This window comes from Shewanella sp. WXL01, from assembly GCF_012263345.1.
Taxonomy (GTDB): domain Bacteria; phylum Pseudomonadota; class Gammaproteobacteria; order Enterobacterales; family Shewanellaceae; genus Shewanella; species Shewanella maritima.
Map to the genome: position 1 here is coordinate 173,014 of NZ_JAAIKQ010000006.1, position 45,490 is coordinate 218,503.

The 45,490-nt window shown below is 43.7% G+C and carries 34 protein-coding genes and 1 other RNA gene (1 of these 35 cut by a window edge); 17 read left to right on the forward strand and 18 right to left on the reverse strand.

The annotated features are described in order from the left end of the window. On the forward strand, window positions 1-197 hold the end of the coding sequence (locus G3R49_RS14625; protein WP_167870182.1) for a TonB-dependent copper receptor. Its footprint begins 1,810 nt before the window's first position; the window shows 197 of its 2,007 coding nt (coding positions 1,811-2,007); its start codon lies beyond the left edge, outside the window; the stop codon is at window positions 195-197. A gap of 107 nt (window positions 198-304) precedes the next feature. Here G3R49_RS14625 and glnS read toward each other — a convergent pair whose 3' ends face one another. The 6 genes from glnS to G3R49_RS14655 all read right to left on the reverse strand — a co-directional run bounded on the left by glnS (window position 305) and on the right by G3R49_RS14655 (window position 7,806). Further along, window positions 305-1,972 (reverse strand): glutamine--tRNA ligase, encoded by a 1,668-nt coding sequence (glnS, locus tag G3R49_RS14630; RefSeq protein WP_167870183.1) that lies wholly within the window; start codon window positions 1,970-1,972, stop codon window positions 305-307. 174 nt (window positions 1,973-2,146) lie between these two features. Further along, complete coding sequence (gene feoB, locus G3R49_RS14635) at window positions 2,147-4,456, reverse strand: Fe(2+) transporter permease subunit FeoB (RefSeq protein ID WP_167870184.1); 2,310 nt, start codon at window positions 4,454-4,456, stop codon at window positions 2,147-2,149. Continuing rightward, complete coding sequence (locus tag G3R49_RS14640; RefSeq protein WP_130601971.1) at window positions 4,449-4,688, reverse strand: FeoA family protein; 240 nt, start codon at window positions 4,686-4,688, stop codon at window positions 4,449-4,451. Before G3R49_RS14640 ends, feoB begins: the two co-directional genes overlap by 8 nt. A gap of 239 nt (window positions 4,689-4,927) precedes the next feature. Continuing rightward, window positions 4,928-5,464 (reverse strand): GNAT family N-acetyltransferase, encoded by a 537-nt coding sequence (locus tag G3R49_RS14645; RefSeq protein ID WP_167870185.1) that lies wholly within the window; start codon window positions 5,462-5,464, stop codon window positions 4,928-4,930. An 88-nt stretch (window positions 5,465-5,552) separates the two neighbouring features. Further along, a complete protein-coding gene (locus tag G3R49_RS14650; protein WP_130601967.1) occupies window positions 5,553-5,831 on the reverse strand; it encodes a peptidylprolyl isomerase in 279 nt (92 codons plus the stop codon). A gap of 139 nt (window positions 5,832-5,970) precedes the next feature. Continuing rightward, window positions 5,971-7,806, reverse strand: coding sequence for a DUF885 family protein (locus G3R49_RS14655; protein WP_167870186.1), 1,836 nt, complete (start codon window positions 7,804-7,806; stop codon window positions 5,971-5,973). Window positions 7,807-7,879: 73 nt separating this feature from the next. On the opposite strand from G3R49_RS14655, the gene G3R49_RS14660 reads away from it, so the two are divergent. Then, window positions 7,880-8,392: a diguanylate cyclase gene (locus G3R49_RS14660; protein ID WP_130601963.1), complete on the forward strand. Its 513-nt coding sequence runs from the start codon at window positions 7,880-7,882 to the stop codon at window positions 8,390-8,392. 269 nt (window positions 8,393-8,661) lie between these two features. Here the strand turns inward: G3R49_RS14660 and G3R49_RS14665 are convergent, their stop codons facing one another. The 10 genes from G3R49_RS14665 to G3R49_RS14710 all read right to left on the reverse strand — a co-directional run bounded on the left by G3R49_RS14665 (window position 8,662) and on the right by G3R49_RS14710 (window position 22,068). Then, entirely contained in the window at window positions 8,662-9,906 is a 1,245-nt protein-coding gene (locus tag G3R49_RS14665) for a tetratricopeptide repeat protein (protein WP_167870187.1), read from the reverse strand. Between the two features lie 10 nt (window positions 9,907-9,916). After that, the gene (locus tag G3R49_RS14670; protein ID WP_130601959.1) at window positions 9,917-10,531 is read right to left on the reverse strand and encodes an energy transducer TonB; all 615 of its coding nucleotides are present in this window, start codon (window positions 10,529-10,531) and stop codon (window positions 9,917-9,919) included. Between the two features lies 1 nt (window position 10,532). Next, complete coding sequence (locus tag G3R49_RS14675) at window positions 10,533-10,937, reverse strand: biopolymer transporter ExbD (protein ID WP_130601957.1); 405 nt, start codon at window positions 10,935-10,937, stop codon at window positions 10,533-10,535. 14 nt (window positions 10,938-10,951) lie between these two features. Beyond that, a complete protein-coding gene (locus G3R49_RS14680; RefSeq protein WP_130601955.1) occupies window positions 10,952-11,479 on the reverse strand; it encodes a MotA/TolQ/ExbB proton channel family protein in 528 nt (175 codons plus the stop codon). After that, window positions 11,479-12,834, reverse strand: coding sequence for a MotA/TolQ/ExbB proton channel family protein (locus G3R49_RS14685; protein ID WP_130601953.1), 1,356 nt, complete (start codon window positions 12,832-12,834; stop codon window positions 11,479-11,481). The genes G3R49_RS14680 and G3R49_RS14685 overlap by 1 nt, the downstream gene beginning before the upstream one ends. Next, entirely contained in the window at window positions 12,834-13,616 is a 783-nt protein-coding gene (locus G3R49_RS14690) for a DUF3450 domain-containing protein (protein WP_130601951.1), read from the reverse strand. Before G3R49_RS14690 ends, G3R49_RS14685 begins: the two co-directional genes overlap by 1 nt. 287 nt (window positions 13,617-13,903) lie before the next feature. Continuing rightward, on the reverse strand, window positions 13,904-14,545 hold the full coding sequence (locus G3R49_RS14695; protein WP_130601949.1) for a TIGR02466 family protein: 642 nt from the start codon (window positions 14,543-14,545) through the stop codon (window positions 13,904-13,906). Window positions 14,546-14,758: 213 nt separating this feature from the next. Beyond that, window positions 14,759-17,629, reverse strand: coding sequence for a TonB-dependent receptor (locus tag G3R49_RS14700; RefSeq protein ID WP_130601947.1), 2,871 nt, complete (start codon window positions 17,627-17,629; stop codon window positions 14,759-14,761). A 631-nt stretch (window positions 17,630-18,260) separates the two neighbouring features. Further along, window positions 18,261-19,433 carry a porin gene (locus G3R49_RS14705; protein WP_167870188.1) on the reverse strand — a complete coding sequence of 391 codons (1,173 nt, stop codon included), beginning with the start codon at window positions 19,431-19,433 and terminating at the stop codon, window positions 18,261-18,263. Between the two features lie 220 nt (window positions 19,434-19,653). Next, a complete protein-coding gene (locus tag G3R49_RS14710; protein WP_348633933.1) occupies window positions 19,654-22,068 on the reverse strand; it encodes a DNA polymerase II in 2,415 nt (804 codons plus the stop codon). A gap of 90 nt (window positions 22,069-22,158) precedes the next feature. Between G3R49_RS14710 and dinG the strand changes: the two genes are divergently transcribed. The 6 genes from dinG (at window position 22,159) to G3R49_RS14740 (ending at window position 27,755) form a co-directional block, all read left to right on the forward strand. After that, on the forward strand, window positions 22,159-24,231 hold the full coding sequence (gene dinG / locus G3R49_RS14715) for an ATP-dependent DNA helicase DinG (protein WP_167870190.1): 2,073 nt from the start codon (window positions 22,159-22,161) through the stop codon (window positions 24,229-24,231). Between the two features lie 8 nt (window positions 24,232-24,239). Further along, complete coding sequence (locus G3R49_RS14720; RefSeq protein WP_167870191.1) at window positions 24,240-25,013, forward strand: TSUP family transporter; 774 nt, start codon at window positions 24,240-24,242, stop codon at window positions 25,011-25,013. Window positions 25,014-25,029: 16 nt separating this feature from the next. Beyond that, window positions 25,030-25,707, forward strand: coding sequence for a primosomal replication protein (locus G3R49_RS14725; protein ID WP_130601937.1), 678 nt, complete (start codon window positions 25,030-25,032; stop codon window positions 25,705-25,707). Window positions 25,708-25,716: 9 nt separating this feature from the next. Next, window positions 25,717-26,433 carry a DUF2057 domain-containing protein gene (locus G3R49_RS14730; protein ID WP_167870192.1) on the forward strand — a complete coding sequence of 239 codons (717 nt, stop codon included), beginning with the start codon at window positions 25,717-25,719 and terminating at the stop codon, window positions 26,431-26,433. Next, window positions 26,433-27,344, forward strand: a complete 912-nt coding sequence (locus tag G3R49_RS14735) for a histone deacetylase (protein ID WP_167870193.1) — start codon at window positions 26,433-26,435, stop codon at window positions 27,342-27,344. The genes G3R49_RS14730 and G3R49_RS14735 overlap by 1 nt, the downstream gene beginning before the upstream one ends. A 114-nt stretch (window positions 27,345-27,458) precedes the next feature. Then, window positions 27,459-27,755 carry a late competence development ComFB family protein gene (locus G3R49_RS14740; protein WP_130601931.1) on the forward strand — a complete coding sequence of 99 codons (297 nt, stop codon included), beginning with the start codon at window positions 27,459-27,461 and terminating at the stop codon, window positions 27,753-27,755. A gap of 67 nt (window positions 27,756-27,822) precedes the next feature. On the opposite strand, the gene ffs is transcribed toward G3R49_RS14740, so the two are convergent. Continuing rightward, window positions 27,823-27,919: signal recognition particle sRNA small type (ffs, locus tag G3R49_RS14745), an RNA gene on the reverse strand. Between the two features lie 669 nt (window positions 27,920-28,588). Here ffs and G3R49_RS14750 point away from each other — a divergent pair. From G3R49_RS14750 to panP, 8 genes are all read left to right on the forward strand, one after another. Beyond that, on the forward strand, window positions 28,589-30,760 hold the full coding sequence (locus G3R49_RS14750; RefSeq protein ID WP_167870194.1) for an OmcA/MtrC family decaheme c-type cytochrome: 2,172 nt from the start codon (window positions 28,589-28,591) through the stop codon (window positions 30,758-30,760). 287 nt (window positions 30,761-31,047) lie between these two features. Further along, window positions 31,048-33,012, forward strand: coding sequence for an OmcA/MtrC family decaheme c-type cytochrome (locus G3R49_RS14755; protein WP_167870195.1), 1,965 nt, complete (start codon window positions 31,048-31,050; stop codon window positions 33,010-33,012). Window positions 33,013-33,101: 89 nt separating this feature from the next. Continuing rightward, window positions 33,102-34,088: a DmsE family decaheme c-type cytochrome gene (locus G3R49_RS14760; protein ID WP_167870196.1), complete on the forward strand. Its 987-nt coding sequence runs from the start codon at window positions 33,102-33,104 to the stop codon at window positions 34,086-34,088. A gap of 11 nt (window positions 34,089-34,099) precedes the next feature. Beyond that, window positions 34,100-36,187 (forward strand): MtrB/PioB family decaheme-associated outer membrane protein, encoded by a 2,088-nt coding sequence (locus G3R49_RS14765; RefSeq protein WP_167870197.1) that lies wholly within the window; start codon window positions 34,100-34,102, stop codon window positions 36,185-36,187. Window positions 36,188-36,500: 313 nt separating this feature from the next. Then, window positions 36,501-37,649, forward strand: a complete 1,149-nt coding sequence (locus G3R49_RS14770; RefSeq protein WP_167870198.1) for a sugar diacid recognition domain-containing protein — start codon at window positions 36,501-36,503, stop codon at window positions 37,647-37,649. A 274-nt stretch (window positions 37,650-37,923) separates the two neighbouring features. Beyond that, complete coding sequence (locus G3R49_RS14775; RefSeq protein WP_130601919.1) at window positions 37,924-39,279, forward strand: GntP family permease; 1,356 nt, start codon at window positions 37,924-37,926, stop codon at window positions 39,277-39,279. An 18-nt stretch (window positions 39,280-39,297) separates the two neighbouring features. Continuing rightward, complete coding sequence (locus G3R49_RS14780; RefSeq protein WP_167870199.1) at window positions 39,298-40,455, forward strand: glycerate kinase; 1,158 nt, start codon at window positions 39,298-39,300, stop codon at window positions 40,453-40,455. A gap of 335 nt (window positions 40,456-40,790) precedes the next feature. Beyond that, window positions 40,791-42,446, forward strand: a complete 1,656-nt coding sequence (gene panP, locus G3R49_RS14785) for a pyridoxal-dependent aspartate 1-decarboxylase PanP (RefSeq protein WP_167870200.1) — start codon at window positions 40,791-40,793, stop codon at window positions 42,444-42,446. Between the two features lie 103 nt (window positions 42,447-42,549). Here panP and G3R49_RS14790 read toward each other — a convergent pair whose 3' ends face one another. Further along, on the reverse strand, window positions 42,550-43,068 hold the full coding sequence (locus G3R49_RS14790) for a GNAT family N-acetyltransferase (protein ID WP_130601913.1): 519 nt from the start codon (window positions 43,066-43,068) through the stop codon (window positions 42,550-42,552). A 590-nt stretch (window positions 43,069-43,658) separates the two neighbouring features. Here G3R49_RS14790 and G3R49_RS14795 point away from each other — a divergent pair. Beyond that, a complete protein-coding gene (locus tag G3R49_RS14795) occupies window positions 43,659-45,149 on the forward strand; it encodes a PLP-dependent aminotransferase family protein (RefSeq protein ID WP_167870201.1) in 1,491 nt (496 codons plus the stop codon). The last annotated feature ends 341 nt before the right edge of the window (window positions 45,150-45,490 follow it).

Consider the following 45,490-nt stretch of genomic DNA (forward strand, 5'->3'; position numbering starts at 1 on the left):
CGCTCGCGCTCAATGGCTCGTGGAAACATGGCGATGCTGTGTTAATTAGCTTTGGTATTGAAAATATCTTTGACATCACCTATTCAGAGCATATTAGCCGCTCAGGTGCCGGTAACGACATTCCGGGCAGTGAACCTTTATTTAAAGTCAACGAACCTGGGCGCACAGCTTGGGTAAAATTAGACTACACCTTCTAACTTATTGTTTTATGTTTGGTGCATAAAAGAAATAGCCAAACCTAAGACACAAAAAAGCCTGCTAGCAATAGCAGGCTTTTGGGCATCAAAGAACAGTTAAGGCTAGATTAAAATGACTCGCGCAGCGCAACCGTCATGTTAAATACTAGGCTATCAGCGCTAGAGTCTTTGTTATCAGCGCAGAAGTATCCTTCACGCTCAAACTGGTAGGCTTTTTCAGCGGGTGCATTAACAAGGCTTGCTTCAACAACACCTTGTTTAACCACTAATGACTCAGGGTTTAGCGCCTCATCTACTGTATCAAACTCAGCTGGATTAGCCTGGCTAAATAGACGATTGTAGATGCGGAACTCAGCAGGTTTAGCAGTGCTTGCATCAACCCAGTGGATCACACCTTTAACCTTGCGACCATCAGCAGGGTTCTTACCTAAGGTTTCATTGTCATAGCTACAATAAACCGTAGTAACGTTACCTTCACCGTCGGTTTCAAAGCGCTCAGCCTTAATCACATAAGCATTACGTAGGCGAACCTCTTTGCCTAATACTAGGCGCTTATATTTCTTGTTAGCTTCTTCTCTGAAATCATCCGCATCGATGTATATTTCCTTACCAAATGCTAACTCACGCTTGCCCATCTCTTCCTTATTTGGGTGTGCAGGCGCGTTGATAATTTCAGGTTGCTCACTTGGATAGTTCTCAATCACAAGTTTAATTGGATTAAGCACGGCCATAGCGCGCGGTGCATTTTCATTTAAGTCTTCACGAATACAAGCTTCAAGCATGGCCACTTCAACCATGTTCTCTTGTTTTGTGATACCAATGCGCTGGCAGAACTCACGAATCGAAGCTGGTGTGTAACCACGGCGACGCAAACCGGCAATCGTCGGCATACGCGGGTCATCCCAACCGCTAACGATGTCGCGCTCAACGAGGTCGTTTAGCTTGCGCTTTGACATTAGTGTGTATTCGAGATTCAAGCGCGAGAATTCGTACTGACGGGTACGGTTAGGCGCTTGGAAATCATCAAGGTGATCTAACACCCAGTCGTATAAGCGGCGGTTATCCTGAAACTCAAGCGTACATAGCGAGTGAGTGATGTTTTCAATCGCATCCGAAATACAGTGAGTAAAGTCGTACATTGGATAAATGCACCACTTGTCGCCAGTTTGATGGTGATGTGCAAAGCGAATACGATAAATCACCGGATCGCGCATGCACATAAATGGCGATGCCATATCAATCTTAGCTCTAAGGGCGCACTCACCTTCTTTGAATTCACCTAAGCGCATTTTTTCAAACAGGCTTAGGTTTTCTTCAACACTAGTGTCACGGTATGGGCTTGGCTTGCCAGGCTCGGTTAGTGTGCCACGGTATTCACGGGTTTGCTCTGCATTTAGGAAGCAAACATACGCCAAGCCTTTGTTAATCAGCTCAACCGCATATTGGTGCAGTTGATCAAAATAGTTTGATGAATAGCAAATATCACCCGTCCAGTTAAAACCAAGCCACTTCACGTCTTCTTGAATTGAGTTAACGTAATCAATGTCTTCTTTCTCTGGGTTGGTATCATCAAAACGTAAGTTACACTGGCCCTGATAATCCTTTGCGATGCCAAAGTTTAGACAAATCGACTTAGCATGACCTATGTGCAAGTAACCGTTTGGCTCTGGCGGAAAACGAGTGTGCACGCTAGTGTGCTTACCACTGTTTAGGTCTTCGTCGATGATATTTCGAATGAAGTTGCTTGGGCGTACTTCAGTGTCCATATGGCTCATGGATTTCCTCTTTGGCACTCAATAGTAATATTTACGAAAGACAGATGATCCTATAGATCATACTCACTTACAACTACCCTATACATTATTTTGCGCAAGGACGCAGCTTTTTTGAGCAAATAAAAATAAACCCGGCATTTGCCGGGCTCATTCACTCACTAAAATCGCTGAAGATTACTCGGTAACCACTCTAACACCCGGAATAATCTGCTGTGCCTTGCGACCTTGCTTTTTCAACCACTGGTAAAATACCACTAGTGCAATTACAAACCCGCCAACCCATAAACTTGATTGCATTGGATGCGCTGCAAAGGTACCGACTTGATAAACCACGGTAGCACTGCCATAAGCTAAACCGAATGTCCATAGCGCGGCAAAACGTGCCCATTTCATACCAAACTCACCAACTAATGCGCCCATAGCGGCTACGCAAGGAGTGTATAGCAGTACAAATAACAAGTACGCGAATGCGGCAATAGTAGTGGTAAAACCGGCTTTTAGAGCACTGAAAGTAGACGCATCAACCTCAAGCTCATCGGCAGCTGAGTCAATGGTTTCTATATCGCCAACATCTAATGACAATGGATCTTCTGGTGCAATACCGAATAGGTTCTCAGGGATAGTAGCTAGCGCTTCACTGAATGATTCACCTAGCGGTGCAAGCTCTTCTTCGGCGTCAGCTGGGTCACTGTATAAGCTATTTAGGGTGCCTACCACAGCCTCTTTGGCGAATATGCCAGTAATAATACCGACTGTCGCTGGCCAGTTGTCTTGCTCAACCCCCATAGGAGCGAATAATGGCGTCACTTGTTGACTCGCTACGCTCAGCACCGACTCTTTACTGTCTTCATGGCCAAAACTGCCATCTGTGCCGATTGAATTGATAAAGTTAAGTAGGGTCACAACAATAACAATGGTTTTACCTGCGCCAAAAATAAAGCTCTTGGTTTTCTTACCCGTGTTGCCCATTACCGTTTTAAATTTAGGCTTTTCGTAGCTTGGCAACTCCATCACTACCGCACTGCTTGAGCCTGGTAGCAAGGTGTTGCGCAGCATCAACCCTGTGCCAATTGCCGCTAAAATACCTATGATGTATAGCAAGAACACCAGATTTTGACCTGATTCAGGGAAAAACGCGGCAGCAAATAATGCATATACAGGTAAGCGTGCACCACATGACATAAATGGTGCCATCATGCCGGTTACAATGCGCTCGCGCTCACTTCCTAAAGTACGCGTCGCCATAATCGCAGGCACTGAGCAACCAAAGCCGACAATCATAGGTACAAATGCTTTACCCGGTAGGCCAATGCGGCGCATTAGGCCGTCAACCACGAAAGCTGCGCGCGACATATAGCCTGAGGCTTCAAGTACTGACAATGCCAAGAACAAAGCGGCAATAACTGGAATAAAGGTTGCCACGGTTTGGATACCTTGACCGACACCGCCTGCAACAATAGTAACCAGCCAATCAGGGCTACCAAGGGATGTCATCGCAGCGCCAAGATGATCAACAAATAATGCGCCCGCCGTAATATCAAAGAAATCAATAAACGAGCTACCCACATTGATGCTGAACATAAACATGAGGTACATAACGAATAAGAAGATTGGCACTCCGAGAACCGGGTGAAGCACTATGCTATCCAGTCTGTCACTGGCAGAAACATGCTCTTTCGCATCTACCGCACCTTGATACACCTGCTGCACAAAATCAAAACGGGTTGTGGCAACCATGACTTCGATATTGTCACCTTCTTGCTCACAATCTGTGGTGCAGCGACTTACCACTTCTTTCATCGCAGTATTTGAGCAACTACCACAACCGTGGCCATTACCCAGCATTGCCAGTGCGCGGCCACGGCTGAGTTCACCTAACTGATTTGCTAACGAATATTCTTTTAACGCAGTAACACTGCGCTCAATTGACGGTAAATAGTCCAGCAATAAAGGCTCTTCGCTAACTTCACCGTTAAACAATTGGGCGACCTGAACTTGAACGCGCTTAATGTCGCTCTCATCGCGGGCGCAAACAGCAATAACTGGGCAACCCAATTTGCTTGCCATCGCTTCAACATCAACCGTAATACCTAGCTTTTTAGCAGCGTCGATTTTGTTCAGTACCACAACCAGCGGAATACCCAGCTCACGCAGCTGCACGGTTAAATACAAGTGACGCTCAATATTGGTTGCGTCAACTAAATTGATAATGCCATCGATACGTTGCTCAGCAATATACTGCTGCGCAATTTGCTCATCTAGCGAGCAATCACAAGTGCTACCCGCTGGCAGCAAATCATAAATACCAGGAAGATCAGTTAGATGTACTTCGGTGTCATTAAGCGTAAACTGACCGGTTTTCTTTTCTACCGTTACACCTGACCAGTTACCGACTTTTTGATTAGAGCCTGTTAGCGCATTAAATAGCGTAGATTTACCCGCATTTGGGTTACCGATTGTGACGCAGTGGAATTGTTTAGTCATTGATAACTTCAACCTCGATGATATCAGCAAGATCACGGCGCATACATAATTTGCTTCCACGCAAGTCTAGCTCTAGCCCTGAGCCCATAGGTGCACGACGAATTAAAGAAAACTGGGTATTTGGTGTAATGCCCATAGATAAAAGTTTACGTTTCACCGTTTGCGGAAGTGACAATTGCCCTATTTCAGCAATTGTGGCGCGATCTCCAGGATTGAGTTCACTGAGTTTCATCAAGCTTTCACCTTAACTTCTTTTTTGACTGACATATTCTATATGTGGGTACATTGAAAAAACTAAACTTGGATCAAACTTTGGCATCGAAACGAGAATAGTTTTCACTTATGTTTTGCATTATGTGATAAATATCGCCAACATCCTAGCGCTGCTGCCAAGATTTACATTGTGTTAGCATTTGTTAGGCACGGGGTTAACTCGCTTGATACTTCGTCTACCGAGTTGTTTGAAGCTTCTTAAACACGTTGCTTTGAAAGTAAACCAAAACACACATCATCATGTGCTTTACCATTGATCACAGTATGTTGCTTGAGTAATCCTTCTTGCATAAAACCTGACTTTTGTAGTACCCGTTGTGATTCAAGGTTAGCTGCTGCACAATGAGCGACAAACTTACGAATGCTAAATTGGTGTGCCCCCCAATCAATCACAGCTTCGAGACTTTCGCTAGCGAAACCAAGACCTTGAAACTCAGGTGCAATAACATAACCGACTTCAGCACGCTGACTTTGCGGGCAATCACAGCAAAAGCCTGTAATGCCGACAAGCTCGCGGGTGTCGATACGCTCAATTGCCAAGGAGAACCATTCACCACTGTCAAACTCTGGTAGCTCTAGGCGCTGCTCAAACTTACGCCTAATCGTTTGTTCATCTTCAACATCCCTTATGTATTGGTTAACACTAGGGTTAGTTTGAATTGCGAGTACAAAGAGCCAATCACTTGCTTGCAAATTGCGTATTTTTAACCTGTCGGTATATAGGGCTATTTCCATTTAGCCTCCTCCTGGAATGGTGTAAAACTCATGAAATTAGGCAATAAAAAAGGCGACCTAAAGTCGCCTTCTCAATAGAAGGTAACAGCTAACCGCGGCTAGTCACTTCTAGTAAGTGATAGCCAAACTGAGTTTTAACTGGCCCTTGAACCACATTCAGCGGCGCACTAAACACAACCTCGTCAAACTCTTTAACCATCATACCGGGGCCAAACGAGCCTAGGTCACCACCTTGCGCACCAGATGGGCAAGATGAGTGGGCTTTAGCTACATCCGCAAAATCCGCGCCGTTGGCGATTTCAGTTTTCAGTGCCTCACATTGTGCTTCTGAATCTACCAGTAAATGTCTAGCAGTGGCTTGTACCATGTCGAGCTCCTGTTATTTATCACTCAGTCGTTTATCGGCCAACCTTTTTGACCAGTTTGTTTTTGCTATTTTCTACTAATCAACAATAAACACTGACATCATGACAACTTAATGACAAGTGCCAGTGCTTAAATTTACTTTATTTAGCTTGCTCAGCCTTGATCCAATCAGCAACCTTTTGCTCCATGACCGCCATTGGCAAAGAACCTGTGGTCAGGATTTGGTCATGGAAGCCCTTCAGGTCGAACTTATCTCCTAACTGTTGCTCTGCTTGCTCACGAAGCTTCAAGATGGTTAATTGCCCAACCTTGTATGATAGTGCTTGCCCAGGGATAGCCATATAGCGCTCGACCTCGGCCTTGATATCAGACTCAGCCATCGGTGAGTTATCCTTCATATATTGAATCGCCTGCTCACGGCTCCAGCCCTTTGCGTGTAAGCCTGTATCAACAACCAGGCGCATTGCACGTAGCATTTCATCAGAAAGCTTGCCGAAGTACTGATATGGGTCAGTGAATAAACCCATTTCAATACCAAGGTATTCAGCATACAGCGCCCAACCTTCTTCAAAGGCGGTGTACCCCTTGAAACGTTGGAACTCAGGTACGCCCTCTAACTCTTGCTTAATGGCAATTTGGAAGTGGTGACCAGGAGCCGCTTCATGCAGTGACAAAGTCATCATTCCCCATTTAGGCTGCGCTTTTAGGTTGTAGGTATTGATGTAGAATACACCTGGACGTGAGCCATCGACTGCGGGAGATTGGTAAGACGCACCAGCTGCCGACTTTTCTCTGAAGCTTTCAACTGGCTTAACCACATAGTCAGCTTTAGGCATCACGTTAAAGTACTTAGGCAACACGGCATTGATCTCATCTTTTAGCGCCATGTAACCATCGACAAGATCTTGCTTTTCAGTAAAGAAATACTCCGGCTCTGATGACAGAGAAGCGAAAAATGCAGTTAAGTCACCTTCAAAGCCCACTTGCTCGCGGACTTTATCCATTTCTGACAAGATGCGTGCAACCTCGCTTAAACCAATTTGGTGGATTTCATCAACCGGTAACTCGGTTGTGGTGTGCTGGTTAGCGAGCATTTGATACCAAGCTTTACCGTTAGGTAACCCAGACCAACCATCGGTGCCACGAGCGTTAGGTAAATAGGTGTCTTTTACGAAATTGCGCAGTTGAGTCAAGCTAGGAAGCAAAGATTGTTCGATAAGCTCGGCATATGCTTTGGTAAGTTCGACGCGCTCTTGCTCTGAAAATGACTCCGGCAACTTTTCAATTGGCGCAAAGAAAAGACTATCTTCTGCTTTAGCAACCAGCTGGGCATCAAGCTGCGGTACAATTCGCTCGACAAGGGTACGTGGCAAGACAACTTTATTGTCAATACCTTGCTGCATACGCTGCTGCGCTAACTCAATCCAACCAATAAAGCCTTTTAAGCGCGATAACCAATTACGATAATCTTCGACCGTATTGAATGGCTGAGCACTCTCACCAGAACCAAGCTGAACCATAGTAAATACAGTGCTATAGAATTGGTTAATAGGTAAGTAATAGGCAGGGTAAGCTTCGCTCTTTAGCTCTAAATCTCGGTCATACATAAACATGCTATGACTTAATTTTAAATCTGCACTTAGCTGTGTGGCGTCGATCTTTTTCGCTTGTGAAAGGTAACGACTGTTTAAATCATGACGCTGCTTTAGGTAAGCTTCGGTTAAGCTGCCACCAAACTGATCGTTATAATCATTAACCCCGACAAACGTTGCATAAATAGGCTCAAGCGCTAAAACATCTTTAAAATACTGATCAACCATATCGAGGTAAACTTGCGACTGAGTCACCTCTTGAGCTGTTTCAGTTGCGACCTGCTTAATAGGTTGCTGCGCGTTAACACTTGTCGATTCTTCTTTCGAACACCCTTGAAGAGCGATAAGCGACGCTACAGCCAACGCTATCGATGACCTTTTCATATTATTATTCCTTTTTCAGCAAGTACTTAAATTTGAATCTATAATTTGAATAGACTTATTGCGGAGTGCGTCCATGATCTATTCATTCAGAAACTCTAGCTTTCGTGACCCAGAAACTGGGGTATACAATCAAAACTATTTTATGGAAGTGTTTAACCGCGAATGGCATCGTCATTTACGCGAAAAACAAAGCTTGGCGTTATTGTATCTGTGCCCGCACATACATGAAACTGTTAAGCAACCTCATTTGTTAGAATTATTTACTAACCAAGTTGAAGAAGCATTGCTCAGAGCGACAGACCTCATCGCCAGGTTAGATACCAACCATTTCGCGCTAGGATTGTTTAATGTTGATGATGAGGGCACTAAAGTAGTTCTACAGAGAATTGATGAGCAGATTAATCAGTTCTTAGCAAATCACGCTAAAGACCACAAATTTACGATCGACTACAAGGTTGCTGCAGGCGTGTGTCAACCAAACAAAAATTTAAATATTGAAAAGCTGTTTGTTGATGTAGAGCAGCTATCAAGCGCATTGGACAACACGCATGATGATCAGCACCATAAAATGATAAGAGTTCAATAACATAAAAAACAGCTGCCACTCATTGCTGTTTAGGACAAAGCTAAATAAGTTGCTTTGAGGGAAAGAGTCACGGCGAATGCAGAACAAACGCCATAAACTAAACCAACTCGTATGATGTTTTTACAGCGAAGAAAACATACAAGATATAGATAAAACAATTTTAGTCGCGATTTGACCCTATAAAGAACCTGATACGAATTCTTCCCTCTACAAACACAAAAAAGCCCCAAATCTGGGGCTTTTTTAATGCTATCGCGTAGTATCTAATGTTACAAAGTAACGTTATGGATACGTGCTTTTTCTTTGATGTAAGAAATATAGCTGTTAGCTGAACGTTTAGTCTTGTTATCTTTAGCTGCTAGTACCGCACGTTGATAAGCAGACTTATATTGCTTCAACGTTAAGTGAGCTAACGCTAACTCAAACTGAGCTTCACCAGGGTTATCAAGACCAGCATCAAGTGCTTTCTTGAGAACGGGGATAGCTTGTTTTTGCTTCTGATCAAGAACTAAAATACGCCCCTGCTTAAGCAATAACTCGCCATCATTATCGTACTCAGCCGCGATACCGTAGTAACTTGCCGCCTGCTTCAATTCTTTAGCAGAATGATAGAAACCAGCTAAGATGGTGTAGTTCTTTTTATTCTTCTCGATAAGACCTGACTTCATGTGCTTTTCGAAGATTTTAGCACCTTGATAAGGTGAACCTTTTTGAGCAAGAAGCTGCGACAAACGAGTAATGTTGCCAGCAGTCTCTAAGAAGCCATTCTTGTATGCAAGGTCATACGTCGCTAGTGAGCGGTCGTAATCTTCTGTCATCAAGTAGAACTGAGCTAACTGAACCCAAAGACGTTTATCGTCTTGGAATAACGGCACCATAGTTTCAAGGATCTTTACTGCTTGCTTATAGTTCTTCTGGTTAAAGTAAGCAGTCAGTTTCATCTGATATAAACCTTTGTCAGGTTTGTCACTCAGCTCGATACCTTTATCAGCAACTTTAAGCACTTTGTCCCATTCTTTTAGCTCGCTGTGCGCAATACCAATACGACGGTAAATTTGTGCTTCCTCTTTACATGTGAATTCCATCCACTTGTAATAATAAGGAATTGCCTCTTTAAAGCGCTTCTCTTGCAGCAGCAAATCAGCGTACAGACGTAACGTTGCACCATGGTCAGTACCGCCAAGAACATCAGCTTCAACAGCAGTCTTAAGGTACTTAACCGCAGTTTTCATTTGACCTTTTTCAGCGTAAAAGTTGCCCAACATTCGAGCAATATACGCTTTGTCAAAATCATTCTTTGGGTTTGCCTCTAGAAGGATCGCAATCGCTTCGTCAACATTTCCTTCAGTGTAGGCTTCAAAAGACTTTTGAACTTTCTTAGCAGCACTAGCCCCAACAGCTTTAGACTGACGCTTATCAATCGGACACTTCTCAGCCGCAGTAGCTGTAGTTGCGACCATAGAGCCACATAAAGAAAGCATTAATACGCTAGCTAATTTAGTAACTTTTTGCATTGTCGCCTCCTTATCCCTGACTCAGTGTGAAGTCTAGTTGAACTGTCATGCCAGGTTGTTTTAGCGGTTTGCCATCAACAATCTTAGGCTTGTATTTCCACTTTTTCAAAGCGCGAATCGCTTCACGGTTGAATAAGCGCTTTGGCTCAGCTTTGATAACTTTTACATCTTCAACGCCGCCGACTTCGTTAATGGTGAATGAAAGCTGTACCCAACCTTCTTTACCATCACGAGCTGCAGCAATCGGATATTGTGGCTCAATACGGACGATAGGTGTAGCGTCGCCATCACGAGTCATCATGTTACCCAGTTTGAATCCGGTGTTCACACCGCCTGAAGCAACGCTGCCCATGTTGAAAGACATACTAGTATCGATGTCTGACGAACTTTCTGGCGGAGGTGTGTCCGGCAAAGGTGGCTGCTCAGGTGGTGTAGGTGGCTTAGGTTTTACCCTAGGCTTATCCTGCACTTTCGTATCCTGCTGTTCCATACTGATCTCAATTACAGGAGTATCAGTAGAGGTGTCGGCGCGCTTAGCGCCGCCACCGACCAAGAAGGCCATGAAGACAAACAGGCCGAAAGTAACAGCAGCACCTATAATGAGTGATACTATTGCTCTCAACATATTAGTCTTTCCCCGCAGAAACCGAGATCTTGTCGATACCCGCTTTCTTCACGTTATCCATAACCTTGATAACAAGGCCATGTTCGGCTTCTTTGTCTGCTTCAATTAATACTGATGCTTCAGGTGACTCGGCAAGCATACGCTCAACGTTTGCAGTCACACGCTCGATATCAACCTGACGGTTTTCCATCTTGATGACACCAGTATTGCTTACACCGATAAAGATGTTTGCAGATTTTTGAGTTGTCGCTGTAGAAGCCTCAGGCTTCTTATAGTCAAGGCCAGATGGCTTGATAAACGACGTTGTTACAATGAAGAAGATCAACATGATGAATACGATGTCAAGCATCGGTGTCATATCTACTTGTGCTTCTTCTTCTACACTTGAGTGCTTTTTACGTGACATTTTAAATACTCTCTCTAGTGGTGAGGCAAGCTATCTTTTAGCTTTTCAATACTGATTTTCATTTTTGCGTCTAAACGTGTGCTAAAGAAAACACCCGATAGAGCAGCGACCATTCCTGCCATAGTCGGCATTGTCGCCATTGAAATACCAGCTGCCATCATACGAGCGTTACTCGTACCATGTACTGCCATCACGTCGAATACTTGAATCATCCCGGTTACGGTACCTAGTAGACCAATCATAGGACAGGTCGCTACTAGTGTTTTGATGATCAGCATACGAGCATTCATATCTTGCTTCGCTTGGGATACCCAAGCTTCACGGATACGGTGCGCATACCAAGAGGTTGAGTCCTCTCTGTTATTCCATGTTTCGATAATGTTTTTGTGAATTGATGGTGCTGTAAAGTTTACATACCAAAAACGCTCAAGCATTAGTACCCACATTAGGAATAGCACTGCCGCAACCAACCAGAGGACGTCGCCTCCGGTGGCCATGAAGCCCCTGACGGAATCCCAGATGTCCATCAGGTATAGCATCATTACGCGTTCCTCTTCTCAGCGTGCTCAGCAACCAAGCCGGCACTTTGCTCTTCTAGAACTTGAACAACAGACTTACTACGAGCGATTACGATTGCATGCATAAGCATCAATGGTAGTGCAGCAACAAGACCTTGTACGGTAGTCATAAGAGCCATAGAAATACCACCCGCCATTAGACGTGGGTCACCCGTACCGAACAACTGAATTGTTTGGAAGGTTGCGATCATACCGGTAACTGTACCTAGTAGACCCATCATTGGCGCGATAGCCGCTAGAACCTTGATAATAGAAATACGAGCTTCAAGCGCAGGTGTTTCTTTCAAGATAGCTTCGTCAAGTTTTAACTCAAGCGTTTCAACATCAACGTCTTTGTTATCTTGGTAAGTCTGTAAGATACGACCAAGTGGGTTGTTACCTGGATTTTCGATATCTTTACGTTGACGGCTAACTTGAGCACCAACTACGTATAGTTTGATTAGACGCTCAATAGCAATAAGTGCACCGAAGATAAGAAGACCGATAATGATGTAACCAATAGTACCACCCGCTTCGATACGCTCTTCAATCGTCGCTTTTTGAGTGAATACGCTTAGCAGAACACCGCGAGCCGGGTCAACGAATAGTTTTTCGTAACCAGAAGTCGCATTGTTGAAAGACTTAACGCTCGAAACTTGTTCTGCACCAGGCTGTTGAGAAAGCTCTTGGATTAGACCTAGGTCAGCGTTATATACAACGTATTGACCGTCAGCAAGTAGGTTGTAAGCACCAACACGAGTCACTTCGGTATTGCGAACACCACCGTCAAGACCAGTTACGTCAGCGTTGAATTTAACAACTTTACCCGATTGAACCATTTCGAAAAGCTGGTCTTCCCAGAATTTTTCTAGTTCGTGAATCTTAGGAAGCTCTTTACGTGCACCTAGCTCGGCGATAAAAGTATCACGACCTGGGAATTGTGCAGTTACATTTGAACCAACAAGCTTACCAGCGAAATCACCAGCTTCACCTTTAACAACACCGAACATTTCACCCAAGTCACCTTGAGCAATTTTACGGTCTTCTTCTAGTTGAGCAATTTTACGCTCGTTGTCAGTAAACGCTTGCGCAAGATCTTTACCACGTTGAACTTCAGCAGCTAAAGCCGCTTTTTCACGCTTTAGTAAAGCCGCTTTGTCACCACGTTCGTTTAAGAACTCAGCTTCACGCTTTTTATTGGTTTTGTTTGCATCTGCACGGTCTTTTTGAACTTGCTGCAATAGCTGATCAATTGTCTTAGGTGCATCTGCCGCACTAACCATACCTGAGGTTAGTGAAATAGTAGCAGCAACGATTGCTGTAGAGATAAACTTTTTCATTACTGTGCAGCCTCCGCAGCTGGGATAGGTAGAGCGAACATATCAGGTGCGCCTTGACCGCGAGCCTGCTTAATTGCTTTGCTTAAGTTACGAAGGTAAGTAGCTTCTAACTTGTCCCAACCTTTAGTTTCTGCGTTGTACATCCATGCAGATTTTTGATCTTGGCTTTGTGCGTATAGTGCGACACGACCGAAGTTTAAGAAGTCAACTAAGATTTCTTTACCATCGATATTAACCTGACCAGTTTGTGCATTTAGCTTGGTACCGTATTCACGCTCGATGTTGTAAGCATCTAGAATTAGACGGTATTTTTCAGCAAGTGTTACTTCTGCAGTGTTTAGGATGTCTTTTAGACGCTGAACACGCTCTTGACGAGTTTCTAAGTTAAATGGAAGGTCTAGTGCAATAAACTGCTCTAGCGCATCAACCATTTTAAACATTAGTGGTACAACGCCTTGACGCAGTTTATCAACGCCATCGATGTCGTCTTGGATAAGCTTCATTGTAGCTTCTTGGTCAGCCACTAATCCCGCGACATAATCGTTATAAGATTTTAGTGATTCGCGTTCATCAGCAACACTGCCGTACTCAAATAACATATCTTGAGCTTGGTCAAAATATTTATCTACTTTCTTCTGCGACGCAGCTGTAGATGCATGGATCTTGCTATCAGCTTTTTGCACGTCGGCAAGAGAGTTAGCAACTGCAAAGTTGCTGCCAGCAAGTGCCAGCGCGCCAACAAGTGCAGTAGCGATTTTTGTTCTATTGCTTACCTTGGACATAGTTCCCAACCAATTTGATGTGAATTATAAAGTTTAACTAAGGCTGTAACATTAACACCTACCATGTTAATAAATGTTAAATTCAGCTAAGTTTATCTTTCTCTTGTGATTGTTAGTTTTTCTTCCCTTTTCTATGCCAGCTAGGGCATAGACCCGCTCGCATCATTTCACAAATTGTTGACCTGTGTCAACAATTTGAACTGCTGAAAATTAACTAATGAGCCTTTGAATCAAAATTTAAACTATACCGCCCATTTTATAAACTAAACCTACGTGTGATTGAGCTTTTAATTTTGTACCCAACAGTTGGTAGCTACACATACTCGCTCTGAATCGCCATAATAAGGCGCAACTTCATGGGAAAGGTATGAGGGAAAAATAACTAACTCTCCTTCTTTTGGTTGCAAAGTTCGTAATCCTGACGAGTATGGCTGTACAAGATTGGAATTGGATGGGTCTCGATACATAGATAGTGCTTGATTAGGGTTAAAAAACCGTATAGCCCCTGAATCATTATAACGAGGGTCTGGGTTACCTGTACGCACATAGTAAACCGCTGACCAAGCTGCCATAGGGTGATTGTGGGGGCCAATATATCCACGATCTCTAGTTATGTGAAACCAAGTATGATTCATAATTTGGCGGTAGTCAGAACGATCGTCACTTCTCTTGATGTTTTTTATGAATTGATATATTGACCCTAACATGTATTGCCGAAGCTCTTGAACTGCTTCATTTTTATGTGAAAACAAGTTCATTTCACTCTCAAATATGTTCCTTTGTATCGTAGGTGTGCCAATCACATTCCTATACTTATCTCCTTGCTCCTGAATCGATTTAAAATAACTGTAAAGAGCATCATTTAATTCCGTGGGTTTCTCTTTTTGACATCTAGCAACAGGCACGGCAAATAATGAGTTTACTTCCATAATTACTAACCTTCATAGTTTGTTACGACAACGCTTATCCCCTCGCCTCTGCGGCTACGCCTATATAAAATTACGTGAGACTATAAACACATTTCATTGTGCATTTTCGCTAGAAAAATTAGAACTATTGGCACAACTAGCAGAAACTTATAAATAAGCAGGCAAAAAAAAAGGCAGTATCAACTGCCTTTTTAAAAATTTACATCTTATCAATTAAAACTGAATGTTTGCTTGTAAATACCAACGACGACCTGCTAAGTCATAAGTATAAATGTCTGTATTAGAGTCGTTGTAGCTAACATAGTACTCAGGTTGAGTATCGAACAGGTTATTCACACCCAATTGTAGCTTAACATTCTCTAAAACATCATAAGATACTGACGCGTCATGATACCAAACTGCATCCAAGAATAGATTGTCTGGGTTAGCGTAAGCATTAATCTCAGCAGCACGCTCTTCAGGAGTTAGACCATTCAAAGAATTATCTTCTAGACTATGGATATAACGAATCTGGTAGTTCGCTGCCCAATTGTCACCTGATACGTTTAGACCAAGATTAGACTTCCACTCAGGAATAGAACCACCATTCGACGTCGCGAAACCGACATAATCAGTATATTCACCAGCGCTATCAGTAGTAGAGTTTTCTTTAACCCAAGTAGTTTCCCAGTCGATTCTCCAATCTACGCTAGCAGCTTCAAAAGCGTATGCTACGTTAGCATCTACACCAGAAGTAACTTCTACGTTAGCATTCTCTTTAAGACGAAGCATGCCATCAACCTGGCCACCAGCATCACGAATGAAATCTTTACAGAATGGCGCGTCTGAACCAACACCGCCGCCCACAGCGCTGTAACACTGCTCAAGCTTGTAGGTTGCACCAATTGTTCCAATTGCATCTTCAATTTCAATATTGTAGTAATCTACTGTTAAAGATAGTCCATCAACAAGTGCACTTGCATCGTAAACAAAACCAACAGTGTAAATATCTGCTTTCTCAGGTTTCAAGTTTACGTTACCACCAACGATAGCACGTACTTGACCATCATCCTGCTCCGTAAAACCAGTACCTGCTAGGTCAGCTTCACAGTTAGCTTTGATAGTTGCATTTGGGTTGTTTTGGTAGTTGTTACAAACGTCGGTGTAGCCGTCAAATGAATCACTAGCACCTTGGTTTAAGTCGTTAATCGAAGGGGCGCGGAATGCTTGGTTAGTGTATTTACCACGAACCATCAAGCCTTCAATAATTGACCAAGTAGCACCAACGTTCCAAGTTGAATCAGAACCGAAGGTTGAATAATCAAAGTAACGAATCGCTGCACTTAAATCTAAACGTTCAACACCTGGTAAGTCAGCAAGAACAGGGATAGAAAGCTCTAAATAAGCTTCGTCTACACTGAAATCACCTTTAGTTGGTAGTGTAGCGTTACCGCCACCTGCACCATACTGAGATAACACATCAGGGTTGTAGAACCCTTCTTCAGCGCGGTGTTCTATACCAGCAGCAACACCAAACCCACCTGCAGGCATGTCAAACAGCTCACCAGCGATATTTGCACCGTAGATTTCTTGAGTATTGAAACCAGTATCTACTTCGGTATAAGTAACATAGTTATTAGCGGCAGCTTGTTGCTCTGGAGTCATCCAACCTGTACCAAACCAGTTAGCACAAGGTACTTCATCAACACCGTTGCCACCCATTACACAAACATCTTTATCAATAGTTTCTGCAAATCTTTCTCTGTTAACTTGATTTTCAGTGTACGAACGACCATCGTTACGGCCATACTGGTAGAATACTTCCCAGTCAAATACACGCTCGCCTACTTCGAAGTTACCATTGAAACCAAACACAGCACGATAAGTGTCAGTGTTTTGCGAGAAAATACGTGGACCGATATCTGTCATACGACGAGTAGCGATAGTTACATCTTGAGCGTCGTCAGCATTCCAAACACCATCACCATTAACGTCATTAAAATAACCTTGATCAGCGAACCAACCATCAGGGTTAGTAGGGTTATAGTAGTAATCTGCTGCAGCTGTACCTAAATTATTCGGGCGAGTTGGAGCCATTTGCTGACTAGATGTACGTTTTGTGTACATAGCTTCAATAAATGTAGTAACGTTATCGCTTAGTTCATAAGTACCGTTAACATTCATTTGGAACTGTTTACGAGGCGTTTCTAAGTAACTTAACTCAGAATAGTTATATGAATCTTCAAAGAAGCTGTAAGGTTTGTAAGTTGGCTGGCCAGGTTGCACAGGACCTAGAGTTTGTCCACCAGGAAGGTACTGTCCTAAATTACCTCGTCCACCGACTGTACCAGACGAACCACCACAGAATCGATCAAGTTTGCCGTCACCATCTAGATCTAAGAATTCAAAGATCGGACAGTTAGAAAACTCACGATCCGCTTGACGAATTTCTTCTTTATCCGTATATCCCATGTAAGCTGAGATATTACCTTTATCGAAGTTAGTACCCATGGTTAAAGAGATAGTCGTTTCTTTACCATCACTCTCAAAGGTTTGACCTGTTTGAGCATTAAACTCTAAACCTTCATAGTCATCTTTAAGGATAATGTTCACAACACCAGCAACTGCGTCCGAACCATAAACAGCTGAACCGCCATCTTTCAATACTTCAATTCGTTTAATGAAGCCTAGTGGTACGTTGTTCAAATCGACACTAGAATCAGCGCCGATACCAGAGTTAACCATACGACGACCGTTAACCAAAACTAACGTACGCGCTGCACCTAAACCACGAATGTTAACAGTCGCTTTACCACCACTACCGTTATTCACGTTAGTACCTAATGCAGCACCAGAAGACGCTGTCATTTGACGTAAAACGTCGTCAAGACGGGTAATACCCATCGCAGCTATTTGGCCCGCATCAATCACAGAAACAGGGCTTGAGGTTTCCATATCGGTACGCTTGATGCGCGAACCAGTTACTTCAATACGCTCTACTGAGTCTTCGGCTGCAACAGCCATAGTTGGTGCAGTGAAAGCAGCAGCTGCTGCACCGCTAATTAGCGCTAAACGCACCGAATTAGCTAAGATATTCTTATGCATTGTCTATCTCCCTGGACATTTTGTTTTTTATTAGCCATCCCTTAAGGGCTGGTCTAACGATTTGGCGCCGCTATCAACACCATCACGTCTCGGACACAATAGAATCACATATGAAACAAGTTCGCAACATCTGAAACAAAAACAGTTTACTACAGTAGAGTCAAACGTTTAAAAACTGTACACAAAACTAAACATGGAGCTGTATAAACCCTTCCCTAAAAGACAAAAAAGTCAAACTAAATCATAACGATGCTCAATCAAGCATGCATAATTAAATGCTCACAGCTCTGTTAACATTTTTTTAAAACTAGTTTCATAGAAAATGTTACTTTTTAAGCGATTCAAGATAAACAAGGCCGAATTTGGTCTAATAACTCATATGAAGTTACCCATCTAATCGATCTCTGGATAAGGTAAATTAGCTACCGCTAATTAGTGGGTGGAGGCAAGTTTAACTAACTAGAACCATTGCAAATTATTAAAGCTCCCAGACTTTACAAAAAGCCTAATCGATTGATAACCATTTACTTAAGAAGATGGTTGAGATGTTTAAAAAACAAAAAAGCCGCTAACTTTTGTTAGCGGCCCTTAATAACAACCGATACACAGTACCGTTGGGTTAGCTCATCAATTACAAGAAGTAACGGATACCTAAACCTATACCATCGTGATCAGATTTTTTGTTAATTTCTTCTTGAGAGCCCGAGAAATCCGAGTTATCGAAACGACCCTCTAGGTATACGATAGTATTCTCATCCCAGATGTAGTGAGCACCAACAGCTGTAAATTGACGCTTAAACTTGTCACCGTTGTATAATGCTTCATAAGCATCGCCCGCCTCAAGTACGTTGTGCGAAACAAGTAGACGGATGTCATTGTCGAAGCGGTAAGATAACATTGTTTCTAGACCTTGAGCTTCAGGGATAATACGGTTTGCACCATCAGTATCGTGGAACTCTTGCTTGTTGTAGTTAGCAGCGAAGTAAAAACCCTTTGCTTCCCACTGTCCCCACTGAACACCACCACCGTAAATTTTATCAGTTTCAGTAAACGCTTCACCGTTATTGGTAGTCGCGTCAAACTCACCCGTGTTGAAACCTGCTGTTAGCGTAAGCATATCGGTTGCAGTATAAGTTACAGCTAAACCGTAAGTATTCGAGTATTCAAGTGTTTTAAGTGACGTTATAGCTGCAGCAAGTGGAACTGCGTCTTGTTGCTCTTCAATATTAATCTCTTGTTGATTCAACTGAGTTTGCACTGCAAAGCTAAAGTCGCCAAAAGAATTGCGATATTGAATAGTATTATCACCACGGCCAGTACCATTCACTGAACCATCGCCCTTATTAAAGGTATATGTACCAGAGGCATCACCATCCCAGGTATGGACAAGGTTGGTCGCGCCTACAACATCATACCAAGCACCCCACAGTTTACCCCAAGCAAGGTGACCGTATGTGTCATGTTTTACTTCAATATAACCAAGACGATTTGCAAGGAAGTCGCCAGACTGTGCATGTAGCTTTCCGTCATTGCTATAGTTTAGTGAACTGTTGCCAAATGGATTGACACTCCACTCAAACTTTGCGTTAGCTTCCCAGCCGTTACCCATTTGACGATCAAAACCGAAGTTGATGCGAGAAGCGCCATTTGCCATTGTCGTTTCACCGTTACCATTATAGATACGGCCATCAATGTAACCACCGATAGAAACTGCGTTCTTTTCATCTTTGTATACTTCAATTGCAGATGCTGTTGGTGCAATCATCACTGCAGCTAATGCTGAGGCAACTAACGTCTTCTTCATTTGTACTTACCTTCTTTAGTTTCACATGCTGAAATAAGTGATTAAGTTATTCCGCATATATTTTTGATGCATTGAAGCCTAGCAAAAAAAAAAGCGACCATTCAAAAATAGTCGCTCATCGCTAGGCTTCTTAAACTAAAGTGACACACCTGCACAAGAAACATTGACACGCAAGGAACCAGTTTGTAACAAACTGTCACCATACGGTTTAATATTTACATTAAATTAACATCATTTGATTACTAAGAAGATCTTCAAAATTTTGCTCCAATAGAGCGAGTATCGGCTCAGCTATAGGCTTAATCTGCCGCTCTATATAATATTCAGCATCGACGTTTTCTGGATCTAATTGCACTGGATATGCTCCATGTAGGGTCATCACATACTTTATCATTCTTCCTTTACGAGAATATTTCACGTCTTTTTTTTCTTCAGCCAAAATTAACGCTGCTTTTACATGGGGTGACGATTTCGCCGTATAATCCTCTGCATTTCGGCGCAGGCGCTTTTTAAATATTAAGTCTTCACTAAACTCCCCTGCACGCACCTGAGCAACAACTTGCCGTAAATACTCGATAACATCTTGCTGTTTAAAAAAGCGTGTATATAAAGCGAGCTGCACTTTTTTTGCTAACGGGCTCCAGTCACTCCTCACCTGCTCCATACCTTTAAATACGATATCCAAATCGCCCGCCACTTGCTTAGCCCCCACATAACGCTTCTTGCTGCCTTCGTCTGAGCCCCTTAAAGTTGGCATGATGAACTGCTGAAAGTGCGACTCGAACTCTAGCTCCAAAAAGCTGTCTAACTGATACTGCTCCTGACACCATTGTCGCCACTTGTTTGTCATCTGCTCTGCTAAGGTGCGCCCGACTTGTTTAACTTGCTCATCCGTTAGCTGCTGCTCGACCCACACAAAAGTAGAGTCTGTATCACCATATATGACCTTGTAGCCTAATTCTTCAATCCATTGTTTGGTAAGCTTCATTATTTGATGGCCGCGCATAGTAATTGAACTGGCAAGCTTAGCGTCATGAAACACACAACCTGTCGAGCCCAGCACGCCATATAAAGAGTTCATGATAATTTTGATTGCTTGCGACAAAGGGGCATTATTATCGTGCTTAGCTGTTTCACGTTTAGCTGCCAAATTGGCGATTAAGTCTGGCAAAATCGGCTGTTTACGATTAAAGCTTGCGTTTAAAAAACCGGGGATGGCTTTTGATACATCGCTTAACTCCACCTCAGTAAACGCCTGAGCTTCAATCAAACCTTTTGGGTCAATGAGAAACGTGCGAATAATTGAGGGATATAGACTTTTAAAGTCCAAGACCAGTACGTTGTTATAATAGCCAGGTATCGAGTCCATTACATAGCCACCAGGGCTTTCCAAACCTTGACTAGCAGGAAACGCTGGCGCGACATAACCTGCGCGATGTAAATGTGGCAAATAAAGGTTATTAAATGCGGCGACCGATGCCCCAACTCGGCCAAACTCAAGCCCAGTCAACTTTGCTCGCTCAAGGGCAAACTCAAGCAATTCAGTTTTAACAAAAATATCCCAAACTAGCCTGCAATCAGTAATGTTATACCTAGCTAACGCTTGCTTATCTTGATGAAACAAACGTATGATTTCATGACCACGGTTATCAACATGATCAATATCTTTCCCCTCCTCAAGCAAGGCTTGGGACACAAACTCAAGCGAGAAACTGTCAAACTGATAAAATGCGGCTTTTAGCCAATCAATACCATCGAGCACCACCCGCCCGGGTAGATTAAGTGTTTCAGGTCGATATTTATCTTCCACCTTCCATGACATTAAGGTTTGATTGCGCCCAATTCGCAGCGGCAACTGATATAGCGCACAACGCTTTGACAATAAGGCCAAATCAAACACCACAACTGCCCAACCAATAATGATGTCTGGGTCAAAATCAGCAAACCACTGAATAAGCGCTTGAAGCAATGAATACTCATCTTCAACCCAGACTATTTCAAGTGATTGTGCATCAACCTTAATATTGTCCACCTCCAAATCAGGGTTACCAACCATAATCACCAAATTGATCTGCCCTGCTTCACTTTGGCCGTACAAACCAACAGAGTACAGCTCACCTTGCATGCTGCACTCAAGATCGAGCGACACCATTTTGAGCTGATTCGCGGCTGAGCCTAGTTGATTGGGGGTTCTGGCATGCGTTGCAATAAACTCATTTTCGTTTTGATAATGCCCTTTAAACTGTGCTTCTAATGCAATAAAACGCTCAAACAAAAAACGGTTTTCAGGCTTGATATCAGCTTCAAATAGACTCACCCCAAGGTCGTTAGCTAGCTTTATTAACATTCTGTGCTGCTGAGCAGACTTACAATAGATGGCACAAACAACCTGATGACTAAAATTTTTAAGCCCGACTTCTTGATAGCGAAACTTAGCACCTGCTTTAATAAGTGCATCTATATTCTTGCGCTCACAAAAGCTCACCACTTCTTGATCGAACAGAGACACGCGCACAGGCCCATTGTCGGTTTGCAGATAGTAATGCAGCACTAACTGCCCTTGCTCAGTCACCGCATGGCGAGTTAGCACAATCCCTTGGATAGTTTCTGATGCTAATGATGATACTGGGGACACAAGTTTCCTTAAAAGATACTGCTTCTTAGCAAGCCATTTCACTGTTATTATGTACAGCATAATTTAGCTAAGCGAAATAACACAACACTAATGTTAACGGATAAAGTAAAAACCCAGGTTCGGGATATTTACAAACAAATAGCCAGTGCACTGCCAAATTTCCGCTCCCGCCGAGAGCAGAACTATATGGTGGCTGAGATCTCCAAAACATTAGCGGGTGACTATGACAAGCATCGCAAGATCATTGTTGTCGAAGCTGGTACAGGTATTGGTAAATCGCTTTCATATATCCTCGGCAGTATTCCACTAGCGCTCGCCAGCAAAAAGAAGGTGTGTATTGCAACCGCAACAGTCGCGCTGCAAGAACAGTTACTGCACAAAGACTTACCGTTTTTTCTGCAACAATCTGGTTTAGATTTTAAGTTCGGCCTAGTTAAAGGCCGTCAGCGATATGTATGCCTAGCTAAGCTAGATGCCATGATTGGCGCCGACGACTCACAGCTTGCTATGTGGCAAAGCAAACCCGATCAAAGCCAAATTGATAAGCTCAAAAAGCTTAGAGATGACTTTAAAGCGGGAAGCTGGAACGGTGAAATAGACACACTAAAGCAACCCATTGAAGATTTTTTATGGCAGCAGATATGTTGTGACAAACACAGCTGCCACAGACAAGTTGCCTCACATCACCACTGCCCTTTTCATAAAGCCCGTGAAGATGTTGAAACCTGGGACGTACTCATCGCTAACCACAGCTTGTTATTTGCTGATCTTGAGCTCGGTGGCGGCATCATTCTGCCCGATCCTGAAGACATGTTTTATGTCATCGACGAGGCGCATCACTTGCCCATCGTTGCCCGCGACTTCTCTAGTGCTCAGGCAACCTTGCGCGGCGCTAGCGACTGGATAGAAAAATCCACCAAAACCTGCAGTAAACTGCAAAGCCAGCTAAAAACTAATTTGATCATTAACCCAGTGCAACAAATGATCGACCTTAATGCTGAGCTAGTGGTACTACTCGATAAAGTCGCCCACTTTTGCGATACCCAAAATCACGCCTTTAATAATCCAGAGGGGCGCTGGCGTTTTGAACACGGTAAATTGCCAGCAACCTTAATGATGCTAGCGGAAGACTTAAACCAGGTATCGGGCAAAGCCGTTAAACAATTTAGCAAAATTATCTCAATTCTGACTGAAGCGATAAAAGATGGCGAGCTAGCAAAGCACTTAGCCGAAGCCAGCCTTGCTGAAACCGGCTTTATCTTACAGCGTCTAGAAAACCTCAACAAATTGTGGCGCATGCTGGCCAAAGAAGATAACAGTAAATCAGCTCCCATGGCACGCTGGGTTGAGAGCATGACAGGCAAGCAAAGCGACTATTTATTTAGCGCATCGCCAATTGAAGTAGGCTACATGCTTGAGTCTATGCTTTGGCAAAAAGCCGCTGGCGTGGTGCTTTGCAGTGCAACCTTGCGAGCTTTGAATAACTTTAACCATTTTGCCCATCAAGTGGGGTTATCACTCAATGATGGTAGCCGTTTTGTGGCGCTGCAATCGCCATTTGACTACCAAAATAACGCCACCTTATTTATTCCTGAAATGGACAATGAGCCCACGGCTGAAGGCTACACCGAAGAGCTAGCATCACAAATCTTAGCTTTATTAGAAGGTGAAATGGCTACCTTGGTGCTGTTTGCCTCATACTGGCAAATGGAAAAGGTGGCTGACTTAATTGAGCCTAAGCTCAAAGGCTTGCCTATGTTGGTTCAAGGCACTATGTCGAGGCAGAAAATCCTTGAGCAACATAAGCAGCGCTGTGATGATGGTGAGCCGAGCCTGATATTCGGTACCGGCAGCTTCTCGGAAGGTCTCGACTTACCTGGCGACTATTTAACTAACCTTATTGTGACTAAGTTGCCATTTGCTGTGCCAACCTCTCCAGTGGAGCAAGCCCATGCTGAATACGTAAAAATCAAAGGCGGCAATCCGTTTTTACAGCTAACTATTCCGGATGCTTCCAGAAAATTAATTCAGAGTTGTGGTAGATTACTGCGTAAAGAGCAAGACTATGGCCGTGTGACTATTTTGGACCGCCGCTTAGTCACCAAACGGTATGGCAAATCACTACTTGATGCCTTACCTCCTTTTAGACGCGTCATCGAATAGGTTTTTCTTTGGATTTATTGTTAGAGCCCAGTCATTGGGGCTTGCTTGCACTAATCGGCATTGTTGCTGGCTTTATCGACGCTATTGTTGGTGGTGGTGGCCTATTGTCCATTCCAGCCTTACTATCTGTTGGCGTACCGCCACATCTTGCTTTGGGTACCAACAAACTTGCCGCCTGTTTTGGCTCTATTACCTCAGCGTATACTTATTATAAGCAGCAGCTTTTTACCCCTAAGTTTTGGCGCACCACAGCCATTACCACCTTTATTGGCGCCATCCTAGGAAGCTTGCTGGTATTTATGGTCGATGCCGCAAGCTTAGAAAAACTGTTACCGCTACTTATTATAGTCATCGCCATCTACACCCTTATTAGTCCGCAGGCTCTGGGGCAAAACATCACCTCAGCGCCGAACCAAACTTCTAATCACACCAAGCAAAGCGTGCAGGGGATCATGCTAGGCGGTTATGATGGTTTTGCAGGGCCTGGAATTGGCGCATTTTGGACCGTGAGCTCAATAAAGCTGCATAAACTCCCCTTATTACACAGCTGCGGCCTTGCTAGAGCAATGACATCTATTAGTAATGTAACGGCACTAGTTGTATTTGCACTACTTGACCAAGTGTATTGGGTATTGGGCTTTTGGATGGGACTTAGCATGATGGCTGGCGCAGCGATTGGTGCTAAAAGCGCAATCCGCTTTGGTATCCCATTCGTAAAACCTATTTTCATTATTATGGTTGTCGCCATTGCCGGGCACCTTAGTTGGAGCGCATGGGCATGAGTTGGAGCGCGTGGGCATGAGTAGCCATAAACTAAATACTACGCAGCTTATCGATAAGCTCAAACAGCAGCTTAGGCAATTAGAGCAAGAAGCCCTGATACACGACGGTAACCTTGCACCAAACCATAGCAAGTACCTACAAGATATTGAGCGCTTTAACCAAAGCCTGTTTATTCAAAAAGGCGCTAAGCTCGCCCCTTGCATTGGGCAAATAAAAAAAGATATTAATCAACTAGAGAAATATTTATCGCTGCGAATTGGCTTTTCGACTCTCGAACAACGCTGCCAGAACATTCAAGATAAGTTTACTGCGTTAAAGCGCGCGCTAGGCTCTACCAACATCAACATTAAAGCCGAGCAGCAACGACGAGCCAGTAACCGTGCTCGCTATGCAAAAAGGCGCAACCAACAACATGACAATTCAGGTTTTGATTGGATTGCCAACAGTGTGATGCAAAACAGTCATCAAATTTATCAAGAATTGAATAAACATCTCAATTGGGCTAAAAAGATTGAACTAAAGATTGCGCAGTTGGAACTAAAGCTTGAACAATGTCATCCGACTGACAAACTCAAGTTACAAAATGAAATTTTACAAATGCACAAGCGACTAGGAAAGTGCAGACAGGCCATTAGTTATATTGAGGAAAGGATCCAATATTTCGAACGGCCGAACAATCGATACAACCGCTAAGGAGCGACAATGAAGTCATTCATGACCACAAGTGCAGCAGCGATCACCTTATTAGCTTCATCCACTGCGCTAGCAGCCAATCTTTCAATCCCAATGGCGTTTGAATACCTTGCATTAGATGGCAAGGAAATCAACACCAATATGTTTACCCATAAGTCTGATCTTGAGCTCACCCAAGGCACGCATAAAATAGCTATTCGCTACCATGACATGGTTGAAGACGACTTTAGTGACGCGCAAACTTTTTATAAGTCTGCCCCTTTTATCGTGACATTAGAGGTTGATGGTGATTACGAATATCAGCTTCGTACACCAAGTGGTGATTACGCCAAAAACCCAAAGAGCTATGTTAAAAAGCCGCAGGTGATCATCAAACGCTCAGATAAAGGCAATGTGAACTATTCAGTGCAGCTAACAGATCTAAAAGAAGACTCATTCGTCGCCAACCTTTTCAACGGTGGCAAGAATGACAACTTCGATGAGCTTTCAGTACAAGCAACGTCATCATCTGCAGCTAAAGCACAAGCCGCAATGAAACCTGCGCCAAAAGCTGTAACACCCGTTGCTGCAGCCACAGTGGTGACCACAGCAACGGTTGCACCAGCTAAAGAAGTTGCCCCAGCTCAAACGGGCTCTCAAGCTGAGCAAATGCTACAGTACTGGTGGTTACAAGCTGATGAAGAAACTCGCAAAGAGTTTATGAGCTGGGCAATCAAACAGCTTTAATGGCTTTTCCTTACGTCTATCACGCCAGCTATTCTGAGCTGGCGTTACCTGACAATCACAGATTCCCCATCAACAAATACCGTGATCTATATGAGCTTGGTACAGAGCATGGCATATTGGAACAAACGCGTTGTGTCACTCCTGATGCCATTGACATCAATGAATTAAAACAAGTTCATTGCCCTGATTATGTCGATAGTTTTATCAATGGCACACTTACACAAAAAGCTATGCGCCGCATTGGTTTTCCATGGAGTGAGCAATTGGTCAGGCGCTCACGTCATGCCGTTAACGGCACTAAACTCTGTGTAGAGCTTGCCTTGGAACATAACGTCGCCGTAAACCTTACTGGTGGTTATCATCACGCCCATTATGACTTTGGCAGTGGTTTTTGTATTTTCAATGATTTAGTCATCGCAGCTCACCACGCAATCAACCACTATAAGCTTGATAAAGTGCTAATTATTGACTGTGATGTGCACCAAGGCGACGGCACAGCCACCTTGTGCCAGTCTGTACCCGAGTTAATTACCTGCTCTATCCACTGCGCGAAAAACTTCCCTGCTCGAAAACAAATATCAGATCATGACATCGAGCTAGAAAATGGCTGTAATGACAGCGAGTACTTGGCAATACTCAGCCAATCGCTGCCGCTACTCATCGCCATGCACCAGCCTCAGTTAATCATTTACGATGCTGGTGTCGACATTCATCAAGATGATGACCTCGGCTATGCGGCAATCTCTACCCAAGGACTGATGCTGCGCGATCAACTTATTACGCAATTAGCGCAGTCACAGCAAATTCCGATTGCTGCAGTCATAGGTGGTGGCTATAGCCGTAATAGGCAGCAACTTGCCGAGCGCCATTACCAGCTTTTATCTGCGATAAACACTACCTGCTGCGAATAAGATGTGCTAAAAATAACCTATAGGCAGCAAGAAAAACGCCACGCCAAAATGAATAGGTTTACCTTAGGAATTGGCGGCAACAATAATCGCCAACAGGAATAAAGCGGAGCAATTATGCAACTCGATATACGTAACTACTATGAAGTGCTATTAATGGATGTACTGCGTGACGAAGGCTTGATTGACGAACTACCTGAAGACTATCTAGCAGACTTATGCTGTGTCACCCTCAATCAGCTACCCGTGCGTTATATTCGCCATCTGGTCGATACTTACTTTTTTGAGGACTACAACGAGCTACAAGAGATGCGCCGCGAGATATACAGCGCGCTTGAAAAATCACGTGCTTTCTTAAAAGCTAACTTGCAAAAAGAGTTGCAGCGACAGCAAGAACTTGAGGAACAAGAGTAACCGAGGGCTTGGCGCTCAAGACAAGAAAGATAGCTAAATGAGAGACACTTGGGGAAGTTTGGAGGTTCCCCTAGAGCCACACCCCGGCACACGAGTCGCCTGCTGCGGTTGCTCCCTTCCGGGCCTGGCCGAGTTCACAAGTTATCGTTGCGAGGGGACCCTAGGGTCACCACAGATTTCAAGCCATAATTGCTTGAACGCGGTGGATTATCCACTACACTTTTAACTGAATCAAGCCCAATCATCAGATTTATTACAAATTCCCAGTCAAGTGAATATCAAATGAGCTAATAGCCACAACATCACCCTGTATTTTTAACCTACCAGTATTTTCTTATCGCTATAAAATTCAACCAAACGTATTCAAGCTACCTAATATGGCTTAGCACCTAGATTATATTGAGCGGACTATACCGCAAGACATTCCAACCCAAAAGGCTATAAAGCCACCTCAAAAAAACGTTTTTTACCCCAAAATCTCTTTGATTTTATCTCTGACCTAGCGATCAAGATCACAAAAATACAACACAAGCTAATAAACTTTTAGCTAATTTAGCGGAGGGAATGTTAAAAATTTTATTTATCAGCAACTTACCCCGTAATTCTTACCGTTACACTTTAGTCTTACATACTGTTTACATTGTCAAAACTGTACTAAAATTGAGCAAAATAACCGTACAAGCAACTACTACTAAAGGAATAGTTCGACCTTAGTCACAACTATTGATTACATTCACTGATCTAATGCAACAGGTTTTATAAGATTAAGTTCGGTGTTAAGCCGCACACTTTATTTTTTAGAGTGATGACTAAAAAATTGCAGGGAAAATATGATGAAACATTTAACATTAAACAAAGCAACAAAAGCCTTGTTTAGTGCAGGTCTTTTGACTGTAGCACTAACGGGCTGTGGTAGTGACGGTAAAGATGGAGAAGATGGGAAAGATGGTCCAGTAGGCTCTCCTGTTGAGAATGCAACGTATATAAAAAGCACAATTACTAATGCAAGTGTTGATGAGAATAGCTATTTAAGCATCACATTTAGATTAGCCGATGCAAACGGCGCAGCACTATTTGGATTAACCCAACAAGATGTTGCAGCTATTTCTTTTGGTCGTGTCGGCAACGCTACCGAGCTAGGTGAAGACGAAATCGTAAACCCTAGTGTTGAGCGCCAAATTTGGTTGAGCTATTACAATAAAGACAAGGGTGATGGTTATTTTACTGGCTCTAGCTACTTTAATGGTAGCACGAGTGAATGTACTGATTGCTTTGTAGATAACAAAGATGGCACTTATACCATTACAGTTGACAAGGCAATTGATACCCTTGACAAGTATGAGTACATGGCAGACACGACGAATGGTGTCTACATGTCAATTAAAACAACTAATGTTGCAGAACAAACATTAGTTGACAACAGCTTTTTCTACTGGATTCCAGCTACAGACTCCGTAGAAGAAAAGCCATTGCAAATTTTAGCTAACTCAGATTGTCAAACCTGTCACAGAGATGGACAAAATGGCGCACTTGCATTCCATGGAAGCAAGCATACGACCGAAGAAGCATGCTCGTTCTGTCATACTGATTACAACCGCTATACCAAACAAGACAAAGATGCTGATGGTAATCCTCTAGGCGATGCATATATCTTCGATGGTTCTATCAAAGCGATGGCACACAATATTCACAATGTGTCGAACTACAGCGATGCTGGTGTTTACCCTCAAATGACATCTAACTGTCAAACATGTCATAACCCGAATGAAGAGCTAAATCTTAGTGATAGCTGGAAAGCGGACATGGATACTACAGCATGTTGGAGCTGTCACTCACCTAGCCCTGCGGCAGAAGCAGCTGGTGTTCCTAAGTCACATAAACAAGGCGACAATTGTCTTGAATGTCACAGCGACTTTGCTCGTGGTGCAGAGGATGCTCACTATGTCAAAAATAGTAATAATCTAGCAACCCAAATCAAAGTTGTGTTCAACTCTATGGTGGTGGCTGAAGACAAATCAGATATCAAAGCTAACTTCACTGTGATGAATGGCGAGAATGTGGTTTCTATTAAGGAAATCGACTCTCGTCCATATAAATATAGCGGCTTTAACAGCGCAATTTTAATTAATGGTGTGTTAACTGATGACTTCTTAGTCAACTACCAAAAAGTCGGTTTCGACAAGTTCGTTGAACAAGCTGATGGCTCAATAACTGCTACAATTAGCGCAGCAGAATTCAACATTGCAACACTAATTAACGCTGGCTCTACAATTACGTTAAGTAGCCAAGTTCATGTATGTTCGCATCGTGGTGAAGTTACTGAGTGTACTTATGAGCCAGGTGACGACAATGGCACCCCGACTCCAGGTGATGGTACCCATAAGTATGACGTCTTAAACCAAGATGCTCCTTATGTTACATCCGATACTTACTATTTCAATCTAGACGGTACTACGGTTGATGCGTCTCCAAGAATGCAACATGCTGAGATGGCTGATTGTCAACAGTGTCATACAACGCAAATCACCCATCGTTACACTAATGACATTGATGGCTGTGCAACATGTCACAACGGCACCCGTGCAACGTCAGGTAATGACGCGTCCAATCTAGCGACTAAAGTTCACTCTAAGCACTATGTTTACGATTCAAGTGGAGAGTTGTTCTTCAAGAAGACGGAGTGTCAAGCTTGTCATGGTGAAGATGGCTTCTCTATCAGAAGTATTAGCGCTGACGCTGCACCAGTAGCATTTGGTAAAGATGACGACGGCTTGCTTGTTGTATCACCTCAAACTGCCGCTTGTGTAAGCTGTCACGTACCACCATATGGTTTAAGTTCAAGTACGATTAGCCATATTGAGTCTAATGGTGGCGTAGTTGGAACATTGGACCAACTTGGCATTCCTAAAGCAGAGTATGATGCTCTTAATGTTCAAGAGTCTTGTTCTACATGTCACAGTGATACCAACATATTAAATGCCCACTCAAACTGGGGGGGTCACTAAGTCTTAATGACTAAATAATACAGAGCCGCTTCATTGCGGCTCTGTATTTTATAGTTCGTTAGATAAGAAAGATTTAGCGTAAAAACTACCTAAAAAGAATTAGACAGATCTGCTTCACACATTATATGAGTGATTAAAGATTTATCTGACGATATTCAGTAGTCTTAGTAATAGGAATCTGTTCCAGCATTAGCTTAACTGAATTTTACAAAATAACCGCTGATTACGGTACTCGTTGCAGAAAATACTGCCAGTAAGCTCAATGTTTTACCTTTTGCAGGGAAAATATGATGAAGACACAATATACAAAAATCGCGATGTTAATCGCAGCAGCGTCAATGACCTTAGCCGGTTGTGGTAGTGATGGTAACGACGGGGAAAACGGTAAGCCTGGCGGCGAACCTGCCGAAGCCATCAACGTACTTAACCTTGATGTCACTAAAGTCACTTATCAAGATGGCATTCCTACCATTGAAGTGTTTGCAACCAATGAAGAAGACAAGCCTGTTATCGGCCTTGTTGATTTAGGCATTGTTGTTGCTCAGCTGACACCAGCGCACGCATCTGGGCCAGGTAACGCTGCATACTGGACACGTACTGCACGTGCATCTGGTAGCGACAACTACACAGACCATAAAGATGGCAGCTATACCTTTACTGTAGAACCAGATGGTTTCAACGCCGAGTTAACCCAGCGTTATAATGTGTACGCTGGCGGTAAAGACTCAACCTTAGCTGACGGTAAAACGTCTGTACCTCGCCGTGAAATTGTTGAAGATTTTGACGGCCAAGGTTACGACGCTAAATACACCAAGAACATTGTATCTCACGAAACATGTACTGCATGTCACACTGAAAGTGAGCCCCTAACTCGTCGCCATAGCAGTTACTACACACAAGAAACTTGTGCAACTTGCCATAGCAGCTCACTAAGCACGGAAAGCCAGTGGAATCATTTAATCCACAATATTCATAACCCAAATAAAACCTTTACTGACAAGTATGGCAATGAATATAACGGTACGCATGCACAAAGCCTTATCCAAGACAATTGCCAAGCATGTCACGTTGAAGACGAAAATCTAACTGAATGGCAAAACTGGACGCAAATGCCAACTATGGAAACTTGTACAAGTTGTCATACTGGTATCGACTTCGCGGCAGGTAAAGGTCACTCACAGCAACAAGACAACTCTAACTGTGTTGCATGTCATAACGCGAGCTGGACTGAAGAAATTCACACCCAGAAGTTTGTTGATGCCAAAGACTTTATTGACCAGTACGGCATGAGCGCAACACTGGTTGCTAATAAGGCTGACGACAACGATATGTCAGCAACACTGTCGGTAACAATTCAAGATGCCAATGGTCAAGCACTTGATGTGACAAACCTAGTGAGCAAACTACAACGCGTAGAAACTATCACTAACGTTGGTCCTAACTTCCCTATCATGGGCTATAACCCAAGCCCTGTTACAGGCTACAAAAAAGTCACTAAAGATTTAGTCAAATCTGGTGAACTGCAAGCTGACGTCACGATTGTTGATGGTAAGCTAACTTACGTTATCGATTCTCTACCGTTTGGCGCAGGCGATACTGATACCGCCTTTAGCTTTATTGGGCTTGAAATGTGTAACGAAGGCGGCGAAGCCGTTGACTGTGGTGAAGGTGTTGCCACCAGCAGCATGAAAGCTGAGCTAACTCACGGTACATATTCTGGTGCAGAGCCAAGCTTCCGTCATATTGACTCAGTTAACTTCGACACCTGTCAGGGCTGTCATGGCGAAACCTTCGAGCTACATAAAGGTTATCATGCAGGCTTTATCATGACTGAGCAATTGGGCCGTGAAGTTGATGGTGTAATGACTGTCGGTATTGACGGTTGTGCATCATGCCACACGCCAGATGGTACTTACGCATCTGGTGGCAACCAAGGCGCGATTGAAATGAAGCTTCATAGCGTTCACGGCGAACAAGCAATCATTCAAGATTGTGCTCAATGTCACAATGACTTTAACCTAGACGCATTCAAGGTAAAAGGCGCCCTAGCTACAGCGGCAGGCCAGTACACTACGCCTATCACAGCTACCTGTGCTTCTTGTCACGGCTTCGATGAGATTAAAGCTCACGCAGAAAGCCAAGGCGGCCTAGTTAATACTGGCTACCAAGAAGCTAATGACGCAGCACAACTTGAGTTCTGCTTAGGTTGTCATAAGCCTACTATCGAGAATCACACCGCGATTCAATTTTAATTTGCCGTAACTTTGTAGTAACTAAGGAGAAGCCATGCTTCTCCTTACAAAAGTTACCTAAATTACACGGACAAATTAGGTAAACAATTATGAAAATGAAACATAAATTGACACGCGTTTTCCCTGCCCTGCTCGCCGTTGCCGTACTTGCTTCAAGTGCAAGTTTCAATGCCAGCGCAGCAAAGTGGGATGAAAAAATGACCCCGGAAGAGGTTGAAGCAACCCTAGATGCAAAATTTGCTGAAGGTAAGTATTCTTCAAAGGGTGCTGACTCTTGTTTAATGTGCCACAAGCGCTCAGAAAAGGTCATGGACCTATTTAAAGGCGTTCACGGTCAAATTGAGTCTTCAAAAAGTCCAATGGCAGGTTTGCAGTGTGAAGCTTGTCATGGCCCACAAGGCAGCCACAACCGTGGCGGTCGTGAACCAATGATTACCTTTGGTAAAGATTCAACCTTAAGTGCTGAAAAGCAAAACAGTGTTTGTATGAGCTGTCACACCGATGACAAACGTATGAACTGGGATAGCAGTCATCATGATAATGCTGATGTAGCATGTGCCTCTTGTCACAGCGTTCATACACCGGCTGATCCAATTTTGGATAAAAAGACTGAAAACCAAGTTTGTACTAGCTGTCACACTAAGGCAAAAGCTGATATGAACAAACGCTCAAGTCACCCACTTAAGTGGAACCAAATGACTTGTAGCGACTGTCACAACCCACACGGTAGCCTAAGCGATTCAGATCTTGTTAAACCAAGCATCAACGAAACCTGCTACTCATGTCACGCGGAAAAACGTGGTCCAAAACTTTGGGAACACGCGCCTGTGACTGAAAACTGTGTGACTTGTCATAATCCTCACGGCAGTGTCAATGAAGGTATGGTGAAAACCCGTGCACCTCAATTGTGTCAGCAATGTCACACTAGTGGTCACGCTCGCAACCCATACTTTGGTAATACTGGCCAAGGCTCAAACGTTAACGACAATGCCTACACTGGCGGAAGAAGCTGTCTGAACTGTCACAACCAGGTTCATGGCTCTAACCACCCGTCTGGCAAGTTACTGCAGCGCTAGGAGACAAGTTTATGAAAACAAAACTAAATCTAATTACCCTAGCCCTACTTGCCAACACTAGCTTTGCAGCCATGGCAGGCGGCTATGACATCGCTAACGCCAACACTGACAAAGTGAAATTCGACAAATGGAAGTGTAAAGGTTGCACCGTTGAAACAGGTTACACTGGCAGCGTAGGTGCAGGCGTTGGTTACAATAGTGAAAGCGACTTAAAGTCTGCCAACGCATTTGGAAGTAGCGAAGAATATGCAGGCAAAGTCGATGCAGATATTCGCTATACAGGCGAAACCGGTTATAAAGCGGACTTAAAAGCTGACAACCTAGGTAAAGACAATGGTCGTATGGAGTTGAATGTCGGTAAGGCTGGTACTTACAACATCAATTTTAACTACCGTAGCATCGCACACTATAAGTCAAATACAGCAACTTCGCCTTATTCAGGTATTGGAGGTAATAACCTTACTTTGCCTGACAATTGGGTACACGCTGGTACAACTGGTGGTATGACTGAGCTTGAAAATAGCCTACAAACCATAGAGCTAAAACAAGAACGTCAACGTGCTGGCCTTGGTTTTGAATATCAAACTGAGTCTAATTTAACGACCTTCGTTGACTTCCAGCGCGAAGAAAAAACCGGGACAAAACAAGCTTCAGGTAGCATTCACGACCGTTCTATGATGATTGCTGAGCCTGTCGATTACACCACTGATACGCTTGATGCAGGCGTTAAGATGGGCGGTGATAACTGGTTCGCGAGTTTAAACTACAATGGTTCAGTGTTTAAAAACCGCTACAATGAAGTCATATTTGAAAGCGCATTTAGCCCAACCTTTGGTGCACAAACTCACGGCGTATTGTCATTAGATCCAGATAACGAAGCCCATACCATTTCCCTAGCGGGTATGTATAAGCTTGATGCTACCGTACTTAACGGTCGCATTATGATGGGTAAAATGAGCCAAGACCAAGAGTTCAGTACTATTGGTTATGGCTATGAGCTACCAACTGAGTCACTCGACGCCACGGTTGATCTAGTAGGCTTAAACCTTAAAGGCAACCACAGAGTCAACCGTGACCTGCGTGTCACCGCAAGCTACGACTACAACGATCGCGCCAACAACAGCCAAATTCGTCCTTGGACTCAGGTCAGTGTTGATAATGTCACAGGTGTGACTGCGTATAATCCATCTTACGATTACACTAATCATAGATTTAAACTGGCAGCCAACTATCGAATCACTCGCGATATCAAGCTTGACGGTGGCTATGACTTTAAACGTGACGAGCGCAACTACCAAGACCGTGAGAAAACTGACGAAAACAATGTTTGGGCTCGTATCCGCGTTAACACCTTTGAAAAGTGGGATATGTGGTTAAAAGCGGATTATGGTCAACGTGACGGTTCTGAGTATCAAGCGTCAAAATGGTCTTCTTCTGAGCAAAATGAGCTGCTAAGAAAATACTACCTAGCCGACCGCAAGCGTACTCAAGTTGAGGCACGCTTTAACCATAGTCCAATCGAATCACTCAACATTGATTTCGGTGTACGCTATGCCAATGATGACTACCACAACACTGAAGTGGGCTTAACTGAGTCGAAAGACACCAGTTACGACATCAACGCGCACTATGCCATCAATAAAGACGTGTCAGTTAACGCTTTCTATAGCTACCAAACGATTGATTCGGCTCAAGCTGGCAGCTCAAATGGCATCACAGCTAACTGGACCTCAGATGTTGAAGATAAGGTCAATGTTGGTGGCGTAGGCTTAATGTACGACAACCTAATGGACAGCAAGTTACGCCTAGGTATCGACTACACCTACTCGCGCTCTGACAGTAATACCCAGGTAACGCAAGGGATCACTGGTGACTATGGCAATTACTTTGCTGAAATCCATAACATCAATGCTTATGCCACATATCAGGCGACTGATAAACTCGGCTTACGCTTTGACTACATTATGGAAGACTACTTAGATAATGACCCAGCCAATAGCATCAACCCAAGTCGTATAGACAATGTGTTGACCTTAGGCAGCAATAAACATGATTACAACGCTCACATGGTAATGTTGAGCATGAGTTACCAGCTCTAGCTCACTCTTAGTTTTCATACTGTCTAGATCACAAAGCCGGCACTTAAGCCGGCTTTTTACTTGAATTAAACACTTGTTTAACATATTATTAACAGGTGAATTATCTTGTGATGAATTTGGGCAGATGGAATTTGCCCTTTATTTTTTGCTTACCTTTAGATATACATTCGCCCACACTCTTCCTTTAGCTTACAAACCTTGCTGAAACGTATACTTACTTCAAAGTAAATCAGACAAGTCAACATACCCTTATCGCTCGATGCTGATTTCGATTAAGATAGGCAATCTCTAAGCCCTATTTAAAGTCGACACTATGTTTGAAATTGACGCTATCACAGCCAACGCTATTGTAGAGCGTACTCGACATATCATTGAATTTAATATCAATGTGATGAATGCAAGCGGCGTCATTATTGGCTCAGGGGATAAACAACGGTTAGGTGAGACTCATGAAGGCGCTTTGCTGGCAATTAGCCAAAACCGCAATGTAGAAATTACCACAGGTAGCAGTCATAGCTTGCAAGGTGTCAAACCCGGCGTAAACCTGCCTCTGCACTATCGCGGGCGAATTATTGGCGTCATCGGCATAACGGGCGAACCAGCTAACACCCGCCACTACGGCGAGATGCTAAGAATGACTGCCGAGGTGATATTTGAGCAAGCAAACCATCAAGCGAATACTCAATGGCAGCACCGCCAGCAAGAAGAATTTATTCTGCAGCTTATTAAGGCCAAAGAGCATGACGTTCCGTCGCTCAGACAATGGGCGATTCAATTAGGTGTAGATCTTTCAATGCCAAGAGTTGCAGCTATTATCGAAGTTGAATCAGTGGATTCGAAACACCTGCAAGATAACCGCGCTTTAAAACAGATTGTCTATTTACTGCAAAACCCCAATCGCGGTAACTTGATTGCCATGACCTCACTAAGCCAACTGGTGATTTTAAAACCGGCATTTCTTGACGGTGAAAGCTGGAACCCGGAGCTTGAAAGTGTACGTATCGATAAACTGCTAAAGCGTATTCCTAGTAACATGCAGCTAAAACTCAATATCGCCCTTGGCCATTACTTTGACGATGAACTATCGATTGCTAAGTCTTATCGCACCGCGAGGGAAACCTTGCAACTTGGTAAAAAACTGCACCCACAAATGACCAAGTACTTGTTTGAAGATTACAGCTTGCAGGTACTGCTATCTGGGCTAAAACATCATTGGCGCGGCGAAGCTTTGTCTGGTCCATTTCAAAAACTGCAAACAAACGATAAAGACGGGCAATTGGTAAAAACCTTCCACGCTTATATTAATAACCTAGATGACTTAAAAAGCTGCGCCGAAAGTTTATATATTCACCGTAATACCCTGCGCTATCGACTCGATAAAATTTCAACGCTAACCAACACAGACATTAATAGTTTTGACGGTTTACTCAGCCTGTATCTGGGTAGTTTGATCTCGCACTAACTTCTCTTTTTAATTCTCAAATAATTGCAGCTTAAAACTCACCTAAATAGGGGGGTAAAGCCCTAAGTGTGAAGTCGCGCACCTTGTCATGTGCATATGCACAAAAGATGCTCTTCACCCAACGACAAAATTATTCACTCGCACAAAGTTCACATCTTGGAATTAGTCGATAATACCGTTACCAGCAAACTGCGTTGGCAGGAGCCGTGTAGTTTGTTGCAACTACTAAAAAGATTGCACTAACAAAAGACCAAATAATAATACGAGACCGCCCATGAGCATGCTATTGATCCTGATTGCAGTGATTGCCTTCATCGTAATCGCAACTGCAAAATTCAAGCTTCATCCGTTTTTAACCCTTATCCTCGCCTCTTTCCTTGCCGCTTTCGCCTATGGCTTACCAAGCGCCGACATCGCCAAAACTATCACTTCTGGCTTTGGTGGTATCCTTGGCTACATTGGTTTAGTCATAGTACTCGGTACAATCATAGGTACCATATTAGAGAAAAGTGGCGCCGCGATTACCATGGCCGATGTAGTCATCAAACTGCTTGGCAAGCGCTTTCCAACGCTAACCATGTCAATCATTGGTTATATCGTGTCAATCCCTGTATTTTGTGACTCGGGTTTTGTCATCTTAAACTCGCTTAAGCAATCTATGGCAAACCGTATGCGTGTATCTAGCGTGTCAATGAGTGTCGCACTAGCCACAGGTTTATATGCTACCCACACATTTGTGCCGCCAACGCCGGGCCCTATTGCCGCAGCAGGTAACCTAGGACTTGAGTCGCAGCTTGGTACTGTTATTGCTGTTGGTGTGTTTGTTGCTGCCACGGCAGCCTTTGCTGGTATGCTTTGGGCTAACCGCTTTAAAAATGAACAACCAGATGGTGAAGGCAGTGAAGAGCTACAAGTACAAGAAGACTACCAAAAGCTAAAAGACAGCTATGGTGAACTGCCATCAGCGCTCAAAGCCTTTGCGCCTATCTTTGTACCAATTTTACTCATTTGCCTAGCATCGATTGCTAAGTTCCCTTCTGCACCTTTTGGTGATGGTAGCTTATTCGAGATATTTAGTTTCCTTGGTCAGCCAGTGAACGCCTTGATGATCGGCCTGTTCCTATCAATTAGCCTGTTAAAGTCAGACGACAAAATCAAAGAGTTTGGTGAGCGTATTAGCCAAGGCCTAGTTGTTGCGGCACCTATCTTGCTAATTACTGGTGCTGGCGGAGCATTTGGCGCCATTCTAAAAGCGACTGAAATTGGCCACTACCTTGGCGAGAGCCTGTCAGCGCTGGGTATTGGTATCTTTATGCCATTTATCGTGGCAGCTGCGCTTAAATCAGCACAAGGTTCGTCAACGGTTGCACTTGTAGCAACCTCTGCACTCGTTGCACCATTATTAGGCGATATTGGCCTAGCAAGTGACATGGGCCGCGTATTGACGGTAATGGCGATTGGTGCCGGTGCGATGACGGTTTCTCATGCTAACGACAGCTTCTTCTGGGTGGTCACTCAATTTAGCCGCATGAGCGTTCAGCAAGCGTATCGCGCACAAACCATGGCAACACTGGTGCAAGGCTTAAGTGCAATGACACTGGTTTACATTTTAAGCCTAGTTCTACTTTAATTCGGAGTTGCATCAATCATGAAAATTGTTATTGCCCCAGACTCTTTCAAAGAAAGCCTAACTGCATTAGAGGTGGCAGAGGCCATCGAGCAAGGCTTTAAGCAAGAGTTGCCCGACGCGCAATACATCAAAGTACCCATGGCTGACGGTGGTGAAGGAACAGTACAAGCCATGGTTGATGCTACCCAAGGTTCAATCATTAAGGTGAATGTAAGTGGTCCATTAGGCGATAACGTCGAAGCTTTCTATGGCTTAATCTGCGATGAAGCTGGCGTAAATGATGAAAAAACCGCTGTTATCGAAATGGCGGCTGCATCAGGGTTGCATCACGTACAGCCTGAGCTAAGAAATCCTCTGGTGACCACCAGCTTTGGCACAGGGGAACTGATCAAACATGCGCTTGACAATGGCGTGACCAAAATCATTCTTGGGTTAGGTGGCAGTGCCACTAACGATGCTGGCGTGGGGATGCTGCAAGCGCTAGGTGCAAAGTTTTTCGATGCCAATGATCAAGTCGTCGCTCAAGGCGGTTTAGTGCTTAGAAACATCTCCTCGATTGATACCAGCAACTTGCACCCAGGCATAGATAATTGCCAGTTTTTAGTTGCCTGTGACGTCGATAATCCATTATGTGGCGAGCGCGGTGCATCTGCAGTCTTTGGCCCACAAAAAGGCGCAACTGAGTTGATGGTAGAGCAACTAGATGCCGCACTTGCTAACTTTGCTCGTGTTACAGCTGCGCACCTAAATCAGCAACAGGATGTCGCAAGCCTTGCGGGTAGCGGCGCGGCAGGCGGTATGGGTTACGGGGTGATGAGTTACCTAAACGGCACCTTAAGCCCTGGGGTTAAAATCGTTACCCAAACCGTTAACTTAGCAAGCTACTGTAAAGGCGCTGACTTAGTTATCACGGGTGAAGGTAGGCTGGATGGACAAACCGTATATGGCAAAACGCCAATGGGCGTACTCGAAGTCGCTAATCAACTAAACGTGCCGACAATTGCCATCGCAGGCTGTTTGGGCGATAACGCCGAGGCGATAAAAAGCCAGGGTGCTAAAGCTATTTTCGCGGTAGTGAATCAACTTGCACCATTAGAAACAGTGCTAGCCCAAGCTAAGCATAACTTAGTGACAACCTCAGCAAACATCGCAGCTACGCTGAAGTTAAATGTGTAAGCAAAGCCTTCATCACTTAAACTGCGCATCCTAGTCAACCAAAGACGCTAAAACCTTAAGGGCACTCATGAGTGCCCTTAATTTTTATTAAAACGCCCCACCCTTCAACAACTAGCAAAACTGATGATTAAGGCTAGAATTCATCTCGTTAACTCGAACTCAATTGTGCGTGATTTGGCAGTAAAAAGTGTTAGCGCGAGTGATACCTGTCATCACATGGTAAAAACTTGATGCTAGCGAGTCCTTAAAGTAAAGTGGCAGGCTTGATCGCCGCGCTAGTCATTGAACGCACACAGCGACGGCGTAAATATAATAATTATGGCAAAAACAAATCAATGACCTTGAAACACTCACGCCAAGCACAAGCTTCTGAAGATAGCCTGCTACGGATTTTTACCGTGCCTGAGGATGAAACTTCAACACTCAGTATTATTGAGAAAAAGCTTTCAGAAGACTTAGCCGGCTTCCTAGGTGACAGTATTGCTGCACTAGAAAAGCCACTTGGCCTCATTGAGCAAGATTTTCTTGCCCACCAGATCCCAAGCAAGCCAAAGTATGTCTCCGACTATACCGATGAGATCATGCAAAACTTGGTGGCTCATTCGGTTCATACCGCAGCGCCAAGCTTTATCGGTCACATGACTTCAGCGCTACCTTATTTTGTACTGCCATTATCTAAGATGATGGTCGGTCTGAACCAGAATCTGGTAAAAATCGAAACCTCAAAAGCCTTTACCCCGCTTGAACGTCAAGTACTGGGTATGATGCATCATTTGGTTTACCAAAATGACCAAGGCTTTTATAATAAGCTGATGCATAGCGCCGATCATTCACTTGGTGCAATGTGCTCGGGCGGCACAGTGGCTAACATCAGTGCGTTGTGGATAGCCCGCAACCGCCTGTTTAAAGCAGATGGTGATTTTAAAGGAATTAACCAACAAGGTTTACATCGCGCACTTAAGCATTATGGCTATGATGATGTGGCGATTTTAGTGTCAGAGCGCGGTCACTATTCTCTTGGAAAAGCCGCTGATTTACTTGGTATTGGCCGCGAAAGCATCATTAGTATTCCAACTGACGCCAACAACAAGGTCGATGTTGAATTAATGCGCCAAAAAGCCGCTGAGCTAAAGGCCAACAATACTCGCGTTATGGCGATTGTGGGTGTTGCTGGTACCACAGAAACAGGCAATGTCGACCCACTAGCCCAACTTGCACAGCTTGCACAAGAAATTGATTGCCACTTTCATGTTGATGCAGCTTGGGGCGGCGCGAGTCTACTATCAAATAAATATCGACACTTACTTGCGGGTATTGAACTTGCTGATTCAGTCACCATTGATGCCCACAAGCAAATGTACGTGCCAATGGGCGCAGGTATGGTGCTATTTAAAGACCCAGAACTAGCGCAATCTATTGTGCATCATGCCGAGTATATTCTTCGTGTTGGCTCTAAAGATCTTGGTAGCCAAACACTTGAAGGCTCACGCCCAGGCATGGCGATGCTAGTACACGCTTGCCTGCAAATTATTGGTCGTGACGGTTACGAGATTTTAATCGATAACAGTCTCGAGAAAGCGCGTTATTTTGCCGAGCTTATTGAGACTAATCCTGATTTTGAATTAGTAACTAAACCAGAGCTATGCTTGCTCACTTATCGTTACGTGCCAGCTAGCATCCAACCAAAATTGGCACTCGCTATCGAGCGCGGTGATACACAAATGGTTGAGCAAATTAATCATAAGCTTGACCTACTCACTCGCTTTATTCAAAAGCACCAGCGCGAACAAGGTAAATCGTTTGTATCGCGTACTCGCATTAAGCCCGCTAAGTATCATAGGCAAGTCACTACGGTATTTAGGGTTGTGTTAGCAAATCCCTTAACGAGTCAGGAGATTTTGCATCAAGTTCTGGCTGAGCAAGCTGAAATTGCCAAGCTGGATAAACAACACCTTCCAGCGCTCTTGAAGCTCATAGGCGAGTATCAATAATTAAGGTTAAATAAACAAAAAAGGCTACCTAGGTAGCCTTTTTACATGCTTAAAAATAGCTACCTGTGGCAGTCAATTTATAATTTACCGCGGCGATAATCTATTAAATATCGTTCAGTGAAATACGATATCTATCGACCTTGAGTCCATCTTCATAGTAATTGGTAAGGTAAGTAAGCCCTAACTTCTTTAGCACATTAACCGAACCTAGGTTTTCAGGTATCACATCGCCAAAGACTTCATCAAGCGGCATATGCGCTTTGGCATAATCAATACAAGCCTGATTCGCCTCAGTGGCAATGCCTTTGCCCCAATAATCTGGGTGAAGCCGATAGCCAATATCAACACCGTCAAAGCGCGTCTCTTGCTTGAAGCCACAAAAGCCAATGACTTGATTGGTCTCTTTGTACACCACCGCCCAGCGGGCAAAGCCATGCTCTGCATACTCTTTAAGCCAAATATCAGTAATGATATTTCTCGCATCCGCGAGACTGGTACACATGCCGGCATCGCCCGTATATCGGTTTACCTCAACTGGCTCATTAAAGTCATATACTGCTTGGGCATCATCAAGGTTAAATTCCCTAATTATCAACCTTGGAGTTTCAGTAATTATTTTCATTGCTTGCTCCATGTGTGAAGATTCAACAAGGATTTAATGAGGCTGTTACTAGGGCCTGTTGATCTTTCAAGATTATTTTTGCAGCTGCTTATTGAAAATTTATACAAGGCAACGACTTTGATGTGTGGTTGTTCCACATGATAAGTCGTTAACGCAGTAGAAATGACAACAAGCGCTGCCTGAAAGGTTCGTTTAAAAGCACTTTACTCTTTGTTGCGAGCGAATTTGTTTAGGTGACTAGACGTCATCGCTCGCGTCGCGATTAAAGTGCTTTTAATTCGAACAAATTCTAATCAGCAAAGATCAACAGGCCCTAGGCATTAGTTAGCTACTCTCGACCACGCTCAGCAACTATATACAACTTAACTCCACCAGCTTGTAAGCTAAAAGTAAGCAGTTACTATCTGCATCTAGCAAGTTCTTGAGCTAGTTCTTGAGCTAAATCACGTGCTACCTCATCTTTTCCTGTTATTAACTTTTTTGTTTATTGATGTCACCGGCCAGCATTCATCTACAACTCAGCATAATTGACAGCTTAAAAACAAAACAGATACAGTTTCAACAAAAATAAACCAATACAGATTAATGCCATGACAAGTTTTAAGTACCGCAAACTAGTTCAAACTATTTGCGAGCAGATCGATTCAGGAGCGCTGCACGACAAACTCCCCTCAGTAAGACAAGCAGCAAAGCAATACCAGCTAGGAGTTTCAACCGTGGTTCAGGCGTATCAAGAATTAGAGCGCTTAGGCAATGTCATCGCCAAGCCCAAGCAAGGGTATTTTGTCGCTAAAGTGGCGTCAAAGCCGCTTATCGACCATGGTCAGTCGATTAACCGAGTAAAGGCAGGCCAGGCACTTGATATGGCGGTACAATACTCACTGAATGACCCTAATCTACTACCACTTTCGTGCACTGCGCCCAGCTCGGTACTGGACAACGAATTACTTTTAAATAAATTGCACCGCAAAGCGCTAGCAACGCGCCCCTATAAAATGCTGATGGATGATCCAGTAGAGGGCTTACCAGCCCTTAGAGCAAACCTAGCGAAACACTTGTCGTTTGCATCGCACCATTTACAGCCAAGCCAAATGCTATCTAATCAAACACTACCAAGGCATAAGCAAAGTGGACTATCCAGTAACGATATTTTGATCACCCATGGCAGAAAAGATAGTTTACTGGTTGCCTTAATGTCGACAAATGCACTTAGCCAGCCAATAGCAGTAGAATCGCCCATTTCATACTATTTGCAAGCGACACTCAAAGCAGTCAATGCAGAAGTAATAGAAGTGCCAATGCAAGCCAAATATCAAGATGAAATTGCCCTGCTAAGTGCTGTGCACGACAAGCAGGCTTTTAACGTTTATCTGGTAAATCCTAACTTTGCCGACCCCAATGGCCGTGTGCTTAGCACACAGGATAAGCTAGCGCTACTAGCTTGGGCAAAAGCGCGACAGGTGACTTTAATAGAGTACGACAGAGGTGAGTTATATTTTGGTAGCCAGAGACCGATATCATTGGCATTACTAGCGAAATCTTACCCAAGCTACAAGGTGATAAGCATAGGGGATTTTTATGACACCTTAAGCCCAAGTTTCAGCCTAGGTTACCTCGTCGCCATCAACGTTTTTCAGGAATGCCAGTTAACCAAACAAACCATCTGTGAAGAGCCAAGTATCGCTTTGCAGCAGATGCTCAATACTTTGTTTGACAACAAGCAGTACCATAAACATTGCGATAGGCTACGCGCGCAAATGCAGGTCAACCTTAACCGCAGCCTCGACATCTTATCCCCAACCCTCAACCGCCTCGCACCAAATGGTCTGCAGTGCAGCGAAATAACTGGTGGGCCATGCCTATGGTTTAAATTACCCGAGCATATCTCAAGTAAGACTTTATGGGACAGAACCATAGCAAACGGCATATCCATAGCCCCCGGAGCAATGTTTTCATTTGATGAACGCTATGACAATTATTTCAGAATTACCTTTGCCCTGCCTTGGGATGAGCAAATGCAACAAGGCATAGAGACACTGGGACAACTATTAATCGAATTGATTGATAGCGATAATGGTTAGTCACTGCACGTACTATTTTGAAAACATGTGAGGGCTTGTTGATCTCAGAGCAATCAGGCTAAATCCCAAAAAAGCCCCAACTTTCGTTGAGGCTTTGATACACCACTCTTAACAGAGTTAAAAATGGTACCCGAGGCCAGACTACTCTTTTTAAACCAAAGTGGCACGCCTTCTTTTCAACAAGAGCGCGAGGGATTTTAAATCTCAGAGCTTTACTACCGGTCTAGACGCAAAAAATCCTCAACTTTCGTTGAGGCTTTTTTACACCATATAATGGTACCCGAGGCCAGACTTGAACTGGCACGCTTATTCAGCGAGGGATTTTAAATCCCTTGTGTCTA

What these genes read in the sequence shown, in the direction of transcription:
- glnS (WP_167870183.1), bottom strand. Translation starts at nt 1,972, where the DNA reads ATGAGCCATATGGACACTGAAGTACGCCCAAGCAACTTCATTCGAAAT.
- feoB (WP_167870184.1), bottom strand. Translation starts at nt 4,456, where the DNA reads ATGACTAAACAATTCCACTGCGTCACAATCGGTAACCCAAATGCGGGT.
- G3R49_RS14640 (WP_130601971.1), bottom strand. Translation starts at nt 4,688, where the DNA reads ATGAAACTCAGTGAACTCAATCCTGGAGATCGCGCCACAATTGCTGAA.
- G3R49_RS14645 (WP_167870185.1), bottom strand. Translation starts at nt 5,464, where the DNA reads ATGGAAATAGCCCTATATACCGACAGGTTAAAAATACGCAATTTGCAA.
- G3R49_RS14650 (WP_130601967.1), bottom strand. Translation starts at nt 5,831, where the DNA reads ATGGTACAAGCCACTGCTAGACATTTACTGGTAGATTCAGAAGCACAA.
- G3R49_RS14655 (WP_167870186.1), bottom strand. Translation starts at nt 7,806, where the DNA reads ATGAAAAGGTCATCGATAGCGTTGGCTGTAGCGTCGCTTATCGCTCTT.
- G3R49_RS14660 (WP_130601963.1), top strand. Translation starts at nt 7,880, where the DNA reads ATGATCTATTCATTCAGAAACTCTAGCTTTCGTGACCCAGAAACTGGG.
- G3R49_RS14665 (WP_167870187.1), bottom strand. Translation starts at nt 9,906, where the DNA reads ATGCAAAAAGTTACTAAATTAGCTAGCGTATTAATGCTTTCTTTATGT.
- G3R49_RS14670 (WP_130601959.1), bottom strand. Translation starts at nt 10,531, where the DNA reads ATGTTGAGAGCAATAGTATCACTCATTATAGGTGCTGCTGTTACTTTC.
- G3R49_RS14675 (WP_130601957.1), bottom strand. Translation starts at nt 10,937, where the DNA reads ATGTCACGTAAAAAGCACTCAAGTGTAGAAGAAGAAGCACAAGTAGAT.
- G3R49_RS14680 (WP_130601955.1), bottom strand. Translation starts at nt 11,479, where the DNA reads ATGATGCTATACCTGATGGACATCTGGGATTCCGTCAGGGGCTTCATG.
- G3R49_RS14685 (WP_130601953.1), bottom strand. Translation starts at nt 12,834, where the DNA reads ATGAAAAAGTTTATCTCTACAGCAATCGTTGCTGCTACTATTTCACTA.
- G3R49_RS14690 (WP_130601951.1), bottom strand. Translation starts at nt 13,616, where the DNA reads ATGTCCAAGGTAAGCAATAGAACAAAAATCGCTACTGCACTTGTTGGC.
- G3R49_RS14695 (WP_130601949.1), bottom strand. Translation starts at nt 14,545, where the DNA reads ATGGAAGTAAACTCATTATTTGCCGTGCCTGTTGCTAGATGTCAAAAA.
- G3R49_RS14700 (WP_130601947.1), bottom strand. Translation starts at nt 17,629, where the DNA reads ATGCATAAGAATATCTTAGCTAATTCGGTGCGTTTAGCGCTAATTAGC.
- G3R49_RS14705 (WP_167870188.1), bottom strand. Translation starts at nt 19,433, where the DNA reads ATGAAGAAGACGTTAGTTGCCTCAGCATTAGCTGCAGTGATGATTGCA.
- dinG (WP_167870190.1), top strand. Translation starts at nt 22,159, where the DNA reads ATGTTAACGGATAAAGTAAAAACCCAGGTTCGGGATATTTACAAACAA.
- G3R49_RS14725 (WP_130601937.1), top strand. Translation starts at nt 25,030, where the DNA reads ATGAGTAGCCATAAACTAAATACTACGCAGCTTATCGATAAGCTCAAA.
- G3R49_RS14730 (WP_167870192.1), top strand. Translation starts at nt 25,717, where the DNA reads ATGAAGTCATTCATGACCACAAGTGCAGCAGCGATCACCTTATTAGCT.
- G3R49_RS14735 (WP_167870193.1), top strand. Translation starts at nt 26,433, where the DNA reads ATGGCTTTTCCTTACGTCTATCACGCCAGCTATTCTGAGCTGGCGTTA.
- G3R49_RS14740 (WP_130601931.1), top strand. Translation starts at nt 27,459, where the DNA reads ATGCAACTCGATATACGTAACTACTATGAAGTGCTATTAATGGATGTA.
- G3R49_RS14750 (WP_167870194.1), top strand. Translation starts at nt 28,589, where the DNA reads ATGAAACATTTAACATTAAACAAAGCAACAAAAGCCTTGTTTAGTGCA.
- G3R49_RS14755 (WP_167870195.1), top strand. Translation starts at nt 31,048, where the DNA reads ATGATGAAGACACAATATACAAAAATCGCGATGTTAATCGCAGCAGCG.
- G3R49_RS14760 (WP_167870196.1), top strand. Translation starts at nt 33,102, where the DNA reads ATGAAAATGAAACATAAATTGACACGCGTTTTCCCTGCCCTGCTCGCC.
- G3R49_RS14765 (WP_167870197.1), top strand. Translation starts at nt 34,100, where the DNA reads ATGAAAACAAAACTAAATCTAATTACCCTAGCCCTACTTGCCAACACT.
- G3R49_RS14770 (WP_167870198.1), top strand. Translation starts at nt 36,501, where the DNA reads ATGTTTGAAATTGACGCTATCACAGCCAACGCTATTGTAGAGCGTACT.
- G3R49_RS14775 (WP_130601919.1), top strand. Translation starts at nt 37,924, where the DNA reads ATGAGCATGCTATTGATCCTGATTGCAGTGATTGCCTTCATCGTAATC.
- G3R49_RS14780 (WP_167870199.1), top strand. Translation starts at nt 39,298, where the DNA reads ATGAAAATTGTTATTGCCCCAGACTCTTTCAAAGAAAGCCTAACTGCA.
- panP (WP_167870200.1), top strand. Translation starts at nt 40,791, where the DNA reads ATGACCTTGAAACACTCACGCCAAGCACAAGCTTCTGAAGATAGCCTG.
- G3R49_RS14790 (WP_130601913.1), bottom strand. Translation starts at nt 43,068, where the DNA reads ATGAAAATAATTACTGAAACTCCAAGGTTGATAATTAGGGAATTTAAC.
- G3R49_RS14795 (WP_167870201.1), top strand. Translation starts at nt 43,659, where the DNA reads ATGACAAGTTTTAAGTACCGCAAACTAGTTCAAACTATTTGCGAGCAG.